This is a genomic window from Streptomyces sp. NPDC088707 (genome assembly GCF_044752725.1).
Classification (GTDB): domain Bacteria; phylum Actinomycetota; class Actinomycetes; order Streptomycetales; family Streptomycetaceae; genus Streptomyces.
Window position 1 is genome coordinate 56,409 of the sequence record NZ_JBIVLV010000001.1, and the last position, 55,366, is coordinate 111,774.

The 55,366-nt window shown below is 69.9% G+C and carries 55 protein-coding genes and 3 pseudogenes (1 of these 58 running past the window's edge); 28 read left to right on the forward strand and 30 right to left on the reverse strand.

The genetic code is table 11. The features are described 5' to 3' along the window. Positions 1-40 precede the first annotated feature (40 nt). Both ACIP84_RS00295 and ACIP84_RS00300 read right to left on the reverse strand, forming a co-directional pair. Positions 41-1,048: a GDP-mannose 4,6-dehydratase gene (locus ACIP84_RS00295; RefSeq protein WP_401792693.1), complete on the reverse strand. Its 1,008-nt coding sequence runs from the start codon at positions 1,046-1,048 to the stop codon at positions 41-43. Beyond that, entirely contained in the window at positions 1,045-2,196 is a 1,152-nt protein-coding gene (locus ACIP84_RS00300; protein WP_401792696.1) for a UDP-N-acetylglucosamine--N-acetylmuramyl-(pentapeptide) pyrophosphoryl-undecaprenol N-acetylglucosamine transferase, read from the reverse strand. The genes ACIP84_RS00295 and ACIP84_RS00300 overlap by 4 nt, the downstream gene beginning before the upstream one ends. A gap of 265 nt (positions 2,197-2,461) precedes the next feature. Between ACIP84_RS00300 and ACIP84_RS00305 the strand changes: the two genes are divergently transcribed. Together ACIP84_RS00305 and ACIP84_RS00310 are read left to right on the forward strand one after the other, a co-directional pair. Further along, entirely contained in the window at positions 2,462-3,124 is a 663-nt protein-coding gene (locus ACIP84_RS00305) for a response regulator transcription factor (protein WP_401795567.1), read from the forward strand. After that, positions 3,121-4,578, forward strand: coding sequence for a sensor histidine kinase (locus ACIP84_RS00310; protein WP_401792698.1), 1,458 nt, complete (start codon positions 3,121-3,123; stop codon positions 4,576-4,578). The genes ACIP84_RS00305 and ACIP84_RS00310 overlap by 4 nt, the downstream gene beginning before the upstream one ends. Positions 4,579-4,728: 150 nt before the next feature. Here the strand turns inward: ACIP84_RS00310 and ACIP84_RS00315 are convergent, their stop codons facing one another. The 3 genes and pseudogenes from ACIP84_RS00315 to ACIP84_RS00325 all read right to left on the reverse strand — a co-directional run bounded on the left by ACIP84_RS00315 (position 4,729) and on the right by ACIP84_RS00325 (position 5,696). After that, a complete protein-coding gene (locus ACIP84_RS00315; protein WP_401792701.1) occupies positions 4,729-4,893 on the reverse strand; it encodes a hypothetical protein in 165 nt (54 codons plus the stop codon). A gap of 225 nt (positions 4,894-5,118) precedes the next feature. After that, a complete protein-coding gene (locus ACIP84_RS00320) occupies positions 5,119-5,373 on the reverse strand; it encodes a hypothetical protein (RefSeq protein ID WP_401792704.1) in 255 nt (84 codons plus the stop codon). A 111-nt stretch (positions 5,374-5,484) separates the two neighbouring features. Continuing rightward, positions 5,485-5,696, reverse strand: a pseudogene (locus ACIP84_RS00325) (PadR family transcriptional regulator). Between the two features lie 93 nt (positions 5,697-5,789). Here ACIP84_RS00325 and ACIP84_RS00330 point away from each other — a divergent pair. After that, positions 5,790-6,269: an MSMEG_6728 family protein gene (locus ACIP84_RS00330; RefSeq protein WP_401792707.1), complete on the forward strand. Its 480-nt coding sequence runs from the start codon at positions 5,790-5,792 to the stop codon at positions 6,267-6,269. Between the two features lie 315 nt (positions 6,270-6,584). Here ACIP84_RS00330 and ACIP84_RS00335 read toward each other — a convergent pair whose 3' ends face one another. Continuing rightward, positions 6,585-8,858: a catalase gene (locus ACIP84_RS00335; protein WP_401792710.1), complete on the reverse strand. Its 2,274-nt coding sequence runs from the start codon at positions 8,856-8,858 to the stop codon at positions 6,585-6,587. A gap of 1,058 nt (positions 8,859-9,916) precedes the next feature. Beyond that, positions 9,917-10,093 carry a CsbD family protein gene (locus ACIP84_RS00340; RefSeq protein ID WP_355966175.1) on the reverse strand — a complete coding sequence of 59 codons (177 nt, stop codon included), beginning with the start codon at positions 10,091-10,093 and terminating at the stop codon, positions 9,917-9,919. Between the two features lie 485 nt (positions 10,094-10,578). On the opposite strand from ACIP84_RS00340, the gene ACIP84_RS00345 reads away from it, so the two are divergent. Beyond that, positions 10,579-11,982, forward strand: a complete 1,404-nt coding sequence (locus tag ACIP84_RS00345) for a hypothetical protein (protein WP_401792713.1) — start codon at positions 10,579-10,581, stop codon at positions 11,980-11,982. Between the two features lie 91 nt (positions 11,983-12,073). On the opposite strand, the gene ACIP84_RS00350 is transcribed toward ACIP84_RS00345, so the two are convergent. Together ACIP84_RS00350 and ACIP84_RS00355 are read right to left on the reverse strand one after the other, a co-directional pair. Further along, on the reverse strand, positions 12,074-12,727 hold the full coding sequence (locus tag ACIP84_RS00350; protein ID WP_401792716.1) for a CatB-related O-acetyltransferase: 654 nt from the start codon (positions 12,725-12,727) through the stop codon (positions 12,074-12,076). Between the two features lie 290 nt (positions 12,728-13,017). Further along, positions 13,018-13,476, reverse strand: a pseudogene (locus ACIP84_RS00355) (MFS transporter); the annotation flags it as partial. Between the two features lie 149 nt (positions 13,477-13,625). Between ACIP84_RS00355 and ACIP84_RS00360 the strand changes: the two are divergent. Further along, on the forward strand, positions 13,626-14,192 hold the full coding sequence (locus ACIP84_RS00360) for a TetR/AcrR family transcriptional regulator (protein WP_401792719.1): 567 nt from the start codon (positions 13,626-13,628) through the stop codon (positions 14,190-14,192). A 127-nt stretch (positions 14,193-14,319) separates the two neighbouring features. Here the strand turns inward: ACIP84_RS00360 and ACIP84_RS00365 are convergent, their stop codons facing one another. The 5 genes from ACIP84_RS00365 to ACIP84_RS00385 form a co-directional block, all read right to left on the reverse strand. After that, positions 14,320-14,778 (reverse strand): SRPBCC family protein, encoded by a 459-nt coding sequence (locus ACIP84_RS00365; protein WP_401792722.1) that lies wholly within the window; start codon positions 14,776-14,778, stop codon positions 14,320-14,322. A 9-nt stretch (positions 14,779-14,787) separates the two neighbouring features. After that, complete coding sequence (locus ACIP84_RS00370) at positions 14,788-15,723, reverse strand: SDR family oxidoreductase (protein ID WP_401792725.1); 936 nt, start codon at positions 15,721-15,723, stop codon at positions 14,788-14,790. A gap of 177 nt (positions 15,724-15,900) precedes the next feature. Beyond that, complete coding sequence (locus tag ACIP84_RS00375) at positions 15,901-17,085, reverse strand: zinc-dependent alcohol dehydrogenase (protein ID WP_355966156.1); 1,185 nt, start codon at positions 17,083-17,085, stop codon at positions 15,901-15,903. 898 nt (positions 17,086-17,983) lie between these two features. After that, positions 17,984-18,292 carry a hypothetical protein gene (locus tag ACIP84_RS00380; protein ID WP_401792728.1) on the reverse strand — a complete coding sequence of 103 codons (309 nt, stop codon included), beginning with the start codon at positions 18,290-18,292 and terminating at the stop codon, positions 17,984-17,986. A gap of 179 nt (positions 18,293-18,471) precedes the next feature. Next, positions 18,472-18,822 carry a hypothetical protein gene (locus ACIP84_RS00385; RefSeq protein WP_401792731.1) on the reverse strand — a complete coding sequence of 117 codons (351 nt, stop codon included), beginning with the start codon at positions 18,820-18,822 and terminating at the stop codon, positions 18,472-18,474. Positions 18,823-19,663: 841 nt separating this feature from the next. Between ACIP84_RS00385 and ctaD the strand changes: the two genes are divergently transcribed. Then, the gene (ctaD, locus tag ACIP84_RS00390) at positions 19,664-21,373 is read left to right on the forward strand and encodes a cytochrome c oxidase subunit I (protein ID WP_401792734.1); all 1,710 of its coding nucleotides are present in this window, start codon (positions 19,664-19,666) and stop codon (positions 21,371-21,373) included. 92 nt (positions 21,374-21,465) lie between these two features. Further along, complete coding sequence (locus ACIP84_RS00395) at positions 21,466-21,798, forward strand: hypothetical protein (RefSeq protein ID WP_401792736.1); 333 nt, start codon at positions 21,466-21,468, stop codon at positions 21,796-21,798. Here ACIP84_RS00395 and ACIP84_RS00400 read toward each other — a convergent pair. The 3 genes from ACIP84_RS00400 to ACIP84_RS00410 all read right to left on the reverse strand — a co-directional run bounded on the left by ACIP84_RS00400 (position 21,749) and on the right by ACIP84_RS00410 (position 23,666). Next, entirely contained in the window at positions 21,749-22,222 is a 474-nt protein-coding gene (locus tag ACIP84_RS00400; RefSeq protein WP_401792739.1) for a hypothetical protein, read from the reverse strand. The genes ACIP84_RS00395 and ACIP84_RS00400 overlap by 50 nt on opposite strands. 434 nt (positions 22,223-22,656) lie before the next feature. After that, entirely contained in the window at positions 22,657-22,995 is a 339-nt protein-coding gene (locus ACIP84_RS00405) for a hemerythrin domain-containing protein (protein WP_401792742.1), read from the reverse strand. A gap of 320 nt (positions 22,996-23,315) precedes the next feature. Beyond that, the gene (locus ACIP84_RS00410; RefSeq protein WP_401795731.1) at positions 23,316-23,666 is read right to left on the reverse strand and encodes a hypothetical protein; all 351 of its coding nucleotides are present in this window, start codon (positions 23,664-23,666) and stop codon (positions 23,316-23,318) included. Between ACIP84_RS00410 and ACIP84_RS00415 the strand changes: the two genes are divergently transcribed. Beyond that, on the forward strand, positions 23,614-24,582 hold the full coding sequence (locus ACIP84_RS00415) for a DUF6624 domain-containing protein (RefSeq protein ID WP_401795570.1): 969 nt from the start codon (positions 23,614-23,616) through the stop codon (positions 24,580-24,582). The two genes, ACIP84_RS00410 and ACIP84_RS00415, sit on opposite strands and share 53 nt — an antisense overlap. Before the next feature lie 339 nt (positions 24,583-24,921). On the opposite strand, the gene ACIP84_RS00420 is transcribed toward ACIP84_RS00415, so the two are convergent. From ACIP84_RS00420 to ACIP84_RS00430, 3 genes are all read right to left on the reverse strand, one after another. After that, a complete protein-coding gene (locus ACIP84_RS00420; RefSeq protein WP_069924257.1) occupies positions 24,922-25,083 on the reverse strand; it encodes a hydrophobic protein in 162 nt (53 codons plus the stop codon). 211 nt (positions 25,084-25,294) lie between these two features. Beyond that, positions 25,295-26,023 carry a response regulator gene (locus tag ACIP84_RS00425; protein WP_401792745.1) on the reverse strand — a complete coding sequence of 243 codons (729 nt, stop codon included), beginning with the start codon at positions 26,021-26,023 and terminating at the stop codon, positions 25,295-25,297. Positions 26,024-26,026: 3 nt separating this feature from the next. After that, positions 26,027-27,262: a sensor histidine kinase gene (locus tag ACIP84_RS00430; protein ID WP_401792748.1), complete on the reverse strand. Its 1,236-nt coding sequence runs from the start codon at positions 27,260-27,262 to the stop codon at positions 26,027-26,029. A gap of 262 nt (positions 27,263-27,524) precedes the next feature. Between ACIP84_RS00430 and ACIP84_RS00435 the strand changes: the two genes are divergently transcribed. The 7 genes from ACIP84_RS00435 (at position 27,525) to ACIP84_RS00465 (ending at position 35,750) form a co-directional block, all read left to right on the forward strand. Beyond that, positions 27,525-27,905, forward strand: coding sequence for a hypothetical protein (locus ACIP84_RS00435; protein ID WP_401792751.1), 381 nt, complete (start codon positions 27,525-27,527; stop codon positions 27,903-27,905). Between the two features lie 239 nt (positions 27,906-28,144). Continuing rightward, positions 28,145-29,506 (forward strand): erythromycin esterase family protein, encoded by a 1,362-nt coding sequence (locus ACIP84_RS00440; RefSeq protein ID WP_401792754.1) that lies wholly within the window; start codon positions 28,145-28,147, stop codon positions 29,504-29,506. 912 nt (positions 29,507-30,418) lie between these two features. Then, on the forward strand, positions 30,419-31,195 hold the full coding sequence (locus tag ACIP84_RS00445) for a hypothetical protein (protein WP_401792757.1): 777 nt from the start codon (positions 30,419-30,421) through the stop codon (positions 31,193-31,195). A gap of 2 nt (positions 31,196-31,197) precedes the next feature. Next, entirely contained in the window at positions 31,198-31,686 is a 489-nt protein-coding gene (locus tag ACIP84_RS00450) for a phage holin family protein (RefSeq protein WP_401792760.1), read from the forward strand. Further along, positions 31,662-32,315 carry a DUF3618 domain-containing protein gene (locus tag ACIP84_RS00455; RefSeq protein WP_401792762.1) on the forward strand — a complete coding sequence of 218 codons (654 nt, stop codon included), beginning with the start codon at positions 31,662-31,664 and terminating at the stop codon, positions 32,313-32,315. The genes ACIP84_RS00450 and ACIP84_RS00455 overlap by 25 nt, the downstream gene beginning before the upstream one ends. Before the next feature lie 604 nt (positions 32,316-32,919). Beyond that, positions 32,920-33,312 carry a hypothetical protein gene (locus tag ACIP84_RS00460; protein WP_401792765.1) on the forward strand — a complete coding sequence of 131 codons (393 nt, stop codon included), beginning with the start codon at positions 32,920-32,922 and terminating at the stop codon, positions 33,310-33,312. A gap of 215 nt (positions 33,313-33,527) precedes the next feature. Then, the gene (locus tag ACIP84_RS00465; protein WP_401792768.1) at positions 33,528-35,750 is read left to right on the forward strand and encodes a SpoIIE family protein phosphatase; all 2,223 of its coding nucleotides are present in this window, start codon (positions 33,528-33,530) and stop codon (positions 35,748-35,750) included. A gap of 210 nt (positions 35,751-35,960) precedes the next feature. On the opposite strand, the gene ACIP84_RS00470 is transcribed toward ACIP84_RS00465, so the two are convergent. The 6 genes from ACIP84_RS00470 to ACIP84_RS00495 form a co-directional block, all read right to left on the reverse strand. Then, positions 35,961-36,164 carry a cold-shock protein gene (locus ACIP84_RS00470; protein ID WP_048475199.1) on the reverse strand — a complete coding sequence of 68 codons (204 nt, stop codon included), beginning with the start codon at positions 36,162-36,164 and terminating at the stop codon, positions 35,961-35,963. 246 nt (positions 36,165-36,410) lie between these two features. Next, complete coding sequence (locus ACIP84_RS00475) at positions 36,411-36,746, reverse strand: MerR family transcriptional regulator (RefSeq protein WP_401792772.1); 336 nt, start codon at positions 36,744-36,746, stop codon at positions 36,411-36,413. Between the two features lie 1,307 nt (positions 36,747-38,053). After that, positions 38,054-38,413, reverse strand: a complete 360-nt coding sequence (locus ACIP84_RS00480; RefSeq protein WP_355970062.1) for a hypothetical protein — start codon at positions 38,411-38,413, stop codon at positions 38,054-38,056. Between the two features lie 193 nt (positions 38,414-38,606). Beyond that, positions 38,607-39,005 carry a DUF2267 domain-containing protein gene (locus ACIP84_RS00485; protein WP_355970066.1) on the reverse strand — a complete coding sequence of 133 codons (399 nt, stop codon included), beginning with the start codon at positions 39,003-39,005 and terminating at the stop codon, positions 38,607-38,609. Between the two features lie 148 nt (positions 39,006-39,153). Beyond that, positions 39,154-39,552 (reverse strand): DUF2267 domain-containing protein, encoded by a 399-nt coding sequence (locus tag ACIP84_RS00490; RefSeq protein ID WP_401792775.1) that lies wholly within the window; start codon positions 39,550-39,552, stop codon positions 39,154-39,156. 90 nt (positions 39,553-39,642) lie between these two features. Continuing rightward, a complete protein-coding gene (locus ACIP84_RS00495; RefSeq protein WP_318212446.1) occupies positions 39,643-40,077 on the reverse strand; it encodes an Hsp20/alpha crystallin family protein in 435 nt (144 codons plus the stop codon). A gap of 101 nt (positions 40,078-40,178) precedes the next feature. Between ACIP84_RS00495 and ACIP84_RS00500 the strand changes: the two genes are divergently transcribed. From ACIP84_RS00500 to istB, 3 genes and pseudogenes are all read left to right on the forward strand, one after another. Then, on the forward strand, positions 40,179-40,853 hold the full coding sequence (locus ACIP84_RS00500) for a type III effector protein (RefSeq protein ID WP_401792778.1): 675 nt from the start codon (positions 40,179-40,181) through the stop codon (positions 40,851-40,853). Positions 40,854-42,149: 1,296 nt separating this feature from the next. Further along, a pseudogene (istA, locus tag ACIP84_RS00505) lies at positions 42,150-43,546 on the forward strand (IS21 family transposase). Next, positions 43,543-44,310, forward strand: coding sequence for an IS21-like element helper ATPase IstB (gene istB / locus ACIP84_RS00510; protein ID WP_401792780.1), 768 nt, complete (start codon positions 43,543-43,545; stop codon positions 44,308-44,310). The pseudogene istA and the gene istB overlap by 4 nt, the downstream one beginning before the upstream one ends. 21 nt (positions 44,311-44,331) lie before the next feature. Here the strand turns inward: istB and ACIP84_RS00515 are convergent, their stop codons facing one another. Continuing rightward, on the reverse strand, positions 44,332-44,970 hold the full coding sequence (locus ACIP84_RS00515) for an SMI1/KNR4 family protein (RefSeq protein WP_401792783.1): 639 nt from the start codon (positions 44,968-44,970) through the stop codon (positions 44,332-44,334). 240 nt (positions 44,971-45,210) lie between these two features. Here ACIP84_RS00515 and ACIP84_RS00520 point away from each other — a divergent pair, with 240 nt between their 5' ends. Continuing rightward, complete coding sequence (locus tag ACIP84_RS00520; protein ID WP_401792786.1) at positions 45,211-45,585, forward strand: DUF6098 family protein; 375 nt, start codon at positions 45,211-45,213, stop codon at positions 45,583-45,585. A 462-nt stretch (positions 45,586-46,047) separates the two neighbouring features. Here the strand turns inward: ACIP84_RS00520 and ACIP84_RS00525 are convergent, their stop codons facing one another. Beyond that, the gene (locus tag ACIP84_RS00525; protein WP_401792789.1) at positions 46,048-46,263 is read right to left on the reverse strand and encodes an ANTAR domain-containing protein; all 216 of its coding nucleotides are present in this window, start codon (positions 46,261-46,263) and stop codon (positions 46,048-46,050) included. A gap of 1,304 nt (positions 46,264-47,567) precedes the next feature. On the opposite strand from ACIP84_RS00525, the gene ACIP84_RS00530 reads away from it, so the two are divergent. The 6 genes from ACIP84_RS00530 (at position 47,568) to ACIP84_RS00555 (ending at position 50,549) form a co-directional block, all read left to right on the forward strand. After that, a complete protein-coding gene (locus ACIP84_RS00530) occupies positions 47,568-47,843 on the forward strand; it encodes an isoamylase early set domain-containing protein (protein WP_355970051.1) in 276 nt (91 codons plus the stop codon). A gap of 14 nt (positions 47,844-47,857) precedes the next feature. Then, on the forward strand, positions 47,858-48,334 hold the full coding sequence (locus tag ACIP84_RS00535) for a hemerythrin domain-containing protein (RefSeq protein ID WP_355970049.1): 477 nt from the start codon (positions 47,858-47,860) through the stop codon (positions 48,332-48,334). 137 nt (positions 48,335-48,471) lie between these two features. Continuing rightward, positions 48,472-48,753, forward strand: a complete 282-nt coding sequence (locus ACIP84_RS00540) for a hypothetical protein (protein ID WP_401792793.1) — start codon at positions 48,472-48,474, stop codon at positions 48,751-48,753. 83 nt (positions 48,754-48,836) lie between these two features. Continuing rightward, on the forward strand, positions 48,837-49,532 hold the full coding sequence (locus tag ACIP84_RS00545; RefSeq protein WP_355970044.1) for a DUF6766 family protein: 696 nt from the start codon (positions 48,837-48,839) through the stop codon (positions 49,530-49,532). A 249-nt stretch (positions 49,533-49,781) separates the two neighbouring features. After that, the gene (locus ACIP84_RS00550; RefSeq protein ID WP_401792796.1) at positions 49,782-50,012 is read left to right on the forward strand and encodes a hypothetical protein; all 231 of its coding nucleotides are present in this window, start codon (positions 49,782-49,784) and stop codon (positions 50,010-50,012) included. Between the two features lie 261 nt (positions 50,013-50,273). Further along, a complete protein-coding gene (locus tag ACIP84_RS00555) occupies positions 50,274-50,549 on the forward strand; it encodes a hypothetical protein (protein WP_401795574.1) in 276 nt (91 codons plus the stop codon). 242 nt (positions 50,550-50,791) lie between these two features. On the opposite strand, the gene ACIP84_RS00560 is transcribed toward ACIP84_RS00555, so the two are convergent. Continuing rightward, positions 50,792-52,015, reverse strand: coding sequence for a PP2C family protein-serine/threonine phosphatase (locus ACIP84_RS00560; protein ID WP_401792799.1), 1,224 nt, complete (start codon positions 52,013-52,015; stop codon positions 50,792-50,794). A gap of 388 nt (positions 52,016-52,403) precedes the next feature. On the opposite strand from ACIP84_RS00560, the gene ACIP84_RS00565 reads away from it, so the two are divergent. The 3 genes from ACIP84_RS00565 (at position 52,404) to ACIP84_RS00575 (ending at position 54,466) form a co-directional block, all read left to right on the forward strand. After that, positions 52,404-52,835, forward strand: coding sequence for an AsnC family transcriptional regulator (locus tag ACIP84_RS00565; protein ID WP_401792802.1), 432 nt, complete (start codon positions 52,404-52,406; stop codon positions 52,833-52,835). Positions 52,836-52,848: 13 nt separating this feature from the next. Continuing rightward, a complete protein-coding gene (locus ACIP84_RS00570; RefSeq protein ID WP_401792805.1) occupies positions 52,849-53,640 on the forward strand; it encodes an anti-sigma factor antagonist in 792 nt (263 codons plus the stop codon). A gap of 523 nt (positions 53,641-54,163) precedes the next feature. Then, the gene (locus tag ACIP84_RS00575; RefSeq protein ID WP_401792808.1) at positions 54,164-54,466 is read left to right on the forward strand and encodes a hypothetical protein; all 303 of its coding nucleotides are present in this window, start codon (positions 54,164-54,166) and stop codon (positions 54,464-54,466) included. Positions 54,467-54,758: 292 nt separating this feature from the next. Here ACIP84_RS00575 and ACIP84_RS00580 read toward each other — a convergent pair whose 3' ends face one another. Next, positions 54,759-55,366, reverse strand: the 3' portion of a protein-coding gene (locus tag ACIP84_RS00580) for an SOS response-associated peptidase (protein ID WP_401792811.1). The gene runs 127 nt beyond the window's last position; only the last 608 of its 735 coding nucleotides appear in the window; its start codon lies off the right edge, out of view; the stop codon is at positions 54,759-54,761.

Below are 55,366 nucleotides of genomic sequence, written 5' to 3' on the forward strand. Positions count from 1 at the left end.
GTCCGGCGGTTCCGGGCCGGACGCCCCCTGGCGGGTTCGCTCAGATCTGGTAGCGCCCCGGGGCGAAGAGGTGCAGATGCTCCGCCACCCACTCCGATGTCCTCTCCAGGCCTTCTTCCAGGCCGACTTCCGGCTCCCATCCCGCCCATGTGCGGGCCCGGGTGTTGTCCGAGAGCAGCCGCTGCACCTCGCTACCGGAGGGCCGCAGCCGGGCCGGGTCCACGACGATCTCGGCGTCCCGGCCGGAAGCGGTGATGAGGGCCTTCGCAAGGTCTCCGATCGAGATCTCGCGTCCGGTACCGAGGTTGACGCTCTCCCCCAGTGCCCGGTCGCAGCCCGCCAGTGCCAGGAACCCGGCCGCGGTGTCGGTGACGTACGTGAAGTCGCGGGTCGGGGTGAGCGAGCCGAGGCGTATCTCCCGTGCTCCGGCGTGCAGTTGGGCGAGAATCGTGGGGATCACGGCGCGGGCCGACTGACGGGGCCCGTAGGTGTTGAAGGGCCGTACGACGGTCACGGGCAGCTCGTACGCGTGCCAGTGGGACAGGGCCATCATGTCCGCGCCGATCTTCGACGCGGAGTAGGGCGACTGCGGCTGGAGGGGATGGTCTTCGCCGATCGGGGCTGTGAGCGCGGTCCCGTACACCTCGCTGGTGGAGGTGTGCAGGAGGCGTCGGACCGAATGGCGGCGGCATGCCTCGGCGATGTTCTCGGTGCCGACGACGTTCGTGCGGACGTAGGCGCCCGGGGAGTCGTAGCTGTAGGGGATGCCGATGAGCGCGGCGAGGTGGAAGACGGTGTCGCAGCCCTCGACCGCGTCCATGACCCGGCCTGCGTCGCCGACATCTCCGGCGATGAACTCGACCGGGCCGTTCGGGTCGTCGAGGTAGCGGGCGAGGTGGCCCTTGTCGGCGTACGGCTTGTAGTGGACGAAGGCCTTGACTCGCGCGCCGCGGTGGACGAGAAGGTCGACGAGTGTGGAGCCGATGAAGCCCTCGGCTCCGGTGACCAGGACGGTGCGGCCGGTCCAGTCGATGGTCGTGGCTGTCATGGGGTGAGCTCCTTTGTGGTGGTGGGCTGTCCGGCGAGGCGGATGACCGTCTCTGCCAGCAGGTCGGCAGCGCGGGCGTGGTTTCCCGGGTCCGCTGCGCGCCCCATCACGGCGAGCCGGGAGGGGTGGGCGAGAAGCGGGTCGATCAGTTCGGCGAGCCGGCCGGAGGTGGTCTCGGCGTCGGGAAGGAGGTGGGCGGCGCCCGTGTCCGAGAGGACCCGGGCGTTGTGCGTCTGGTGGTCGCCGGGAGCGTGCGGGTACGGCACGAGGACGGCGGGCACCCCGGTCGTGGCGAGCTCGGCGATCGTGGCTGAGCCCGCGCGGCAGACCACCAGGTCGGCGACCGCGTAGGCGAGGTCCATGCGGTCGAGGTAGGGCACCGCCTGGGCGACGGGCCCCGCCCCCGCTTCGATGAGCTCACGGCGTGCCTGTGCGAGTGCGGCCGGCCCGGTCTTGATCAGGAGGTGGACATCCCTGCGGCCCCGCCAGCGGGCCGCGAGGCCCACGGCGGCGGCGGTGAGGCGGGCCGCGCCGAGGCTGCCGCCGTTGAAGAGGACGACCCGTGCGCCCGGGGGTACCGCGAAGGCGCGCCGTGCCTCCTCGCGCAGGGCCGGCCGGTCCAGGGCGGCCAGGGACGCGGCGATCGGCATGCCGACGGTCTGCGCCCGCTCGCCGCCCGACAGGTGGGCGCGGCTGCCGTCGAAGGCGACGGTGAGGTGTGGCGTGAGGCGGGCGGCGAACTGGTTGGCCCGGCCCGGGACCGCGTTGGACTCGTGGATCACGCTGGGCAGCCCGGCCAGCTTCGCCCCGACGATCGCCGGGGCGCTGGGGTAGCCGCCCATCCCGACGACGATGTGCGCTTTCTGGGTGCGCAGCACCTGGCGGGCCTGGGCCCCGGAGCGCAGGAGCGCAGCCGGGAGGAGGAAGCGTTTCGCGCCGAGCGCGGGGTCGAAGGGGATCATGTCGACGGTGTGCAGCCGGTATCCGGCCGCCGGGATCAGGGTCGTCTCCAGACCGCGTTCGGTGCCGATGAAGGAGATGACCGTCGCGGGGTCGGCGCGGCGCAGGGCCTCGGCCAGGGCGAGACCGGGGTAGATATGGCCGCCGGTGCCGCCCGCACCGATCACGACGGAGAGTGGTGTGCGCATGGCCGCCACTCTCACGAAGCAGGTTAAGAGGGTTCTAAGAGTCCGGTTTGGCAGGCTTCACGCTATGAACGGCATGAGCGGCATGAGCCATACGAAGGGCATGAGCCCTGGCGGCGGGAGTGGCACGGGCGACGGGAGGGGCGCGGGCGGCACGGGCGGCGCGAGTGGCACGGGCGGCGCGAGTGGCACGGGCGGCGCGGGCGACGGGAGTGGCACGGGCGGCGCGGGTGGCGCGGGCGGTCTGCGGAGTACTGGCAGGATCCTGGTGGCCGAGGACGACCCGGACGTGCGGGCCGCCGTCGAGGACGGGCTGAGCATGGAGGGGTATGAGGTCCGGAGTGTCGGCGACGGCCTGGCGGCGCTGTCGGCGGTGGCTGCCTGGCAGCCGGACGCGCTGGTCCTGGACGTGATGATGCCGGTGCTGGACGGGCTTGCGGTCTGCCGGAGGCTGCGGGCGGTGGAGGACCGCACGCCGGTGCTGGTGCTGACCGCGCTGTCGTCGGTGAGCGAGCGGGTGGACGGGCTGGAGGCCGGCGCCGACGACTACCTGGTGAAGCCGTTCGCCCTGGACGAGCTGGTGGCGCGCGTGCGGGCGTTGCTGCGGCGGGCCGCGCCGCCCGCCCCGGGCTCGGACCTGGCGTTCGTGGACCTGACGCTGGACCCCGTGACGCGCACCGGGCGGCGGGGCGGCCGCCCGCTGGAGTTCTCCCGCACCGAAGCCGCCCTTCTGGAGCTCCTGCTGCGCCACCCGGGCCAGGTCCTGCCGCGCGAGGTGATCCTGCAGCGGGTCTGGGGCCAGGACTTCGGGCCCGACTCCAACTCACTCGCGGTATACGTGGGATACCTGCGGCGGAAACTGGAAGCGGGCGGCGAGCCGCGCCTCGTCCACACCGTGCACGGAATCGGCTACCGGCTGGATGTGGCATGAGCGGGGTACGCAGACTGGGCGCCCGCTGGCGGCGCAGGCGACCGCTCCGTACCCGCCTGGCGCTCGCGACCTCGGCAGCGGTGGCGCTGGTCGCGGTCGGGGTGTGCACGGCGGCGTTCTTCGTCATCCGCTACGAACTGCTGCACCAGCTCGACCTGTCCCTCACCCAGTCCGCGACGCGTGTCATCCAGGCCAACCGGGGCGAGGGCCCGCAGATCCTGGCGGGCGAGTGCCGCTACCTCTCCGCGCCCGCGTGCGCCCAGATCGTCCCCGCCGACCCGGCAGCGGACCCCGACGAACCCTACCTGCTGCCCGTCTCCACCCCCGTACGCGATGTCGCGGCGGGCGAACAGGCCCCGTACTACAGCAACGTCGAACGCTTCGGGCAGCCACTACGGATGCTGACCACCCCGTTCGGAAACGGGCAGGCGCTCCAGGTGGCGCTGCGGGCGGACCCGGTGGACAAGGGCGTGCGGCAGGCAGCCGTGCTGCTCGCGGCGGTCGGCGCAACGGGGGTGCTGCTGGCCGGTCTGCTCGGATACGCCGTCTCCCGCGCGGGCCTGGACCCGGTCGCCCGGCTGACCGCGGCCGCCGAACGGATCGCAGCGACCCGCGACCCACGCCACCGCATCGAGCTCCCGCCCGGCCCGCCGGGCCGGCAGGACGAGGTGACCCGGCTGGCAGCCACCTTCAACACCATGCTCGGCGAACTGGAGCAGTCGGTGACCTCCCAGCGCCGACTGGTCGCAGACGCCTCCCACGAACTACGGACCCCGCTGACCGCGCTACGCACCAACGCGGAGCTCCTGGCCCGCGGCGACCGGCTGACCCCCACCCAACGCGATCGAGCCGCGGGGGCGCTGGAGCGGGGCATCCGGGAAGTGACCGGGCTCGTCAACGACCTGATCGAGCTCGCCCGAGACGAAGAACCGCTACCGCTCCTGGAGGACGTGCGGATCGCCGAGATGGCCGAGCATGTGGTGGGCACCGCCCGGACACACTGGCCGCAGACCCCTTTCCTCCTGGAGGTCGAGGCGGGCGCGGCAGACGCGGTCCGGCCGGGAGTCCCGGCACGGCTCGCCCGGCTGCTGACGAACCTGCTGGACAACGCAGCCAAGTTCAGCCCGCCGGGCACCCCGGTCGAGGTGACGCTGAGCAAGTACGGGAGCGGGAGCAGCACGGGCGGGAGCAGGAGCAGCGCCGGCGGGCTCAGGCTGACGGTCCGGGACCACGGCCCGGGAATCCCCGCCGCCGACCTCCCCCATGTCTTCGACCGCTTCTACCGCGCCGAAACCGCGCGCGCCCTGCCCGGCTCCGGCCTGGGCCTGGCCATGGCCCGGCAGATCGCCCACGCGCACGGAGCAGAGCTCACGGCGGGGGCGGCGCCGGGCGGCGGGGCACTGTTCACACTGACGTTCGCCCCAGAGAACCCACCCGGTAGCGGCAGGACGTGACCGACAGCTCAGAAGGGGGCAGACCACCCCTCCCGAAGGCCCCCTGAGTGGCGGGAGGCCGTACCAGGAAGGCAGGCCGGTACCCGGCACGGTCCGTGCCGGCGACGGCGCGACGCTCCAGGCGATGCCTGACTACGGGCTTGCGCGATCTCACCGCAATGGCTGCTGACCGCCCCCGGCGCGGGAGATCGCGGGGAAGTCCACGGCCGTCTCGACGTAGTACTCACGGATCAGCGGACCGAAGCCGTTCGGGTCGTTGCCGAGGACCATCAGCTTGATCTGCGCGATGGCGTCCGCGTGCGTCAGAGCGGACACCTTCGTGACGGTGTCGCCGACGGTCTTCCTGTCGTCCAACCGACCCGACCGGCAAGTGGCCGAAGACGCCCTCGTGGAAGACGATCGGCCACACCACCCTCGACGTCGTGGGCATGGTCCCGGTCGTCGGCAAGGTCGGCGACCTGGCCAACGCGGGCTGGTACCGGCGGAGGGCGACTACGTCAACGCCGGCCTCTCCGCCGCCTCGGCCATCCCGGGCGCGGGTTACGCGGCGAACGCCGCCAAGTACGGCAACAAGGCACTCGACGCCGCACAGGCCGCCAAGACCGCCAAGGCTGCCAGCGACGCCGCCGATGCGGCAACGACGGCCAAAGCAGCCGACACCGCACCCGTACCGAAGGCGGCAGACAGCCCTCCCGCGCCAAAGCCGGCCGACAGCGGCCCCGCCCCCAAAGCCGCCGACAACGGATCGAGCGGATGCGGCACCGGCAACAGCTTCACGCCGGACACCTTGGTCATGATGGCCGACGGCAACCACAAGGCCATCGAAACAGGTGCGCGTCGGAGGCAAGGTCACCGCCACCGACCCGGTGACCGGCGAAACCGGGCCGCGCACGGTCACTGCGCTCATCACAGGCGCGCGCGATGGCGATGACCTCGCGCGGCGGGGGTGCCCTCCTCCGTGAGGCGGTAGTACGCCGTGCGCGTCCGTCCACGATCTCCTCCGCGCCGGCAGCGACGAGGCCGGCGCGTTCCAGCCGTTCCAGCGCGCCGTAGAGGGTGCCGACCGCGATCCGGAGTCGTCCGCCGGTGTTCGACCCTGCCTGGCCGACGTGCGCCAGGCGGGGGGCCGAGCCATGGCGTCCTGACCTCCCGGCCGCCTGGCCGGGTTCCACGGGGGTATGCGGACGCGCTGCAGCGGGGACTAGGGATGTATGCAGACATTTCTCCCGTATGAGGGTTTCACCGACTCCGCGGTTGTCCTGGACCCGAGGCGTCTGGGTAAGCAGCGCGTCGAGGCACTGCAGGTGTTCCGGGGGCTGACCGTGCCGACGTACGGGTGGCGCCGGCACCCGGCGGTGCGGATGTGGGCCGGATACGAGGAGGCCCTGGTGCGGTACGGCCTGGACGTCTGCGGCGTCTGGACTGCCGAGGGCCGTGCCGACACCTGCGCCGTCACCCTCATGAACGACTACCGTGCCTGGCGCCCTTCGGCCGAGGTGCGCGAGCAGAGCGGGCTCGCGGCGGCGGGTGAGCTGCCGCCCTGGCTCGGCGCGTCCGCGTTCCATCGCAGCCACCAGTCGGCGCTGCTGCGGAAGGATCCCGCGTACTACGGCTCCCACTTCCCCGACGTGCCGGACGACCTTCCCTACCTCTGGCCGGCTTCCGACCGGGAAGGCAGCCACACCGGGTGACGGCCGACAGGGCGTAGGTCCGCTGCGCCTGTGCATCGCACGCCGCCCGTACGGCCGTGCCCACCGGCCGAAGGTCGAGGACCGGCGGGCCGCATGACGCTCGTGCGCGGCACCAAGACCGGCCGAGGCCCCGACAACGAGCCGCCGCCGGTCGCCTATGCCGTGCCCTGGGAGGGGGAGCCCAGGCCGTGATCGAGAGAGCCACGCGCGACGTCGACCGGCAGCCGGCGGCTGCGGGACTCGATGCCGTCCTGGGCGCGCCCCCGCCGCCGCGGCCGGATGCCAGAGCACCCGGCCGCGGCGGTGAGAAGGGCCCTACAGGGACGCTGGGAAACGTTCCCAGACGCGATGGTTCGACAGCAGCTCCTTGAGCTGGGGCACGGCTTCCGCCCCGTCCGTCAGGATGACGCCGGGTTCTCCCGCCTCGATACCCGCGGCCTCGAAGAGCGTCTCGGCGCCTGCACAGCCCACGAGGGCCTTTCCGTGCCGGTACGCCTCGGTCAGCAGCGTCAGAACCCGGGGGTCGCCGACGGAGGGGCCGGGGGCCCCGGCCTTGGCGTCGCGGGCGCCGTAGGCGTCAGCCCCTGCCTGCGGGGCTCCGAAGAAGACGAGGGCGTCGAATTCGACGGAGCGGGCGGTGGCGAAGGTGCGCTGCACGGTGACCGGGTCGCCGTCCGTGGCCAGCACTCCGCCGACCGCGGCCACGACCAGCGGCACCATGCCGGAGTCCAGCACGGCCTCGCGGACCGCGCGCACGCCGGCGGTGTCGACGGCCTGGTCCGTGACGATGCCGATGACGCGTCCGTCCAGCGGCCAGGCGGCGCCGACCTGCGACAGACGGGGGCTGGGGGTGGCGTCGGCGAGGGGTTCGGTGGCGGCGGGCACCGGCAGGCCCAGTCCGGCGGCGACCTGTGCACACAGTTCACCGTCGATGTTGGCGAGCACAGCGAGGTTGCGTTCCTTGATCGCCTGCTCGTAGCACTTGCTCAGCTCGAAGGTGTAGGCGGCGACGATGTGCTCGCGCTCGACCGGGCTCATGCTCAGCCAGAACAGGCGAGGCTGAGAGAAGTGGTCGTCGTACGACGCGGGGGCCTCTCGGACCTTGCGTCCGGCCGGTACCTCCACCGGTACCTCGATGAACGCCCCGGTGTCGGCGCCGGCGAAGAAGGGACAGCCTCCGTCGAGGCTGTTCGGCTTGTACGGGGCCACCCCGCGGTGCACGGCCGTCTGGTGGAAGCCGTCCCTGAGCATGTCGTTGACCGGCGCGTGCGTCCGGTTGATCGGGATCTGCGGGAAGTTGGGGCCGCCGAGCCGGGTGAGCTGCGTGTCCAGGTACGAGAAGTTCCGCCCTGCCAGCAGCGGATCGTCTGTCGCATCGATGCCAGGGACGAGGTGGCCGACATGAAAGGCGACCTGCTCAACCTCAGCGAAGAAGTTCGACGGGTTCGCGTTCAGGGTCAGCAGCCCGACCGGCTTCACCGGGGCGAGTTCCTCCGGGACGATCTTCGTCGCGTCGAGAAGGTCGATGCCCTCGAACATCTGGTCGTCGGTGTCGGGGAACGTCTGGATGCCCAGCTCCCACTGCGGGAAGGCACCGGACTCGATGGCGTCGAAGAGGTCCCGGCGGTGGAAGTCGGGATCCACCCCGGCCAGGATCTGCGCCTCCTCCCAGACGAGGGAGTGAACGCCCAGCTTGGGCTTCCAGTGGAACTTCACCAGCGTCGTGGCGCCCTCGGCGTTGACGAGGCGGAAGGTGTGGACGCCGAAGCCCTCCATCATGCGGTAGGAGCGGGGGATGCCCCGGTCGGACATGTTCCACAAGGTGTGGTGGGTGGCTTCGGTATGCAGGGATACGAAGTCCCAGAACGTGTCGTGCGCGGACTGGGCCTGTGGGATCTCGCGGTCCGGGTGCGGCTTGCCGGCGTGGATGATGTCGGGGAACTTGATCGCGTCCTGGATGAAGAACACCGGGATGTTGTTCCCGACCAGGTCGAAGACGCCTTCCTCGGTGTAGAACTTCGTCGCGAAGCCCCGGGTGTCACGGACGGTGTCGGCGGAGCCGCGCGAACCGAGGACGGTGGAGAAGCGGACGAACACCGGCGTCTCGACGTCCCGGGCGAGGAACGCGGCCTTGCTGACCGACTGCGCCGTCCCGTAGGACTGGAAGGTGCCGTGGGCGGCCGAACCGCGCGCGTGGACCACGCGCTCCGGGATTCGTTCGTGGTCGAAGTGCATGAGCTTCTCGCGCAGGTGGTGGTCCTGCAGCAGCACCGGGCCGCGCGGCCCGGCCTTCAGAGAATGGTCGGTGTCGGGCAGCCGGGCGCCCTGCGCGGTCGTCAGGTACGCGCCGCTCTGCGCCATGCGCGCCTGGTCCGCGCCGGTCGGCTGCCCCGTCGGACTGACCGTCTCCGGCCCGCTCTGGTCCGCCTTCGGCGGCAACGGCTCGGCCGGCGTCGTCGGCTCGACGAGCTGCGGGGAGACGGGGGCGGGCTTGCCGGGGATCCCCTCCTCGGGGCCGCCCGCCGGTTCGCCGTGCACCGCGCCGGCGAGTTTGTCGACGGCGGCCTTCACCGGATTCTTCTCGGACATCACCACTCCAGACGCATGGGGCTCTCGGTGCTTCACGTGTGACCAGAGCGGCACCTACCGAAACCCCCGCCAGTCCGGCCCCACGCACCCTCGGGCCCGCACCAGCCACCACCACGAACCCGTCGGACCTGCCAAGAAAGCGGAAACGGACCTGGGAAGCCGACACCGCCACAGGGCAGCGATACGCCCACCCAGACAGGGCCGAATGCCCCAACCCGTAACCGCAACAGGCAGGCCGCCGGACAACACCGGGGTGGCATCGAGAGTCGTGGGGCGCGCAGACCGATCACGGCCGTGAAGGTCGCGGCCGGCCCCTGCCGGGCACGGACAGGAGCTCGGCATCGACGGGGCGTGCCCCCGCCTGGGAGCCCGCCGGTCATACCCGCTCGTGCCCGCTCGGCCGGCGCGCACGAGGTGACCGAGTGGCTATCGGTGTGTTCCTCACAGACTCGTCCACGCGCACGCCTCCTCATCCTCGGTGGACGGCGGGTGGAAGGGCCACCGCGATCCAGATCGGCTGATCCGAGCACATGCACCGTGACGGTGGGACCGGCGTCGCCCACCGCGTGCATCCGGTGATGGAAGTTCTCGACGAAGCAGGACCCCTGGCCGGCTCCCACCTCTTCGGGGTGCGGGGCACAGCTGAGACGGGCGCGCTCGTGCGCGAGAGCTCCCCGCGCCACGAAGACAGCACCTCGTACTCCTTCGTGGTCCAGGTAGGCGGCACCCGGCGGCATACTGCTCCAGCTGAGTGCCCAGACACTGACATCCCCCGCACGGAACAGCCCGATCGTCAGGTGCTCCCCAGCCGAATCGGCCAACCGCATGCGCCAGCGCGGATAGTCCCGGCCCAACGTTTCTCTGCCAGCGCCTGCCCGTGCCGTGCCCGTTTCACTGCCGTGGTCCAGCGGGAGCCCGGGATTGTCCTGCGCGCGCGGGGCATCCATCTCCCCGGCCCGCCAGACCGCGAAGGTGCGTGTGCGCCGGAGCGTTGCCGGCGCCGGGGCACCGGAAGGGTCCGCCTCCGTGGGAAGCGGACCCTTCTTCCTGCGGAGTGTTCAGCGTTCGTCGCGCTTGCCCCGCAGGGCGTCCTTGGCGTCGGACGCGGCTTCCTTCGCCTTGCCCTCAACCTGGTCCATCTTTCCTTCGGCCTTCATCCGGTCGTTCCCGGTCGCCTTGCCGACCGCTTCCTTCGCCTTGCCCTTGATCTTGTCCGTACGGCCCTTGTCAGCCATGACCTGTCCTTCTGAGTGAGGAATTGGAGACGTTGACAAACTAGGACAAATGGCGATGCCTCGCCTCTCTGGTGCGCCGCCAGGCGTACTTTCTCCCCCTGCGCGCCTCCACGCGGCCGGGACGGGCTGGAGAAGGTCGCCGCCTCCCTCAGCGTGCGGCAGGCCCGTCCTCTCGCGCCTACGGCGGCGGGCGCCTGGCTTCTGGCCGGTACTGCAGCCGGGCTGTTTCGGATGGTGTGGCCGCGCTGTTTGGAGTGGCTGTGGCCGGCTTGGGGATGTCTGGGCCGTCGCCAGTGTGACCAGCGCAGGATGTGGCGCGAAAGGGGCGCCGATCGTCGCGGGGAGTGCTCGCGTTCCTCGTCCCGTGGTGCGGACAAGGCCCGGACCAGCGGCTTCTCCGAGCAGCGGCTAGCATCCCGTACGTCCAGGACCGCCGTACGGTCTTCCTCGGGCTGTCTGCCGTACCTCCGAGCATGGGGAAGCTTGTGTCCGATCCGTTGGCCGGCGATCCGCGTACCGCCGCAGTCGCCGCGGGCGAGGGCATCACCCTCTCCGACAGCCACAAGAAGGTCCTGCTGCAGGAGCTCGGGGTGGGTGAGGTCGTCCGGTCCGTCTATCACGACGGTTGGGGCTACGCCGTGCTCACCAGGAAGGGCCTCCTCCTCTTCCGGAACCTCCTGGCGCCGAAGGTGACCCGCGTGCCCGGGCCACCGGTGATCCTGCGGGGCTCGTACGGCATGTTCGACTCCGTCGACGTCCTGGTGGACGGGAAACCGCACAAGCTGCACGGCTCGAAGCTCGACCCGAAGGGCGAGCTCCTCGAAGCGGCGGGAAGGCTCCTGGCGCCGGACTCGCCCCTGCGTCCCGGCGGCGGGAAGCGGACGTCCACGTGGATACGGCGGCACCCGGTGTCGGTATCCGTCGGGGTCGCCGCGGTGCTGGTCGCGGGGCTGAGCGGGCCCGGGCAGCCGAATGCCGTGGCGAGGGGCGGATCGGACCACCCGCGAACCGTACCCGACGTCCGCGGCGCCGCCCTGGCCACGGCCGCTGCGACGGCACGCCGCGGGTCGTGGTGGGTGACGGCTGCCGACGCCTCGTCCGCGTACCGGCCGGTGACCGCCCCACGGGCCGACTGGCGCGTCTGCTTCCAGAGCCCCTCCCCCGGTGAGCCGACCCGCCCGAACACCAGGACGCTGGCGTTGTACGCGGTCCCGGAGGCGGAGCCGTGCCCTTCGGAACTGGACGGGGCCCGGCGTGTGATGATGCCGGACCTCGTCGGCGAGCGGTTCGACGCCGCGTCGCGGGTGCTCGCGGCGCTCGACCTCGACCGTGTGACGCGCTTCCACGCGCACACGGGTCAGCGACTGGACGGCCGGCGTCAGAATCTGGCGGACTGGCAGGTGTGCCGGCAGCAGCCGGAGGCGGACATCGAGGTGCCCGTCACGACGCAGGTCGACGTGTGGCTCCTTGGTCCGGGAGTCTCCTGCACCGCGCCGAGCCCGACCCCCAAGCCGAAGCCCGAGCCGAAGCCCGATTCCGCGTCGGGGGCTCAGGGGAATGCCACTCCCCCACCTCGTACACGGCCGACTCGCGACTCCGGCTCGCACGGTGGTACGTCGGCGGGACGCAGCGGTGACGGGACACGGGACGGCGCACCTTCCGGTGGCTCCGGTTCCTCTGGGAGCTCTGGGGACTCTGGGAGCTCCGGTTCCTCTGGGAGCTCTGGCGGAACGAGCGGGGCAAGTGGTGGATCCGGCAGTGGATCCGGCGTCCGCTTCGGCCAGTTCTGTTCCCCAGTGGGCGCCACGGCGACGACTTCCGACGGGCGTCCGGCGAGGTGCTTCATGGGCAAGGACGGCGCGGCCCGCTGGGGATACCACTCCGGCTGAGGGCTGCCGCCCGATCTCCTGTCAGATCACCGTTCCTGGTGCCTTTCGGGTCGGCGGACGGTGTGAGGGAGTGTGCGTGGAGCACGCCCATTCAGAGCTGGTCCACCTGTGCGGCGGCCTCCTCCAGGTCGGCGACGGTCCCCGACATGATCGTCCGTACGTGCCTGGTGATGTGCTGGACGGGCCAGTCCCACCAGGCCACGTTGAGCAGCCGGGCGATGTCCGCGGCGTCGTAGCGGGTGCGGATGAGCCGGGCGGGGCTGCCGCGGACGATGCCGTAGTCGGGGACGTCGCCGGTGACCACGGCGCCGGCGGCGATGATCGCGCCGTGACCGATGCGCACACCGGGCATGACCATGGAGCCGTAGCCGAACCACACGTCGTTGCCGACAACCGTGTCACCCCGGCTGGGGAGGCCCGTGATCAGGTCGAAGTGCTCCGCCCAGGAGCCTCCCATGGTGGGGAACGGAAAGGTGGAAGGACCGTCCATGCGGTGGTTGGCACCGTTCATGATGAACCGGGTGCCCGTTCCCAGCGCGCAATACCTGCCGATGACGAGGCGCTCCGGACCGTAGTGGTAGAGAACGTTGCGCGTCTCGAACGCGGTCGGGTCGTCCGGATCGTCGTAGTACGAGAAGTCACCGACCTCGATCAGCGGCGAGGTCACCAACGGCTTGAGCAGCACCACACGCGGGTGCTCGGGCATCGGGTGGAGCACGGTGGGGTCGGCGGGGACGGGAGGCATCGTGACAGCGGTTCCTCTCTGGTGGACTCGAACGTCATCCTGGTGTGTGGTGGAACGTGGCCTGGTGTACGGGCTTCCTGCGGGACACCTCCCGGCGAGGCGGTCGTCGTTGTCAACGGCTCTTCGCGGACGGCTTCTTCGAGGTGGTGGCCGCACCGGCACCGGGGATGGCGGAACGTTGCGTCACGGCGGAGTCTTCCGCGGGTCGGGACCTCCCCAGCCAAAGGCCGGTGAACACCGCGGTGACCAGGGTGAGGACGCCGGCCGCGACGAAGGCGCTGTCGAGGCCGGCCGATTCCGCTGAATCCTGCCCACAGCCCGATCGCCTTGATCCGCTCCTGCGGCGCGGGATGGGCGGCGACGAGCAGGGCGAGCGAGGCAGGGCTCAGCGCCGCGGCACCGATGCCCTGCAGCACCCGGCCGGCGACCAGCCAGCCGAGCGAGGGCGCGAGGCTGCACAGCAGCGACGCGGCGGTGAACACCAGCACGCCGGTCAAGTACACCCGCTTGCGTCCGAACCGGTCGGCGAAGACACCGCCGGACAGCAGCAGCATGGCGACCAGCAGCACGTACGCGTCGACGATCCATTGCAGACCGGTCAGCTCGGTGTGGAGCCGGTGCTGCATATCGGGCAGCGCCGCTCCGACGATCGTGTTGTCGAGCAGAACCATGAACTGGCCCAGACAGGTCACCGCGAGCAGCACGACCCGGTTCCGGCGGCTGTCTGCGGCCGCATGCGATGCAGCGATGGGGTCCCCCTCGGTTGTCGGTTGCGCTGGGCGCGGTCGACGCGGTCACCGGTGCACCCCGGGACAGCTAACGCAGGAGTCGACTGCTTTAGTGACTGTAGAGAGGTCGGGCGCACAAACGCAAGCGATGACTGCGTTAAGGTGGTGGCATGAACGAGGGACAGCGACCCCGGCGGCCCGGCGGGCGGAGCGCCCGCGTCGGCACGCAGGTGCACCAGGCCGTGACCGACCTGATCCGTGAGCGCGGCTACGGCCACTTCACCGTCGGCGAGGTCGCAGCCCGCGCGGGCGTGGCCGACAGCAGCATCTACCGCCGGTGGGGCAGCCTGGAGACGCTGCTCACGGATGTGGCACTCACCCGCCTCAATGCCCAGTCGCCGATGCCCGACACCGGGAGCCTCGCCGGCGACCTGCGCACGTACGCGGCCCAAGTGGCCCGTGAGATCACCGGGCCCGACGGTCCGGCTGTGCTGCACCTGGCCGTCGCCCTGTCGAGCAGAGGCCAGCAGGGCCTGCGGGCCGGCGCCGACCTGCGCGCCGAGCGCACCCGGCAACTGCAGTCCATGCTCGATCGCGCCCGCGACCGCGGCGAAGCCGCACCCGACGCGCTCGACGTGCTGGACCACGTCCTGGCCCCGATGTACATCCGTGTCCTGTTCGGCATGGTCCCGCTCACCCCGGACTACATCGACGGGCTTGTCGACCGCTGCCTGTGACCTCGGCCCGGACACCGGGATCAGTTCTCGACTGCGGTGCCGGGGCTCCGCGAGGTGCTCGCCGACGCCGCCCGGCCGCTGGGCGTCCTGCCCCGCGTCGCGTGAGGCCTTGAGCTTCTTCCCTTACTCAGGCACGTTCGCGCGTGGGGGCTCCGGCGTGTTCCTCGACGACGTTCGCAAGCCGTCTCAGCATGTCGCGATGGCGCAGCTGGATCAGAGCGTCGAACACGGCGTTGTGCAGGGCGCCGCCAATTCCCTGCAGTGGGTGCTCGTCCACGATGACGAGGGACTCCGCGCCCCAGGGGCGGACCTCGATCGCCACCCGCGCCGTGCCGACGGGGCCGCTGTCGACTTCCAGTTCGAGCTCGGCGGGGGCGTCCACCCGCCGCACGACCGTGGTGCCCGAACCCGTCCACGGCCCGATGCGGACGGTGTACTCGATGGCTGAACCCAGTTCGGGCCACGGGCCGCGTGCGACGTGCGAATCGCTGGTGCCGACCACCCAGTCGGCGTAGCGCGAACCGTCGGCGAGTACGGCCCACACGTGCTGCGGTGCGGCGTGGATCAGCCGATGTCGTACGGCCATGGTCACTCCTCAGGGCGAGTACGGATCAGGGTGCGGCCCGCCGGTTCGAGCGGCGGGGCCTGCGGCGGCGCCGCCGGGCCCGAGGAGGCCGGTGGGCGGCAGAGGTGCCTGCCCCCGGGCCGCCAGGACCTGCCGGGAGCGGTGCGCGACGACGGGCGGCAGGAGGGCTCGCGCCGCCTGCGTGGCGCGCAGCCACGGCGGGGCGTAGATGTGCGTGGACCGGCGTTCGATGCCGCGGACCATGGCCCGGACGTAGGCGTCGGGGTCGTGGATGTCGGAAGTCGGCCAGGGAAGGTGCGTGCGCAGTTCGCGGAAGACGGCGGTCTTGTCGGCTTCGCGGATCATGGCGGTGTCGGCCCAGTTCAGGTAGGCGATGCCCACACCGACTCCGCGGTGCGCGACCTCGGCGCCAAGCGCGTGCGCGAATGCCTCGGCGCCGGCCTTCGACGCGCAGTACGCCGTGAGCAGTGGGGCGGGCGCAAGTGCCGCCATGGATGCGACCTGGAGGTAGTAGCCCCGGGTGTGCAACAGGTCCGGCAGGAAGCAGCGCGCTGTGAGGGCACTGCCGACGACATTGACCTCGATCACCCGGCGCCAGGCGTCGGTGTCGCAGTCCAACAGGGGACCGCCGAGGGCCACGCCGGCGTTGGCGACCACCACGGACGGCCTGCCGAGTGTCCGGCGTACGGCTTCGGCGGTGGCCGCGAGCCCGTCGGCATCGGTCACGTCGACGGTCCAGTGGGCGGCCGCGCCGGGCAGGTCAGACGCGATTCGGGCGAGGCGCTCTCCTTCAAGGCCCACCAGCGCCACTCGTGCGCCGCGACGGGACAGCGCGTGGGCCAGCCCCTGACCGAGCCCGCGTGCGGCGCCGGTGACGACGGCGACGCGGCCCGCCAGAGGCCCTGGGGCGCCCTGGGGGTCGCGCCGACCGTGGCTGGTCATCATGCCGGGCGTCTGCCCGCCCGGCCGGCTCCTTACACGGTCCGACCACGGTGTACTCGCGTGAGAGGGTCTGCGGAGTCGCGGCTCTCTCACGGGGCAAGGCGGGCCCCGCGGGCCCTCTCACAGGGGAGCGCGAGCCCTCTCACAGGGCAGAGCGGGCCCGCGGGCTCGGCGAGGAGTTCAGGGCGTGAAGAGGACCTTGACGGCGCCGTCCCGCTTCTTCTGGAACATGTCGTACGCCGCCGGGGCCTCGGTCAGGGGAAGTCGGTGTGTGGCGAACTCCTCGACGCCGAGGGGGTCGGCGTCCGTGAGGAGCGGGAGGAGGTCGTCCACCCAGCGCCAGACGTTGGCCTGGCCCATGCGGAGCTGCACCTGCTTGTCGAACAGGGTCAGCAGTGGCAGGGGATCGGCCATGCCTCCGTACACGCCCGAAAGCGAGATGGTGCCACCGCGCCGGACCAGGTCGATGGCGAGGTAGAGGGCGGAGAGGCGGTCCACCCCGGCGCGCTGCATCAGTTTCGCGGCCAGTGCGTCCGGGAGGAGGGTCGTCGCCTGTTGCATTCCCTTGGCCAGGGCAGCGCCGTGGGCTTCCATACCGACGGCGTCGATGACGGAGTCGGGGCCGCGCCCGCCGGTGACCTCCTGGACGGCCTTCGTGATGTCGTCGCCGTACTCGTTGAGGTCGAAGGTGTGGACCCCGCGGGCCTGAGCGCGCTGGAGGCGTTCCGGTACCAGGTCGATCCCGATGACCGTGCCCGCTCCCCGGTGGGCGGCGATGCGGGCTGACATGTCGCCGATCGGGCCGAGTCCGAGAACCGCCACGCTGCCACCGGGTGGTACGGCCGCGTAGTCCACGGCCTGCCACGCGGTGGGCAGTACGTCGGAAAGGTAGACGAACCGCTCGTCCGACGGCCCTGGCGGGACGGCGATGGGCAGAGTGTTGCCGAACGGCACGCGCAGGAACTCCGCCTGGCCGCCCGGGACTTGACCGTAGAGCTTGGTGTAGCCGAAGAGGGACGCACCGTTGCCGTGCTCGCGGACCTGGGTCGTCTCGCACTGCGAGTGCAGCCCCTGGTCACACATCCAGCACGTGCCGCAGGAAACGTTGAAGGGGATGACGACGCGGTCTCCCGGCCGCAGGGCCGTCACCTCCGGGCCGATCTCTTCGACGACGCCCATCGGCTCATGTCCCAGGATGTCACCAGGTTCGAGGAAGGGGCCGAAGACCTCGTACAGGTGCAGGTCCGAGCCGCACAGGCCGGTCGTCGTCACCCTGACGATCACGTCGGTCGGGTCCTGGATGCTCGGATCCGGGACCGTGTCCACGCGTACGTCGCGCTTGCCGTGCCAGGTCAGTGCCTTCACGAGATCACCTTCAGTCGGTTGCGTCGGGCGTGCAGGGCCTCTCTACTGCCGTGGCGGAGGCAGCTGATCGGCGACGAGTGGGGGCAGCGTCGCCGCCCTCCTGTCGCGTGGGCCGGTTGTTCTTCACGCGTCGGCCGGTCTGTCTGTCTGTCGTCTGTGGTCTGTCGTCTGTCAGCACGAGGAGGGCGTCTGTTGCGGTCATGGAGAACGGATGCCTCACCCACGCGATGCGCATCGCGGTGAACGGGGCCCTCACCCACGGGTGCGCACCTCGCAGACCGCGAAGCCGATATCGCGCCGACGGGCCGCGGCGTGGACGCGCGGCAGCACGGTCGGGCCGGCGCGGGCGCAGAGGGTCGCGCGGCTGGCCCAGCGGCGAGTCGATTCGCGCGGCCGCATCCTCCATGAACTTACTGTGCCCCTGATTCAGGGATGAATGTCAAGAAAGCCGACATCTCTCACATCATCGGTCACCCGGAGTGTCTGACGGCGCTGGATGACCCGCCGGCTGGCGGACCGACTCCAGTACGGCAGTCAGATCGCCCGCACGCACCTGGGCGGTCGCTCCTACGGCGCCTTGCTGGCCGCCGCGTACGCATGGCACGCACCGACGAGTGTGGATCACCGACCCTCGGTCCTCGCCGCCGGCGCTCTCGTGGACCCAAGCCAGGTCGCCGGATTCCGCCTCGGCTACCTGGTGCACGCGCTACCCGCCCTGACTGCCCATCCTCGGACCACCCGCCGACCTCTCCAATGCCGGCGTTGGTCCTGCTCGCTGCACGATGAAGGTCCAGCTCAGGTCGATCTCGCCGAAGACCGCAACGGGAACTCGCGAATCCGTAACCTGGGAGCGACGCCCGCATCAGCCTTGTCAGCCGACACGGCCGCTCCCGGCACGTCAGAGATCGCTGTCGATGCCGGTGACGACCGGCGGCGCGAGTGAGGCATCGGATTCCGGGATTCCCGCCTCCCGCAGTGCGGCAAGGACGAGCCTCGTCGCGTCCAGTTTCGCCTCATAACGGTCGGCGGCCTCGACCTCCAGCCGGATGGCGAACGTGGCGTCCTCGTTGAGCGTCAGCAAGTTCACGCCTTCACTCTCGCTCACCTCTGTGTGCTGGGGGGCCAGCTTCCGCTCGAGGGCGGCGCGCTCGGAGTCGGCGATGGCCGAGGTGAACGTGCCGGGAACGGTGATGACGAAGGTGGTCATAGGGGCTCCTCGCGTAGGACGGAGTGTGAGCGTCGTTCTGCTTCCCACATCCTCCGTGATGACGTGCTGTGAACGGCTTCTGACATGGCATCGGAGCGCAGTAGAGAGTTCCTGCGTGGTGGCGTGGTCGCGTGGTGGTCCGGATCTCAGGCCCGCATGGGGCGTGGAGCGGGTTCGCGTCACGGGGCGGCGTGATGCGTGCGGGCGTGGCCGAAGGCGGTACGAGGTGTGCGTGCGTGGCCGAAGGAGGTGCGAAGTGTGCGTGCGCGGCCAGGGGCGGCGTGATGCGCGGGCTTGTGGCCCGGTGCTGTCTGGATGCGCCGCAGCCAGACGGAGGCTGTGGCGAGCAGGCCGGCGAAAACCCCCAGGAGGAGAAGCGAGACCCACATCTGCCGACTTCCGGGATGGGTCCACCCGGTCCAGCCGGCGGCTGCCGCCCATAGCAGGACGCCGGCCGAGTAGAAGTCGCGAACCCGGCGCAGCTGCCGTGCGGCCCGCAAGGACATGAGGCGTTCAGTCTTCGTCGACATGCCGGCCCGTGTACCCCGATCCGCGCCGTCCATCAGCGGCGGCTGGGAATTGCTCGGTCGATCAGGAGGTCAGGGCGTCCGCGTGTGGGGCGGACAGGCGGGACGACATCGCCCAGACGACGCACCCGTCATTGCGCTGGCCAGCAGCGATGCGAGGCGGGTTGGCACATTGCTCATACCCGACCCAGCGCGGTTGCGATGCCGACGGGATTCGAACCCGCGAGACAGACAGGGGCAAGGCCGCCCCGTCTCCGTCACTCGCCGCGGAGGGGCCCTCCCCCACAGCGATCGCATTGGACCGCTCTGCCACGGCATGCAACCTGCAGGACCACGCGCAGCCCCACTGCCCAGCAGGATAGAGGCGCCCTTCGTCACAGACGAGCTCTTTACTGATCCGCACTCACCACCGGCGGCCTTGTCTCGTCGGTCTCGAAGTACTGCTCCGGGCGGTAACCGGGCAACCCCTACTCATCTGCCCGCGAACGGAAAGACGCGTCCGGTCGGTGCCGGGGGCCGGGACTCGTTCCATCGGATGGCCGCAGTACGCAGTTCAACGGCTTCGCGTGCCGCCGCTACCGCACCGGCGGCCGCACGGGGAGAACTGCGCACGGGCGTCGCCGCGTACCGCTGCTTGGTGGGGGCGCGTTCGGGGGGCGTGGCGTGTTGGTCACGCGCCCGCCATCCGGATGTTGTCGTTCCACCTAGGGATGAGAAGCCGCAGCTCAGGCCGCTCTCAAAAATGGCATCCCCGGAGCCGTCCGTGCTTTCAGCTGGTTTCGTGCCGAGCCCTTTAGGGTCGGCCTGCCGCGAACCGCGCCCCACTCACCCCACGGGAGTATCGATGGCTACCACCACGGAGCCGCCCACGTTGGTCCCCCTTGTACCCAGGGGTTTGGGCCGAGTGGTGGTGGACTGGCTGACGACGACGGACCACAAGAAGATCGGTCACCTGTACCTCATCACGTCGTTCGTCTTCTTCCTGCTGGGCGGCATCCTCGCGTTGGTGATCCGCGCGGAGCTCGCCCGTCCCGGGCTGCAGATCGTCTCCCCCGAGCAGTACAACCAGGCGTTCACCCTGCATGGCACGATCATGCTGCTGCTGTTCGCCACTCCGACGTTCGCCGGTTTCGCCAACGCGATCATGCCGCTGCAGATCGGGTCCCCGGACGTGGCGTTCCCCCGGCTGAACATGCTGTCGTACTGGCTGTTCCTCTTCGGAGGACTGATCGTGTTCGGCGGAGTCCTCACCCCTCAGGGCACCGCGGACTTCGGCTGGACCGCGTACACCCCGCTCAGCGGCGCTGAGCGCACTCCCTACGTCGGGGGCGACATGTGGATCATGGGGCTCGCGCTGGCCGGCTTCGGCACGATCCTGGGCGCGGTCAACTTCATCACCACGATCATCTGCATGCGCGCGCCGGGCATGACCATGTTCCGGATGTCGATCTTCACCTGGAACGTGCTGCTCACGTCCGTGCTGGTGCTGCTGGCATTCCCTGTCCTCGCGGCCGCTCTGCTGGTGCTGGAGGCGGACCGCCGGTTCGGTGCGATGGTGTTCGACCCCGGCAACGGCGGGGCGCTGCTGTGGCAGCACCTGTTCTGGTTCTTCGGGCATCCGGAGGTCTACATCATCGCGCTGCCGTTCTTCGGCATCGTGACCGAGATCCTCCCGGTCTTCTCCCGAAAGCCGGTCTTCGGTTACGTGGGTCTGATCGGCGCGACGATCGCGATCGCCGGGCTGTCGGTGACGGTCTGGGCCCATCACATGTTCGCCACCGGGGCGGTTCTGCTGCCGTTCTTCTCCTTCATGACATTCCTGATCGCCGTCCCCACGGGCGTGAAGTTCTTCAACTGGATCGGCACCATGTGGAAGGGGTCGCTTTCCTTCGAGACCCCGATGCTCTGGTCCATCGGCTTCCTGGTGACCTTCCTCTTCGGCGGGCTGACCGGCATCATCCTGGCCTCGCCGCCGATGGACTTCCACGTCACCGACTCGTACTTCGTGGTGGCCCATTTCCACTACGTGGTCTTCGGCACGGTGGTCTTCGCGACGTTCGCCGGCTTCTACTTCTGGTGGCCCAAGATGACGGGCACCATGCTCGACGAACGCCTCGGAAAGATCCATTTCTGGACGCTTTTCGTCGGCTTCCACACCACGTTCCTCGTCCAGCACTGGCTCGGCGCGGAAGGCATGCCCCGCCGCTACGCGGACTACCTGGAGGCCGACGGGTTCACCGCCCTCAACACCGTCTCCTCCATCGGGGCCTTCCTCCTGGGCATGTCCACGCTGCCCTTCCTCTACAACGTATGGAAGACCGCCAAGACCGCCCCCCGCATCACCGTGGACGACCCATGGGGGTTCGGCCGCTCCCTGGAATGGGCCACCTCCTGCCCCCCGCCGCGGCACAACTTTCTCACCATGCCCAAGATCCGCTCCGAGTCCCCCGCCTTCGACCTGAACTTCCCCAGCCTGGCAGCGCTGGACACCGGCAAGGCGGGCAAGCGCGATGTGATCGACGACCCTGACGCCGCCCAAGGGCCGGGAGCATGAGGATGCCCCGTCGTCCGGACTCGCAAGGTCAACCCGACCACCGGGGCCGCGACGCTCGAGAGATCACCGCGGCAGACGGCCCTCATGCCCTCATGAAGGAGGCAGCCCACGGGATCGCCCGGCTGGAGGGTTACCTCCTGGCGCACCAGGCCCGGACCGAGGCGGACGACGCCGGCGCCGCGTTCGCCCGCCGGTTCGCCTGGATGGGACCACACGAGCGGTCCGACGTCGCCCGGGCCTTCGCGCAAGAGCACCTTGCCGTACGGCGTCTGATGTTCCGGGCCGCCCTCGACCGCGCGGACGAACTCCGCGACCAGTACAGCCGTCGCTACGCGTGCCTGCGCCGGCGTCTCGTCGTCACGGCCCTCGGTGTGGTTACTGGTGGGACGGCCCTGCTGTCGATCGCGGTACGAGGCTGGGACTAGTCGTGCCGCGCTGCTTACGGTCCAGCCGCCAGACCAGCAGAGACAGCAGGCTCAGGACGACCAGCACGCTGCCGGCCGCAAAGCTGAGAACGCGGTCCGCCGCGACGATGCCGGTGTTCTGCGCGTCGAGGAGAAACGGCGACACGATCAGCCATACCCCCGCAGCGCCCACGACGGTGTCGGATAGCGGACCCGCACCACGGAAGAACCGCGTGCCCGCGGTGAACGTCACGACGATCCCGACCACGAACTCGTTCACCTGAGCATCCTTGGGGCCGGCCTGCGTGGCCATCGGCACAATCAGCAGCAACACCCCGACGACCAGCATCAGCAAGCTCAAGGCCTGGTCATGCACCCCTTGCCGCAGCACATGAGCGGGATCCGCGACTCGCGGAGTGAGCCCTCGATCGATGTGAAACACCATGGTCACTCATCTCCTGGTCGGCTCACGCGCCATCGCTCCTCACAGCCGGGTGCGCGTGCTTGTCCTTCCCAGACCCACTGTCCCAAAAGCGAACGGACCACACCAGCGGGGGGGGTACGCGCAGGCGAGGGCCGCTCACCCCCTCGCCCCCGCGTGCCTGGCCCCGGGCACACCAGGAGGTGGTCGCCCGGCTGCGATGCAAGCGTGCATCGGACGAAGTGCGCGAGCGCCACGCTGGCACCCCCGGACTCGACGCCCGGGTGGGGTCGCGTCGGCGCCATGGCTTCGGCTGCTTCGACGGCCTTGGCCATCGCGGCCAGATGGGTCTGTCGGTACTGCGGCGGATGTGGACGAACTCGTAGCGTTCCTCGGCACGGGCGTGTTCCTGGACGTCGGTACGCAGCTTCATGAACCGGGGCATGAACGTGGGGTCGTCAGCGTCCGGGTCGTCGAGTGTCGCGTGTCCGGTTCGTCGAGTGTCGCCAGGACCTCTCTTTGGTCGTGCTCTCCTCGGCGAGTCGCTCCTCGACGACCTGTGCGCCGCCCGGGAAGGCACGCCGGGCGAAGGGATGGACGACTTCTTCCTCAGCCGTTTCATGGACGGCCAGCAGGTGCACGAGGCGGCGGAACGCGGGGCGGCGCTCCTCGCCGGACGCGGCTTCGACCTCGTCGAAGACGACGCGGATGTCACCGTGCTGACGCACGATCAGAGCGACCAGGTCGGTGTCCGCGGCGTTGTCGTCGCCTGCTTGCGGGGTCTGAAGCTCTGCCATGGGTCCACGCCTCACTTTCCGCGCATGGCGGGGTCGGGGTGCTCGCCTTCGGACTCGATGCGGCACTCACGGCCGAACATCGCGTCGTGCTGGGCCATGACCCGCTCGCTGGGGGCTCCTCGCCACCGTGGATCTGCTCCTGCATCTGCTCGAACCGCTCATGCGCCTCCCGCACGCAGCCGGCGCCCGGAATGGTCAGATCCATCTGAGTGCCCAGCAGATCGCGCAGGTACTGCTTGTTCGGCTCGAAGGTCAGCACGTTCGGCAGCTCGGGCGCGAGCACGGATCCCGGGTCCCGGCCGGCCTGGCGGCGCATGAGATCACAGGCCTGGTGGAGGTGTCCATCGGATCGCGGTGATGGAACTTGGTCGGCCGGGCATCACCTCGGTGAGCCGGTCGACGATCGATTCGGCCTTGCGGTGCTCGATCACGTGCGCCAGCTGCCGCTTGATGTCCGGATCGATCGTGTGACGAGCGAACTGATGACTGAACATGATCGCTTCGACCTCGATGCCGTTCATCATGATGATGCGGCATCGGGTGTACAGATCCCCGCGGTCCGAGTCGATCGGATTGACGTTCACCGCACGCCAGCTGCGCAGCTGCCGGTCCAGCGGAATGCCCCGCTGCTCGACCGGACTGAAAGTCCTCCAGGTCACCGGCTGGATCACCGGACACGGCGACCTGCAGGGGCCACCTCAGCGCCGCCTCGTGATTCTGGGCCGGGAAGGCTGGGGCCTGATCCCGTACGGCTTCGACGTCGGCGTGCTCCATGCCTGCGGGCTCGTCGCCGTGCCCATCTCCGCCGCCCGCGGACGAGTGGGGTTCGCCGACGTCCTCGACAATGACGCGGGCCGACCGGCGAGCTCGTCACCCTCGGCCAGTTCCTGCGGGTCGCCTCCCGAGGGCCGCCACCGCGATCGCGCCGACGGTGGGCCAGACGCGCTGAACGCCTCACGGGTATCACGCCGCCGAGAAGGGAAACGTAGGCCCGCCGGGAAGACATCACCTTCGAGCGGAGGCCGCCGGAGCGGTCTCCGCACAGGCACGGAAGGGACCGATGTGAGCGGACAGGAAGACGGCCGAGTACTGGAACCCGATCTACTACGACGACCGCGACTGGCGCCCCCGTCTGCGACGCGGAGATCTCTTCCGGCTCTCCTTCCAGTTCCTCACCGGCAAACCACTCGCCCTGGACCTGGCGCGCCGGTTACTGAGGTCCGGGGGCACGGTCCATCTCGTACTCCCAGCCCTCAAGCGCGAGACCTGGGCCGCCGGCCGCCGCTCCAGTGCCCTCCCTGCCGCCGAGATCGCCGACCTCCGCCAGGGCGCCAGGCACTCACACTGCTCACGGCCGCCGTGGAAGCCGGAGACGCTGCCCGACATGATCTGGCGTTCCTGACCGATCGTTGCCTCGTGGCCAACGGCCGTCCCCAGGTGTACGGCAGCCAGTACGAGCAGACCACGGGCGGGCTTCGGTGCCCCATCGAGGACCCCGGAGGAGTCGACGAGCGGCGCCGGTGCATGGGGCTTTCGCCGCTCGCCCAGTACGCGGCCTTCCTGGAAACGACGTGGGCCGAGGCCTGACCGACCCATTGCAGGACGTCGGCGCCGAACTGGCGGCGGCGCGTCGTTGTCAGTGGGGGCTGAAATCATCACGCCCACGCTGAGAGACTCGATCACGGGGGAGGTCCGACGGCGCTGCGCGGAGGTCGGGTGAGGTCCGGTCGCCCCGGCCCCCTTCCCCGGCACGAACAAGTCGTGGCAGCCGCGCGGCACCGAACCGCGTGTGTGCACGCATCGATGGCCACCATGGTGAGCGTCTCGCCGTCCATCGCACTCTGGTTCAGAGCGGCAGACGTGCCGGTGGCCTGACCCCTCCAGAGAGGGGTCAGGCCACCGGCGTACGGTACAAGGCTTGTCCGGCTACCAGCGGTACCAGCGGCCGCTGCTGCCCTTCGGCCGGGCGACGAACCCGATAAGCCACAGCACAAGCACCGCGATCGCGACCCACCAGAGAATCTTCACCGCGAAACCGGCACCGAACAGGATCAGAGCGAGCAGAAGAACAAGAAGCAGGGGAACCATAGTTATCAACCTCCGCAGCACCGCATGCCCCACCACTCTCCGCACATGCATACGATCCCTGTCTGTTTTCTTGTCGTGGCAGGCGGGCATACGTGTGCGCCCCTCATCCTTCCGCTGCGGCACGGCACCCATGGAGCCCCGGCCTCTGCCCCGGGCCACGGCCGGGGCAGAGGCCGGGGCCGAGGCCGAGGCCACGTCAACGCGGCTCGATTCAGTCCGTGTCGTCAGCTCGTAGGGGTGCCACCAGGCCCGACTCGTACGCCGCAATCACTGCCTGGGCCCGGTCGCGGACGCCCAGTTTGTCGAAGATGTTGGTGATGTAGTTCTTGACGGTGGAGACGCTGATCGCCATGGTGTGTGCGATCTGGCTGTTGTCCAGGCCGGTAGCCACCAGGCGCCAGACCTCCACTTCGCGCGGGGTGAGGCCGGGGGTGTTCTCTGCAGCCGGGCGCCGACGGTTCGGAGGCGCAACCCGGTCGTTCCTGACGAAGGCGGATATCAGCCGGGTCAGCAAACGGGGGGCGACGGCAGCCTCGCCCGCACGGACGGTGCGGATCGCGGCCACGAGGTCCTCGGGCGAGCTGTCCTTGGGCAGGAAACCGTAGGCACCGGCACGCAGTGCGGCGATCACGTACTCGTCCATGTCGAAGGTGCTGAGAGCGAGCACCCGGCACTCGGGAAGGTCACGAGCCAGTCGCTCGGTGGCGGCCACGCCGTCAAGGACGGGCATCCGGATGTCCATCACCACGACGTCGGGGCGGTGCTCGTGGGCGAGCACAAGGGCCTGCTCGCCGTTCTCGGCCTCGGCCACCACGGTGATGGCCGGAGAGGGGCCGAGAATCAGGGCCAGCCCGCGCCGTACAAGCGGCTGGTCGTCCGCGATCAGTACCCGGATCGCCCCCTCGGCCGCGGTCTCGTTCTCGGCGTTCGTCACGCTCACCCTTCAGCCCTCCTCATCCTCGCCCGTCGGAGCCTCCAGCGGCAGGCTGGCCACCACCCGGAAGCCGGCCTCGGACAGCGGGCCGGCCTCCAGCACGCCGCCGTGCAGGGCGACCCGTTCACGCATGCCGACCAGACCGTATCCGGCGCGACGCCTGATGTCGGGGGCCGACGGAGACCCTGCCCCGCCCATCGCGCCTTGGTCGGTGACGGACACATGGACGCGCTCGGGCAGACATGTGAGGCGCACCGCCACCGGGACACTGCGCCCCGCATGCTTGCGGGCATTGGTCAGTGCCTCCTGGACGACCCGGTAGAGAGTGAGACCGACCACCGGTGGCAGTCGTCCGGGATCGCCCTCCACGGTCAGCTCGGTGGGCTGTCCGGCCTGCCGAGATTCCTTGATCAGGCGATCGAGGTCGGCCAGGCCGGGCTGCGGCGCCTCCGGGGTGCCGTGCCGGTCGGTCGCCGTGTCCTCGTCGGTTCGCAAGACGTCGAGGAGCTGGCGCATCTCGCGCAGGGCCAGCCGCCCCGACTCCTCCAAGGTGACCAGGGCGTCGCGCGTGACACCGGGGTTCTCATCGAGGTTGGCGCGGGCGCCGCCCGCCATCAGCTGCATGATGGTGATGCGGTGGGCGACGATGTCATGCAGCTCCCTGGCGATGCGGCGGCGTTCCTCGGCGACCGCCCGGTCGGCGAGCAGCCGACGGTGGGCCTCCGTCTTCTGTTGCCACCGATTGACCGCGAAGCCGGTGGCGGCGACGAGGCAGCCGGCGAGACAGGCGCTGGTCACGTTTAGGAAGCTTTGCGGGGCGGCGAAGTCCGGTGTGAGCAAGGTGACGCCGATCGCCCCGATCGTCAGTGCGGCCGTCCCCCACTGACGGCCCGTACGGGCAGCCGAGTAGAGGGCGACCGCGAGGACTGCGCCGAAGTGATGGCTGATGGACGTCGTCAGGTTCAGCAGCGCGACGAGCACCAGGCTGACGGTCATGACGGTGAGAGGGAAGCGGCGCCTCATGAGCAGCGGCAGCGCGGACCCCGTCAGTAGCAGGATGCCGGCACCCGTCATCGGCACGCCTGTCACCTGTGAGAACGCGGTGTATCCGACGAGGTCCACGACTGCGGCGCCGACGGTCAGCAGGGCGTCGTTGCGGGTCCACGGCAGTGTGTCGGCGTCCGGCGGGAAGCGGCGCCCGTGCCGTTCCTGGCGCGTCAGCAAGGCGCTGAGACGCGTCGCCATGTCGGCCCCTTCTGTGCTGTTCTCAGCCGCTTTGCCGGGCGGCCCACCCGGCATCGGTACCTGGCTCATCTCATTGTCCCTGCGTGCCGCAGCGCCGACTCCACCCCTGGGCCGAGATCAGACCAGGACCAGGGTCCCGGTCCGCTCGACGGCCAGGTCCAGGGCCCCGTACGGCTTCTCGTCCTGCACTCCGACGATGTGTGCGAACTCCGGTGATGTGCTGGAAGGGAACTGTCCGAGACAACGATCGAACGGGAGCCCCGTGATTCGCGCCCTGGCCGGATTCTCCACGAGCAGTCCATGGAAGGTCATCACCCTCTGGGTGCCGCTGGGAATGGGACCGGCCTGGGTGGGTCAGGCGCCGATGCGCCGGGTCACCGAAAGCCAGCTCAGTGACTTCCTGCCAGAGAAGTACGACTCGGCGGCAGGACCGCAGGTCGCAGAGCGCAAGGCCGGGGTAAAGCCGGACACCCATGCGGTGACCATGCTGGTGAAGCGGGCAGACGGGAAGCCGCTCGAGGCGGCCGACCAGCGCGCGGCCGCGGTGGCCGGCACGGCGCTGCTCACCGGAATCAAGCTGGACCCGAGCACACCACAGCTCATCGGGGTGGCGCTGCTCGGCATCGGGGTACCGCGAGCGTGACTGCCTGCACCAGCCGCCACCACTCTCGGTGACTCCCCCGGCTCCGGCGATGCATGCCAGAGCCACCCGGGTCGCGCTGCCCCGCTCGGGCGGGTCGCGACCTCGGCGGTGAACGCGCCACTTCTCGACCGTCGTCCGATCTCGACCTTCGTCCGATCCATCGCCCGGCGCGGCAACGGGACCCCGGGCGCCTTCATTTCTCACAACCCCCACGCAAGCCGATCGAAAGGTAGAAACACATGGCTCCTCACAAGAAGCGGATCAGCCGCCCGCGGCTCCTCGCGGCGGTGGCGATCGCGGCAGGCGCGGTCCTCACCCCCGTGGCGGTCAACGCGGCCGGCGTCGACACGGTCCCCACAGCCAGGGGGACGCAGGACCCCGTCCACGTACTGGAGCGGGCCGCTCATCCGCTGCGTGCCACCGAGCCGGGCGGAAGCACGGCCGACCTGCGAGCCCTGTCCGCAATGATCGGCGACGCCAAGGTGGTCGGCCTCGGCGAGGCGACCCACGGCTCTCATGAGTTCTTCACCATGAAGGAGCGGGTCTTTCGCCACCTGGTGGAGAAGAAGGGCTTCACCACGTTCGCGCTGGAGCTGAGCTGGTCCGCGGGACTCCAGATCGACGACTACCTCCAGACCGGTAGGGGCGACGCCCGCGAGATCGCCGCCCAGACGCTGGCCAACTCTCCTTGGGAACGCGAAGAATTCGTCAGTCTCATCCGGTGGATGCGCGGCTACAACCGCAACCACCCCGACCGTCCCGTGCACTTCATGGGGGACGACATCGGCGCCCCTTCGTTGAACGACGCGTTCTTCGAACGAGTGACCGGCTATGTGAAGAGGAACCACCCCGAGGTGCTGCCGCGGCTCAACGAGCTCTACACCGGTCTGCGGCCCATCGACGACGCCTTCGCCTACCTGGCCAAGCCGCTCGCGGAGCGGCAGCAGCTCGCTGCCAAGGCTCAGCAGGCGCTGGAACTGATCAGCAGCCGCAGGGGCTCCGGCGGAGACGCGTTCGACTGGGCCGAGCAGAACGCCCGCTCGATCGCCCAGACCGCCAAGTTTCTCACCTTGAACCCCTCCGATACGGAATCCCTGAACAGCCTTCAGCGCTTCCGCGATGAGGTCATGGCCCAGAACGTCACGTGGTGGCAGAAGCACACCGGCGACAAGATCCTGATGTCGGCACAGAACAATCACGTCGGATACGTCTCTGACAACCCCGAGCTGTACTCCAAGACGCAAGGGTCGTTCCTGCGCGACACCATGGGCAGGAGCTACCTGCCCATCGGCTTCACGTTCAACCAGGGCTCGTTCCTGTCGAAGGATGCCGCTCTGGGTGGCGAATGGAAGAAGTTCACCGTGGGCGCCGCCGAGCCCGGTAGGAATGAACACACCCTCGACCAGGTCCGTTACCGAGACTTCTATCTCGACGTCCGCAAGGCCCCGGCCGCCGCACGTACTTGGCTGAGCGTCGCCCGGCCCACCCTCAACATCGGCACTCAATTCCCCGAGAAGCCCCGCGACACCGCGATCGCCAAGTCCTTCGACGTGCTCATCCACCTCCACGCCATCCGCGAGGCCGAGAAGATGAAACGGTGACGGCCGCGCCGCGCCGCCCGGAGGGGGCGCGAGAGGACGCTGGCCACTGACTCGGCGTCCACGGCCGGCCCCGCTCTCGTCCGACTACGCGAAGCCGACCCCGCCCGCTGAATGCTGTGACGGACACGGCTGAACCCACCCGGCAGGCCTGCGCGTTGAGCACGGTCAGAGTGGAAGTGAGAGCCGACCATCGCAGCGCTGTCGCCGTCGCGGCCTTCGCAGAGGTACGCGACGCGTAGACGCTGACGCGTCCGCCGATGGGATGGTCGACATCGAGGTCGAGAGCGGGGCTGCCGCCGGCGCGGTGCTCCTCGATTTCTGCTGGACGGAGCCGTAGTACGTGCGGGAGTGTTCCACGGACTCCAGGACATCGATTCCGTACTGGTTGGTCAGCGGTATTCTGTGCCGCTCCTCCATGCCATGAACTGAGTGCGGGTCGTCCGGGAGCCTGTCACGGACATGCCGTACGAGTCGACGCCGCGTGACCTGGACGGGCCCGTGTCACTGACGGCGTGGGTGGTCGTGCCCACCCTTTCGGGGTCAGCCGGGGTCAGTCCGGGTCATTCGGGGTCAGCCGCTGTCAGCGCCGAAAGCTGTCGGCGAAGAGGGGGCGGACCCGCTAGATCCGCCTTGCCCCTGCCGGCGGGCTGTCACGGCCGACGGGTCGCGTCCTCGGCAGGGCTCGCTCTCCCCGCACCTGAGGGGCCTGGGCCGGTGGGCGGGGAAGAGCAGAGGTCCCTCCCCTTTGCGAACGGGGCCCTGAGGGCTTTCCCGGAGTGCCTGACCAAGGGTTTTCCTCGCCCGAGGTGAAGTGATGCTCGGAATGTCGCGCTTAGGCGGGTACCTGCCCCCGGGGCGGGTAGGCGCGGATCAACGACCCGACCGATCGCGGCTGATGAAGGAGGAAGAGCCTTGACTGCCTTCCAGGAATCAGACCGTCGGCAGGAAGCCAAGCCGACGCAGGTAGCACACACGGCCCACGACAAGGCGGGCGAGGCCGCCGCCGTACTGGGGGACAAGGCCACCGATGTGGCCCAGACCGCCAAGGAGCAGGCCGCACACGTCGTAGGTGAGACGCAGGCCCAGGCCAAGGACCTCGTCGGGGAGTTCCGCGCTCAGCTCCAGGACCAGGCGGGCACTCAGACGCAGCGTCTCGCCGACAACGTCCGCAAGCTTGCGGGCGAGATCCACGACATGAGCGAGAAGGGAGAGCCGGACTCTACCGCTGCCGGGCTGGCCCGTCAGATGGCCGACCGGGGGCACCGAGTAGCCGATCATCTCGAGCAGCGTGGCCCCGACGGGCTGGTAAGCGATCTGCAGAACTTCGCGCGTCGGCGCCCCGGGGTCTTCCTCGCCGGAGCGGCGCTCGCCGGGTTCGCTCTCGCACGAGCCGGCAAGGGCATGGGCGCGGCGGCCTCGAACGGATCCGACGCGGCGGGATCGGCAGGAACGCGTGAGGAAGCCTCCGCGCCTCCCCCCGCGATAGACAGCCGCAGCCCGCTGGCGACGCCCCAGGAGCGGATCGGTGGGGAAGCTATCGCCGATCCCACCGACGTCTACGGGCAGTCCCAGCCGCCCCACGTCACGCACACCCCCTCCGGTGCCCCGGCGCCGCCCGCGTACCCGCCGACCAGCCCGGACTCCGCCCGCCGCTACGGCCAGGGTGCGCGGACCGAAGAGGGGATCTGACCGTGGCCATCTCTTCCCAGGAGCGGCTCTCGCCGCCCGCCGCGATGCCGCCGGGCATGCCACCGTCTGCTCCGCCCTCGTCCCCTCCGGCGCCAGGGCCGGTCCGAGACCAGAGCGCGACGTCGATCGGAGACCTGATCGGGGAGATCGGGAGCGATCTCTCCCAGCTGGTCCGCGACGAGATCGAACTCGCCAAGGCGGAGATCAAGCAGGAGTCGAAGAAGGCGGGCAAGGCGGCGGGCATGCTCGCCGGCGCCGGTTACGCCGGACACCTCGTGCTTCTTCTGGGCAGCCTGACGGTCATCGCGGCGCTCGCCAACGTCATGAACGTAGCGTGGGCGGCCCTTATCGTCACCGCGACGTGGGCGATCGCCGGAGGGATCCTCTACCTCACCGGACGCAAGCGCCTGGAGTCCGTCAACCTCAAGCCCGAACAGACCGTGGAAACGCTGAAGGAGGACGCCCGATGGGCACGACACCCGAGGAACTGAGGACCGACGTGGAGCACAGGCGGGCGCACCTCGCCCGCAACGTCGATCTGCTGGCGGACCGCTTGACCCCACGGAGGATGGCGCAGCGCAAGGCGGCTTCTGTTCGGCACGGACTCACCGATGTGAAGGAGCGAGTGATGGGCACGGCTCACGACACGGGACACCGTGTCGCCGACAGCGCGGGACGCACGGGCGACGGTCTTGCGGAGAGTGCGCGGCAGACCGCGGGCAAGGTGAGTGAGACCGTTCAGGACGCGCCTGCGCTGGTCAAGCGAGAGACCCAGGGCAGTCCGCTGGCCGCCGGGATCATGGCGTTCGGCGCGGGCATGCTGGCGGCGGCGCTCCTCCCGACCAGCAAGGCGGAGGAGCGAGCGGGCGAGTATCTCAAGGAACACTCCGGCGAACTGGTTGAGCCCGTCAAGCAGACCGCTGTCGACGCTGCGCAGGAGGTCAAGGAGAACCTGCGCGAACCCGTGGCCGACGCCGTCGGATCGGTCAAGTCCACCGCCCAGGAAGCCGGGGCGACGACGCGCGAGGAAGCTCGCGCCACGGGGCAGGAGACCGCGCGGGACGTACGCGGCATAGCGCAGGACACCGCGACGGAGCTGCGGTCGACCCCCGGCACGTGAGATGCGGACCCAGTCGGGCGGGGCGCCCAGTGGAAACTCGGGGCGCCCCGCCCGGCCGGATTCTGTCGTCAAAGGTCACGCTCGCATGGGGAGTGACCCCAGGGTGACGGCTGCTTCGTGGGCTGCGCGGTGATGCGCGGTTCCACAGCGCGGCGTGGAGGCGGGGAGGAGAGGAGCATCCACCGCGACGGACACCCCGCGCTTCCTGGGCGACCGTGGCTCGAAGTCACTCCCACCCCAGCGGCTGCGCCGGTGTTCCCGGCGCAGCCGCCGTGCGGCTGGTACCCGGTTCGGGTGGGATCCGGGACCGTGAGAGCCGGGAATCCTGGCGGTCTGGGGAGGCAGTGAAGCGAAGTGGCAACCGGGAGCTCTGAACTGCTGCCACGATGGGTAGGGGCAGCAGACAGTGCGCGAGGAGGTCCCGTTGAACGAGCCTGCGGAGAACAAGGGCCCGAAGGTCCCGCCTTCCTACCCGCCCCGCACACCGCCTCCGCCGAAGAAGCCGGTCGAGGCCCCGCGGCCTGAGCCGGAGACAAAGCCCCTCGGTACCTCGCTCCCCCTGCCCGGCCTGGCACAGGCCCGTATAGAGACCCGTCGTCCTCGCATGGCTGTGAGGAACCGGCGCGTCAGCAACTGGGTCCTGCCCGCTGCCCCCTGGGCGGCGGGCAAGGCGGTCCGCCACGTCACACACACGGTGCGCGGCTGGGCGTACAGCCACCCCGTGGACGGCTTTCTGGAGCAGACCGTACGTCTTCTCGTCGACACGGCCGTGAAGGACGCGGGCAAGCGCGTGAGCGTCCACCTGGCCGACCAGGACGGCATGATCCTCGTCGTCGTCCTCAGTCACACCGGGGCCGAGCCCGACGAGACCGTGCTGGCCACGCTCGCCGGGGTCACCGGCACGGTGAGCTGCGGCATCGATGCCTCTGCCGAAGGGAGAAGAATCTGGTCGCTCCTCTCGACCGAACCCCCGCGGAGCCGGACACCCGCCGCGTGACCGGGATGGCTCGATGGTCTGCGTGCGATGAGAGAACACGCATCCTCGCTTCGCTCAACAGGGCATCGGGGCTCGCTCCAACCGTTGGTTCTCGGCATTCCTGACGTCGCCAAGGGGAACGGACATCCGAATCCGACGGCCTCGGCCGACCGCGCGGGCTCGCCGACGTGGGCCGGTACTCCAGCCTGTGCGGGATGTGGGGGGACCATGGATGAGTGCGAAACCTTCCAGAGGACCAGGGGGCCGAGCCGCCCGAGCCCGCCGGATTCGTCGGGGGCGTCGAGGATGTCGAGGATGTCGAGGAGACTGATCGCCGTCGGGAACTCAGTGAGGCCCTGATCCGCGTCTGCGCGGCCACGGGAGCGTCCGTCGGCATGCTCTATCTGCCCGACCCCAGCCGGCGCGTTCTGCATCTGGCGATGACCCTCGGTCTGTCGCGCGAATTCGCGCTCCCCTGGTCCCGGGTCGTCATGGACGACGTCATCCCGGTTGCCGACGCGGTACGCGACGGGCGGTTCGTCTGGCTGGGCGGCCAGGAGGAGACGGCCCGACGCTACCCGCGCCTCGGCCTCGTCCTGCCGTACGACTTCACTCTTGCCGCCGCCCCGCTCGTCCCCGACCCGGCGCCGGAGGCATCGGTGCCCACCGGGGCCGGGCTCGTCCTCCTGTGGCCCGGCTCCCACGCGCCCTCCCTGACCGACCGGGAACGCGGCGCCGTGGACGCGGCCTGCGGCCGCCTCGCGAACCATCTGCGCCGGGCCGCCGACACCGGACACCCCATTCGTCCGCCGGTGCACCCGGTCATGCTGCGACCGCTTCCCTCTCCCACGCCCGGGCCGACCGAGGCGGCCGCCGCCATGGCCTTCATCCGCCGGCTACCCGGAGGCAACTGTGCGCTCGATCTGAACGGCACGATCACCTTCATCACCGCCGAGGCGGCCGAGATGCTGGGCGCACCCGTCTCCGGGCTCCGCGGAGCCCTGCCCTGGGAAGCGCTGCCCTGGATGGACACCCCTGTCATCGAGGACCATTACCGGGCCGCAGCGATCAGCCGACTGCCGCGCAGCTTCACCGTCACGTCCCCGATCGGCCGCTGCCTGCGCTTCGACCTCTACCCGGACGGCACCGGGATCAGCGTGCGCATCACCGCGGTCACCGCCGACGAGCCCGTTCCGTCGCCCGCCGCGCCGCCAGCCGTCCCCGCAGAGCCCTCACCCAGCCGGGCCACCGCCCTCTACCAGCTCATGCACCTGGCGGCCGCCCTCACCAAGGCCGTTCACGCCCGCGACGTCGTCGACCAGGCCGCCGACCTCCTCGTCCCCGCGCTCGGCGCCCAGGCCCTGGCCCTCTTGGTGGCTGAAGAGCAGCGCCTGCGCATCGTCGGCTTCCGTGGCTACCCGGCCGAGCTCATGGCCCGCTACGACGGCATCCCGCTCGGCATCCACACGGCCAGCACCCATGGGCTGCGCACGGGCGAGCCCCTGTTCTTCGCAAACGCCGGCGAGCTCGCGGCCGCCTTCCCGGCTGTCGTCATCGGGGACGGCATGGCGGCGTGGGCCTTCCTGCCCCTCACCGCGTCCGGCCGCCCCATCGGGACCCTCATCCTGGCCTACGCGCGTCCTCACACGTTCGTCCCCGGCGAACGGGCGGTCTTGACCTCCCTCGCCGGACTGATCGCCCAAGCCCTGGACCGCGCCCGACTGTACGACTCGACCCACCAGCTGGCCCACAGTCTGCAGACCGGCCTGCTGCCCCGCGCCCTGCCCGGCGTCCCGCACCTCGAAGTGGCTGCCAGCTACCTGCCGGCGGCGCGGGGGCTCGACATCGGCGGCGACTTCTACGACCTGATCCGGATCGACGACACCACCGTGGCGGCCACTGTCGGCGACGTCCAGGGCCACAACGTGAACGCTGCAGCTCTCATGGGCCAGGTCCGCACAGCCGTCCACGCCACCGCCGGCGACCCTCCGGCGGAGGTCCTCGCCCGCACCAACCGGCTCCTGACCGACCTCGAACCCGGGCTGTTCACCAGCTGCGTGTACGCCCACATCGACCTTGCATCCCGCACCGCCCACCTCGCCACGGCCGGCCACCCGCCCCCGCTGCTGCGCCGTGCCGGCGGTCCGGCGAAGACGCTGCACCTGCCGCCCGGGCTGCTCCTCGGCATCGACCCGGAGGCCTCATACACGGCTGTCGAGATCCCGTTCGAGCCGGGCGACCTGCTCGCCTTGTACACCGACGGACTGGTCGAGGTTCCCGGCGAGGACCTGGAGGATGGGATCGCGGCCGTCGCCGCCCGCATCTCCGCGACCCACGAACTCCACCCGGTGAACGCCCTGGCGGACGACCTCGTCGGCCAAGCACGCGGCGGAGCCCCCCGTACCGACGACGTCGCCCTGCTCCTGCTGCGCTTCACCCAGGAGGGGCGGCACAGGTGACGGGCCCCACGCATCTATCCGGATCCCGGCCTACGCCCCTCCGGCCCGACTGCTGATCTTGATCGGCAGGGGCTTCACCCGGTCACGACCGCCCCGGCACAGCGGCCCGAGAGGTCTGCCACCTCCAGGGCCGCCGCACCTGATGCCGAAGGCCCCGCGACAGCGCGGAACCCGGGTGGCAAGGCGACGTCGAGCGGACGTGCGGGAGGGTCAGGCGGGGGTGATGTTCTCCGCCTGGGGGCCCTTCTGGCCCTGGGTGACGTCGAACGTCACGGTCTGGCCTTCCTGGAGCTCACGGAAGCCCGAGGAGTTGATCGCCGAGTAGTGGGCGAACACGTCCGGGCCGCCACCGTCCTGGGCGATGAAGCCGAAGCCCTTCTCCGCGTTGAACCACTTCACAGTTCCCGTAGCCATGTTCATGCCTTCCAGTCGATGGACGCCTCCCACACGATGCGGAAGGCGGAGGTGATCGCCCTGGTTCCTGCGGCACAGCACAGCAAAACGCCCACGCCGAAGGCGTGGGCAAAGGGAACTTCCGAACCACGACAGCTGACGCAGACGGTACACGCCCGCACGCGCCGTCACCACATGGAGCGACTACGCGCCGTGTTCTGACCCCCGGCGGGTATGCCCGTCGAGAGGCCGCAGGCACCGCTCAGGTCAGGGCGAGTCCGTCGTATCCGGTGACTCGGCCGCGCGGCGGTATTCGGCGTTGATCCGCTGCGCCTCTTCGAGCTGGTCCTCGAGAACGATGATGCGGCAGGCGGCCTCGATCGGTGTGCCCTGGTCGACGAGTTCCCGGGCGCGTGCGGCGATGCGCAGTTGATAGCGGGAGTAGCGGCGGTGGCCGCCCTCGGAGCGCAGGGGGGTGATGAGGCGGGCTTCGCCGATGGCGCGGAGGAAGCCCTGGGTGGTGCCGAGCATCTCGGCGGCCCGGCCCATCGTGTAGGCGGGGTAGTCGTCGTCGAGACGCCCGTACGAGTCGTCTGCTGTCATCTGCACCTCTCCGTGACACGCGTTGAGGGGCCCTGGTGCCGTACGGCACCAGGGCCCCGAAGGAACTACTACACCACCTGCCGGCCCTCTTACTGCGCCGGCCTTCTGTGTCCGCTGTCCCGACCGCGATGCTGCCGGGGCTGCGGGGATCGCGGTTGCTTGACCGGAGACCACCTCACTATCGATGTCCTGCGGTACCCGGGTTCAAGACTTCCGCCCGGGCGATCCTGATGGCGCGGGTTCCTCCGTTCTTTCCTCTGGTCAATCACTTACATCCGCTACTGCGTACTGCTGTTACTGCGTACTGCTGTTCCTTGCGAACTACTGGTGTTGCGTTACTGCTGGTGGCCTGTCCCAGCGCCACTTCGGCAGCCAGCCCCGTTGCCCGTCCTGCGTCTGCTCTGGCTTGGAACCCCACTGCCGAACGTCCCGGTGCGCGCGTCCGCAGTCGACGCCTTCACCGAGGTACTACCACTGAACTGCACTGCTGGGTACTACGCACTGCACTTACGGGTGCTGCCAGGGCGGCCCCTGATCACTGCGGGCCACCCGGTCCGGTCACCAGCCCCGTCGCCATCCACCAACTCTGGCTTCGACACTCCGTCACCGCACCGTCCTGCGAACTGCACCTGCTGGTACTGCTGCCCGGCAGTTCGTCTCTGCCGGGCCCTTCGGTCTCCCTTGGGTACGAGAGAAACCATATCCACACGGCCCCCTCATGTCTACTTCGGCCGACACAGATTTTCCGGTGTCGGGTGATGAGGTAATCGAACATCCCGAGCGCCAGCGCCATGACTGCCCCACGGCACGCCACGAGGGTGCGGCGTCGCTCCTGTCGCGGAGTCCCCACCGCCGTCCACGCGGTGACCCCGGGCACGTCCAGCGGATCTCTGTCACCGGCAAGCGCGACCAGGGATTCACCCGGGGCCAGTACGCCCGCCCCGGGTCGGGGCAGTCGTGGGGTCGGCGGCCCGGGCGGCTCTGCTGTCGGGGAGCGCCAGCTCAAAGGACCCGGCGACCGGGAAGCCGCACGGAGGCCGCTGCGCTGCACCTGCCGGCGGGTTCGGTGCTCGCGTTCCGGACCGACGCTCTCTGCTCCTCGGCGGCGGCCCATCGGCCGTACAGCGGCTCGTCCGGGCGCGCAAGGGCTTCTTCGGCAGTCACGACTCCCGCCGCCTTGCCGACTCCCCGCACTCCGTCGCATCACCGCGCCGCGCGCGACACTCGGGCAGCCGTGAGGGCCCGCCCGGCACCCGCCGGTCGGGCCCTCACGCGTATCGGTGGATGGGCTCCCTGAGGATGCGCGGTCAGTGATCGGAGTAGCTGAAGTCGCCCATGGTCCAGGCACTGACGTCCGCGATCGACACGCGGTACATCCCGCCCGTCTCCGGAATCCCGACCGTGCCCTGAAGGATCCGCGCCATGTGGAAGTGCAGGTGCGTGGGCGTCCCGCCCCTGCGAGTCGGGGTAGTGAAGGCGGCGGAGAACTCTCCCAGGCGGGCGGAGTCCGCCAGGACCTCTGAGACCCGCTGCCTCCACACCGCTTCAGGCGCCAGCCGGCCGGTGATGACAGCTCCACCGGTGACCACGGTCAGGGACATCTGATTGCTCTGCCCCGACTCCACCAGCGCGGCAACGTCAACAAGAAGTTCGTCAAGCTTCGACATGGGAGCCGATCCTATATTCATGGTGGCCGCGACCCCTCAACCGGTCGTGCCACTGGGCGAGAAGGGGTGCGCCGCGCCTTTCCCACCCGAGGCACGCCGCGTGGCCGAGGTCGCTGTGGGGAACCGGTCGGCCATGGGACACCCGAAGCCTCCGGTGCCGCCGTTGAACGGGGTGCACGTGCGGGGGGACAGGTCAGCGGGGGCCGGTCCTGCGCCGTGGCTGGTGAAGTTCGGCTTTTCCGAAGAGAAGGGCGTAGCCGGAGGGCAGCTGGTCGATGATGCGGTCGAGGAGTTCGTGACCGGCGAGCTGGGATACGGCGGCGAGGACGGCACCGACGTTCCAGCGGACGCTGGCGGGTGTGCTGCCCGTGCGCTCGGCGAGGTCCTTGACGAACTCCCACCCGGTGAGGGATGTGACGGCGGGGACCTGGGCGGTGAGGACGAGAGCGGCCTCGACGGGGAGGCGTGCGGCGAGGTCGACGCGTTCGTCGCCGACGAGCTGTCGTCCCAGTGCGGCGAGTACGGACTGGACGGCTTCGTCGGCGCGTTCGAGGGTGGGGTAGGCACCCTCGTAGCGGACACGCTCGAGCATCTGGGAGTAGGGCGCCGCGGTGGTGATGCTCCCGTGGGCGGGTGTTGTCGTGGTCTCGGTCTGAAGAGTCATGCCGGTGGAGATCGCCGTTCTCTTCGGGCCCGGTCCGTGGACCGGGCGGAGCGAACACATTCCAGAAGGTGCCGGCTTACCGGAGGTGGTGCGGCCGGCCGAAGAGGAGGTCGTAGCCGGGTGGGAGTTGCAGAAGTATCTGGGCGGTCAGTTCCTCGCCGGCCGCGTCGGCGGCGACGCTGAGGACGGCACTGACGTCCCAGGCCGCGGTCCGCTCGGTGGATCCTTCGATCCAGGCGGCCGTCGCGCGTACGAAGCGTTCCGGTGAGAGAGGCTCGGTGGCCTGGAGCGGGTTGAGGAGCACCAGAGCGAAGGTCTCCGGCAGGCGGGCGGCGAGTGCGGCCCGCACGTCACCGACCAGATGGGCCCCGAGCAGCGCCAGCACCGTGCGGGCGGCGCGTTCGGCCTCCTGTGGCGAGCTGTAGTCACCGCGTTCCTGGACCCTGTCGAGGAACGTCTGCCGGCTCAGTCCCATCACGACCCCCTTGCGTGGACGCGGAGGCCGGGAGCGGAAGACGGAGGAAGGGGAAAGGCTTCCGCCCTCCGCTCCCGGGCCTACGACGGTTCAGCCGCTGATCTGCTTGCGGTCGTCGCCCCGGCCGATGGTGATCTTGCGGGGCTTGGCACGCTCAGCGATCGGGATGCGCAACGTGAGCACGCCCGCCTCGTAGTCGGCCGTGATCTTCTCGGTGTCGAGAGTGTCGGCCAGCATCAGCTGCCGGGAGAAGACGCCGAGGGGCCGCTCGGAGAGCTCCATCTGGACGTCGTCGGCCTTGGCGACGGGGCGGCGTTCGGCCTTGACCGTCAGCATGTTCCGCTCGACGTCGATGTCGATCGCGTCCAGTGCGACGCCGGGCAGGTCGAGGGCGATGACGTAGACGTCACCCTCACGGTACGCGTCCATCGGTACCGCGGAAGGCCGTGACCAGGTGCCGGTCGTACCCAGCATCTGCTGGGCGAGGCGGTCGAGCTCGCGGAACGGGTCAGTGCGCATCAACATCGCGAAACACCTCCAGTGGGATCAGGCAGTGACTGCCAATGCGCTGCATCTGCCACCGTTGTAGCATGTCATCCGAACGACGACAAGTGGAGCGTCAACGAATGGACGACACTACGGAGAGGCGCAGCGCTGTGACAGAAGCCGACCAACCCGTCACCTTTCCCGCGGCGCTCGCCGCCCTGGCCACCATCGACGGAGCGGTACGGGCAGCCCGGTCCGCGACCACCCCCGACGCGACACATGGCGGCTCGTCGGAGGAAGCGCTCGCCGCCCTCCTGCTCCTGCGTGAGCTGCGCGAGCAGCTCGCCGCGTGGGAGCCGGGCTTCATCGAGGCCGCCCGGGATGCCGGCGCCAGCTGGGCCGACCTCGCCCACCCTCTCGGCGTCACCAGCCGCCAGGCCGCCGAGCGCCGCTACCTCCGTGTACGCCCCGGCAGCCCTGGTGCCACCGGAGAACAACGCGTCCAGACGATCCGCGACCGCCGCGCCGCCGACCGCACCGTCACGGCCTGGGCCCGCTCACACGCTGCCGACCTACGCCAACTCGCCGGACAGATCACCGCCCTCGACACTCTGCCCCCGGACACACAGGCCGACCTCTCTGCGGCCCTCGCACACAGCGACCCCACGCAGCTCCTCGAACCACTCGCACGCGCCCACTCCCACCTGACCCCCCTCCATCACGACCTGGCCAAGCGCGTCGACGACCTGACACGCCACACCGAAGGCCTCCGCGACGAAAGCGACCACCGCCGCGCCCACACCTCACACCCCTGACCGGAACCTCGCGGCGCTGCTCCTGGCCCCTGACCGGCCGCACGATCCTGCCGCCGCCCTGCCCCACGATCCTTGCCGGCGCCCGGCCCCCTCCCCGGACGGCGCCTCACAAGACATCGCCCCTGCCACCTGGTGCCCCTCCCCCACCAAGGCTTGGGCGAGAAAAGAAGCTGTCCCACCGCCGTCGGCCGACCGCGCTGTACTCAACGGACGCCGGCCCCTGCACCGGGCGACGCACCGAAGGCGGTTGACCTTTCGGCGGGGGGAAAGGCGCCTATGGTCCTAACCTTGGCCGCCCGGTGGGCGACCGAGGCTTCTGCGACAGGCCGCTTGACCACGGGCCAGCCAAACCTCCGGTGCCGCCGTTCAGGTCAGAGGTGCGTGTGCACCGGGGACGGTGGTGATGTGTCCCCGGCGGGGGCGTCCAGCGCGAAGCCGCCAGGGACGCTCTCGCGCATCCGGGCGTTCCAGGCGCAGGACGGCGACCGGCGCGGCCCTCAGCTCCTCGCCCTCGGCGGTCTTCGAGCCATGCTGCTCGAACTTCCCCTCGCCGGCCTCGTGGGGCTCCTCCGTACAGCGGGCGGTCACGGGCGCGCCTCGATCTCGTCGCCGGTCAGCCCGGGCTCGGGGAGGGCAGACTCCCCCAAGGAGCGGGGCGCTCAGCGTACGGGCGCCGCGGCCCTTGCGTCCGCTTCTGAACCGGCCAGGCGTGGCACACGAGAGCAGTCCCCTCCAAGCCTGGAACATCACCAGTCGCCTGTTCTACGCTACTTTGTGATGCATCATCCGATTCCCGCTCATACGCCCTCGCTCAAGACTCTGCTCCGATCGGGCCGGAAGGCGGTATCCACCGTGCTGGACACTCCTGAGTCTCGTCGGTACTCCACGACGCGGGCGCACATCGCGGCAGCCAGGGAGCACGCCGAAGATGACGAGGCGCGCGAGTCGCTTCGCCGATCGATGATCATGCTGGAGCTCCACCGCCCCGCGAACGAGGCGCACCCGGATTGCGCACTCTGTGGCACTCCGTGGCCCTGCCCAAATGCCGAGCAGGTGATGCGGGCGGTCGACGGTTAGAAGCGGGCAGGAGACGGGGCTGCACCCCGGGGTGCAGCGTCGGGGATACGTGGGGTGGAGTCAGGCCGGCATGTCGGGGTACACGTGAACGTGCCCAGTCACGTACGGATGAACGTGCCCGCCTGCGGACGTACTCAGGAGTAATCGTGGGCAGTCTGCTGCCGGCCTGTGAAGGGTGGCGGAGGGCGGCTGACCGTGGTCTTGGACCCGCAACGATGGATGGAGCTTCGACGTTTCCGCGGGCTGTTCGAGTCCGGGGCAATGAGCCTGTCGGAGATCGCGAAGGGGACCGGGCTCAACCGCCGCACGGTCCGCAAGTACCTGTCCTCTGAAGCTCCGGTCGCCCCACCCCGTCGGGCCGCGCCCGGACATGGCCGTCGGCGGAAAGTCGATGCGGTCGCGCCGCTGATCGACGCGATGCTGCGGTCCGAGATCCTGATCAAAGGCGCCGTGGTGCACGAGCGGCTGGTGGCTGAGTACGGCTTCACCGGCGCCTACCAGCGGGTCAAGCTCTACATGCAGGAGGCACGACCCCGTATCGCGGAGGAACTGGGCATCAGTCCAGGCGAGCTGGCCGGCCTGCACCGCAGGTTCGAGGTCGTGCCCGGAGCACAGGCCCAGGTCGACTGGGGAGACGAAGGCCAGATCCTCGCTCACGTCGGCATCCCGAAGGTCTACTCGTTCCACATGACCCTGTCCTACTCGAGGGATCCGTTCTGCTGCTTCACCACCAGCCAGGACCTGGCCACCTTCTTCGACTGCCACCGGCAAGCGTTAGCCCACTTCGGCGGGGTGCCCATGTCGATCGTCTACGACCGCACCAAGACCGTGGTCCGACGCCACGTCGCCCCGGGCGAGGCCGTTCCACTGCACCCGGAAGCGGTCGGGTTCGCAGGACACTACGACTTCGACATCGACGTGCTGGCCGCCTACCGCCTACCGGGAAGGGCCGGGTCGAGCGGCAAGTCCTGATCGTCCGCGACCACGTCCTGGCCGGACGGTCCTTCTCCTCCATCGAGGAGCTCGATTCCGCCTTCAATGCCTGGGTGCCGTTGAGCCGGGCGAGGTCCCACGGCACCCACGGCGAGGTGATCGGGCACCGCGCAATCCGCGACCACGTGGCCCTGCGGCCGTTGCCGGCGACGCCTTATGCGGTCACTCAGCGGCACCTTCGCTACGTCGGCAAGGACTGCCTGGTCGCCTTCGACGCCAACCTCTACTCGGTGCCGGCCCGCAAGGTCCGCCCACGTCAGCTGGTGGAAGTCAGGGCCACGAAGTCCCAGATCCGCCTACATTCCACCGTCCCCGACGCCAACGGCGACACCCTGCTGGCTATCCACCCAAGGGCCGTCGGCCGCGGAGCCTGCGTCGTCGACGAGAAGCACTGGGACGGTCTTCCCGACGGGAAGAACCGCCGGACCACCACCGGTGGCGTTCCCTCGCAGCCCCGTCACCAGAACGCACTCGGCAAGGAGTCGGCCGACTCCCTGACGGCTCTCCTGAACCGGGCCGCGGCCGTCCGCGTCGACGTCGGCCGCAGACCCTTGTCCGTCTATGACGAACTGACCGGGACCCGTCCCTTCACCAACCACCCCATGCAGGAGGAGCCCAGTTGAGCGAGCTGGTCAGCACCCGAATCCGCACCACAGCCGCCAGGCTCGGCCTGCCCCACCTGGCCGAGAGCCTGAACCAGTACGCCGGCCGGGCGGACGAGGCCAAGATGGGCTACCTCGACTTCCTCGACCTAGTCCTGGCCGAGGAACTCGCCGCTCGCGACGACCGGCGCTTCCGCCAGGGCCTGCGGCTGTCCAAGCTGCCGCATCACAAGACGCTGGAGGAGTATGACTTCGCCTTCCAACCCGAACTCGACCCCCGCAAGATCAAGGACCTGGCCACTCTCGCCTTCGTCGAGGCCAAAGCCAACGCAGCCCTGCTGGGACCGCCCGGGGTCGGCAAGACACACATCGCGGTCGCTCTCTCGGTCGCCGCCTGCCGCGCTGGCTCGGTCTACTTCGCCACCCTCGACGACATGGTCCGCCAGCTCAAGGCCGTCGAAGCCGCCGGACGCCTCAACAGCAAGCTCCGCACCTACCTGAGGCCCGGCCTCCTCGTCGTCGACGAGGTCGGCTACCAGCCGCTGGAACGAGCCGAAGCGAACCTGGTCTTCCAGGTCATCTCCAAGCGCTACGAGAAGGGCTGGATCATCCTGACCTCGAACAAGACCTTCAGCGAATGGGGACAGGTCTTCGGAGACGAAGTACTCGCCAGCGCCATCCTCGACCGGCTCCTGCATCACTGCGACGTCGTCTCGATCAACGGCCCCAGCTACCGGCTGAAGAACCGGCTCGCCGCCATCGAACGCGACACCAGCGCCGCTTGATCGGCCACGCCGACCGGGAAGTCAGGCCACTGCCCACGGCTCAGCACGCCAGCCGGGCAGTTCTTTGTCCAGCCATTCCTCGACGGTCTGCCGCCAAGGGTCGGTAGAATCGCAGTCGGCGACATCGGCCCAGATGTCGGCCCCCAAGTCGGGGTCGACGACGAGCATGTCGAGGTAGTCGTCGAAGCCGTCAGCGACTTTGGTGAAAACGCCCGTCGACAGGTATCCGGGGTGAGGAACGCCGTCAACGAAGGCGTGGAGCTGGCCATGGGTGGCGGGGTTCAGGTCAAGGAACAGGGTGTCGCTGCCGCCGTTGCGGGCGATCGGGAGAAGGCCGACCAGCGAGACCTCACCGGCTAGCCGCCCATCACGACTACGGCGGTACTCGCCTAGCAAGGTGCCCCAGCCGTATTCGCCTTCGTCGTCCCGGCCGAGCTGATAGAGGTCGTCGAAGCTCTGGAACGGTTCCGGCTCACAAGCCGGCAGCCGGACTGAGTACGTCAGGCTTCCTCCGCCCCCTGTTTCCAGGAAGGAGCGATACGAGGACGGCAGGGGCAGCCCGATCTCCCGTTCGAGATCTTCAAGCTCGCCAGCCCTGAACAGCCTGAACGGCCCCACGACCAGGCGGCCCCGATACCAGCGCGACGACTCCTCAGGCATGGCCAGATTGTCGCATCCGGCGGCCTGCCTGGATCATCCGGCCTCATGTGCTGGATGCCGAGCTGAGCACGTTCATCCGTACCTGGCTGAGCACTTAAACGAGTACGCCGACACGGCAATCGCCATGAACCGCCAGGTGGGTGCGGGCGGGCGGGGTAGGTGCCCGCGACGGTCGCCTGGCGCACCATCCGTAGCGGCCCGTTCGGTGTGCCGCACACGCGGAGGGGTAGGCGCTGGGACATGCACGACCACGAACGCCCCCCGAAGGCCATGCCGCAGGTCGGCTCGCTTGATGAGCTGACCGGTCTGATCGCAGGCAGGACCGGCGTGTATGTGCGGTGGTCGTTGGGACCAGCAGCGGATCTGCCCTCGGTCAGCAGCCGCGACGACCTCACGGGCATTGCGATGCCTGGACTGTCGGCGAGTGCCCTCGACGTCGAGCCGTGGTGGGGCGAGCGTCCGCTGCGCCTGTGGATTGCGCGACGTCTGTACGACTACGCACACCTGCCGGCAGCCAAGGACCGCCGGGTGCGGCCCTGGCTGCTGCACGGCACCCAGATCGGCCGGGGCCCTGACAACGAGCCCCTGCTCACCGATGTGGTGCCGGTGGCATGAGTGGGCCGGAGCGTGATCGACGAGGCCGCGCGAGACGTCGAGGCGCAGCCCGGCGGATGGGGACCTCTGGACCGGACTCCGCACCGGGTGTGAGAGTGCCGGTGGTGGACACCCGTCACGCAGGGCCGCGGCGAGCGAGCAGAGCGAGGCCGGCCCGGCTGGCGAGAGGAGCGAGGCCGGCCCGTCGCGCTCCCGCGCTACCTGCCACGCCCTCCCGGGCTTTCCTCCCGGCCGGAGGCGATCGGCGCGTCGTCGTCTCGTCGTTCTCGTCGTCCGCGGAGGGCGCCGCGCGTCGACCAAAGGCCGTCGTCCTCGCACGTCGCGCCGAGCAAGCGTGACGCTGCGCGACCACAGCCCTCTTCGGCTCTCGTACATGCCGGTCCAGCTCGCGCGCCGCAGCCAGTTCGCCTGTACTCCACTTGCGGCGATCTCAACCGGCTGGGCATACGACGGGGCGCTTGGTCAGGGTGCTGGAATGAGGACTGTCAGCGGGGTCAGGCGTCGCCGCACCAGGTCTTCGGCGACGCCGGCGGGCCGCTGTCGGTGGATTGCGGCGTAGGTCCGCAACCGCTGTCCGCCCTCGGCGGGGGTGAAGCGGACGGTGGCGGCAAGCATGCCGGAAGCGATGCCCAGGACTCCCTTCGCCGAGAGGGCAGCCTGTGCGCGTGACGATGTCATAGGAACGCAGTGGATCGCGGCTCCCCGTCAGCACGGACGTTGGGGCCGTGCCGGCCAGGGCTATGAGGAGCCGGACGTCTTCCGGCGGGCAGGGTTGGGGAGTCCGGGCCAGGAAGGTCATCCGCGCAGACCGGCTCGCCGAGTCTGTAGGAGCGGTCCCGTTCGGAAAGGGGTCCAGGGCGGTCCCGGTAGAGGTCGAGCGTCCCCACCGCCGCGCCGGCCGTGCCGAGCGGGACCGAGAACACCGCCCGGACGCCAGGCTCGACGGCCTGCTGGGTGAAGACCCGCCAGCGACGCGCGTCCGTTCCGCCCGTCAGGTCGCCGCCAGCACCGGCGCCGTCAAGGCGAGAGCACTCTGACACGGCGCATCGCAACCGGTGACATCGAGCAGGTCCACGCACGCCCGGCACAACGCAGCGGGGGTGTCGATGCCCGCGGTGGCGACATGGAGTCCGCCGGTACCCGCGACAACCGCTTGAGGTCCTCCGCGCCGAACGGCGCACCCGCGCCCTCTGAGGAGGCCGAAGAGTCCCCCACCGCACCTCCCGCGCCCGCAGGTTCCATTCTCACCCGGCCGCCCCTCCTGTTATGCGGAGACACTGCAGCACCTCCCTCAGAAGCAGGGGCTCGCCGAGTGGCGGGCCCCGCAGATTCCCGCCGCCTGATGCACGAACGCGCGTACCCCTAGAACGCGCCGAAGCCGCCTCACCGGCGGTGCTTCATCGCCCGACGCGTCAGCGGCGCTGCCCGTGACGTAGCCGTCCGGACTCGGGCGCAGGGACGGAACTCCCGGCTGGCCCTCACCCGTTGCCCGGCAGGAGGGGGCGAGAGCCACTACGGGTATCTTCCACTGCGCCGCCCAGGCGTCGATCTCGGCCAGGACTTCCACCGGAAGTCGGAGCGAGCCTGCCGCGCGCACAATGTCATCACCGCTACGGATCCGTAGCGGTGCACCTGTACCGAGTAGGACTTCACAGCGGGCTTCCTCGCGCCGGGTATCAGCCCTCGAAGCGGAGTGCAGCACCTGCCCGGAGCACGGCCGTCAACCGGCGCCTGTTCATGTCCGGCCAATCGAGGCCCAAGGCACTCGCCTATGCCTTGACCGTCACAGACGATCAAAGACGCATCAGTCTCCGTTCGGCGGCCACCGCCCGCGGCGGTGGGCTCGCGGTGGGCGTGGTCCCAGGTTTCCGCGTCCGAGTGAGTGACGGATCTCGTTGACGGCGGCGTGTGCGGGACCTGGGCCGGAAACGCCGTGCGACGGTGCTCGGGCATCTTCCCGTCCCGCCCGCCAGGAGGCATCCGTGCTCGAACGCAAGCAGCTCAAGGGCCGCACCCAGGTCACCTTCGTTCTTCCCGCCGACAGTCCGGAAGGCCCGGTCAGCGTCGTGGGCGACTTCAACCACTGGAACCCCGCCGCACACCCGCTGCAGGTCCGCAGTGACGGCATGCGCGCGGCCACAGTCGTCCTGCCTGCGCGCAGCGGCCACTCCTTCCGCTACCTCGCGGCCGGGGACCACTGGTTCGACGACGACCAGGCCGACGGCCATGACGGCTCCAACAGCCGCGTCAACACCTGAGAGGGGTCACCCGCATGGATGCGATCGTGCTGCTGCGCGAGGACCACAAGACGGTCGAGAAGCTGTTCAAGCAGTTCGAGAAGACCTCTGACGACGACACGGCCGAACGCCGCCGGATCGCCGACGAGGTGATCGAGGAGCTCACCGTCCACGCCTGGATCGAGGAGAAGTTCTTCTACCCCGCCGCCCGAGAGGCCGCACCGGACACGACGGACCACGTCCTGGAGAGCATCGAGGAGCACCACGCGGTGGTGTGGATGCTGTCGGAGATCAAGGACATGGAACCGGGCGACGAACGGTTCAAGGCGAAGATGAGCGTGCTGATGGAACAAGTCCGCCATCATGTCGAGGAGGAGGAGCAGGACTGGTTTCCCGAGGTCCGCAAGGCGATGGGCCGGAACAGACTCACGGAACTGGGCGGCGAGATGGAGGCAGGGAAGAAGCAGGCGCCTCGCGACCCGCTGGCCGTTCCCAGCGCCGACTCGAAGTGACCCGATCGCGGACCCACATCGCGGGCCGCGGGCTGCTCCTCATGGGTGCGGTGGTACTCGCAGTGGCGGGGTGCGGGGCCCCGGCAGCACGGCAGGACGCCGCGGCCGCAGCGGGAGCCGCCTTCGAAGCCGCCGTCATGGCCGGCGAGCCTATCCGGGCCTGCGAGCTGCTGGCTCCGCAGACCCGGGAGCAGTTGGAGCAGGACGAGCGGAATGCCTGCGCGAGAGCGCTCGCCTCGCAGGAGTTGCCCGAGACGCACGGTGTCCGGGGCGTCGAGGCGTACGGGCGGCAGGCGATGGTTCGGATGGCGGGCGACACCCTGTTCCTGTCGCTGTTCACCGACGGCTGGAAGGTCGTGGCCGCGGGCTGCACTCCGCAGCCCGACAAGCCCTACGACTGTCTGCTCAAGGGGGCGTGAGGCGTGCGGGTGCTTTTCGTCGTGTGCCTGGTGGTCATCCTCGGCGGGCTCGGCTACTTCATCACCATCGGGGTGCTTCAGCGATGACCCACAGCCGTGAACGGCGCGGAGGTTTCTGGCGGGAGAACAGCCTCACCCTCGCCTTCGGTATCGCGTTCCTGGTGGTTCTCGCCTGCCAGGCCATCGTCGGGCGCGCCGAGTTCAACGAACAGATGACGGTGGACGGATTGCAGCCGCTCGCCTTCGCCGAGTACCTGACGTCCTCGGATTTCGCCGTGGACGTGACCGAGAACTGGCAGTCGGAGTTCCTGCAGTTCTTCCTCTATATCTTCGGCACCGTCTACCTCGTCCAGCGCGGCTCTCCTGAGTCCAAGAAGATCCACCAGGCCGGTAACGAAAGCGAGCAGGACCAGCGCATGGGCGACCACGCACGCCCTGACTCGCCCCGCTGGGCGGGAACCAAGGACTGGCGTCAGACCCTCTACGCCCGCTCCCTGGGGATCGTGATGGGAACCCTCTTCATCCTGTCCTGGCTGGCCCAGTCCATCACCGGTACCGCCGCCTACAACGACCAGCAGCTCCGCCAGCTCGAGGACCCTGTCAGCTGGGCCGGCTACCTCGTCACCCCCGACTTCTGGAACCGGACCCTGCAGAACTGGCAGTCCGAACTTCTCGCCGTGGCAGCCATGGTCGTGCTGTCCATCTACCTCCGTCAGCGTGGCTCCCCCGAATCGAAGCCTGTCGGCGCCTCTCACACCGCCACCGGTATCGAGGGCTGACCCCGGTCCGTGCTGGACGCGGCCGATCCCCTGGCCGCCGCCCGCGCCCCGCCGTCCGTAGCTGGTCGCCGCGGTGGCCGGGGTGACCGTGTCGGTGGTCGGAGCTGAGGGTGGACAGTTCGCCGATCAGCTCGCGCGGTGCCCGGTCCGTGCCCGACGCGAGCACGGACACGACGAGCGGAAGCCGCGCGGGCGGCGCCGCCTGCCGAGGTTCCTGATGGGCACCGCCGCGTTCGTCTGGCCGGCCTGGTGCCCGGGGTCGCGGGAGACCTGCAGGTCGGCGTCGCCCAGACGGGGCTTCTGGTCACCGTCACGAACGTCCTGGTCCCGCTTCTCGGCTTCTTCGGCCCCGGCGCCCACCCGGTCCTGACGGCCGTCGAGAACGTCCCGGACCCGGGCAGCAAGCACCCGATCGACGCCCCTGGTGCGGATCACCACGTCCTGCGTGCGGCAGCGACCCGCTCCCCTACAGCTCGATGAAGCCCGAGGACGCCCCCGCCCTGCGGGGCACGGGTTGATCGGCGTCGTCGAGGCCGCAGGGCCGGCTTCTGGGACGGCGAGGCGGAAGGGGGCGGCTACGCCGAAGCGGTCCGCGTCCCGCTCGCCAACGGCACCCTGGTCCAGCTGCCCGTCGCGGCGGACTCCGGCCTCATCCCGTCCGTGCTCACCCTCTCGGACGTCTTCTGCACCGGCTACCGCGCCGCCGTAGCCGCCGGTGTCAACGAACGCGCTCGCGTCACTGTGATCGGCGACGGCGCCGTCGGGCTCCTGGCCGTGCTCTCGGCCAAGCGGCTCGACGCGCAGCAGACCATCATCATGGGCCGGCACCAGGCACGTACCGACCTCGGCCGCGAGCTCGGTGCCACCGAGGTCGTATCCGTCCGCGGCGAGGAAGGCATCGAAGCCGTCCGTGAACCGACCCGTGGGCACGGCACGTCACATGCCCGCCTACGAACAGGCCCTGGGCGTCGTCCGCCCCAGCGGCGTGGTCAGCCGCGTCGGCGTCGCCCCGTTTGAGGGCGCACCGATCGGCTTCGGCAGGCCCTGCTGCCGCCCCGTTCGGAGGGTCGTCACGCCACGGGCCATGGCACTCCCACTGCGACCGTCCGAGCGGCTGTTGTGGCGGCTGGAGTGCCCCCGCTGGAGCCTGCGGCCGGCCGCAGCGAGGTGTGCCGGGTAAGGGCGCGGCTGGACGCACGCCGCTGCCCTGATCAGATCAAGTGCCAGGTCGGGGACGCGTCCACTGTCGCAACGGGTCGTCACCCCTGGGCGGGGAGGCGTACTGCGAGCAGCACCGTGTCGTCTTCGGCCTGCGCGGGCGCAGCGGTGTCGTGGAGGGCACGGAGCAAGGTGTCCAGTGGGATGTCCGCGGGAGCGGCGGTGAGCAGGCGGGCGAGTCGTTCGATGTTCTCCTCGATGTCTCCGTGTCGTGTCTCGACGAGTCCGTCGGTGTAGAGGAGAAGGATGCTGCCCGGCGGTAGCAGGCGGCTGTGGCTGGAACGGGGGCCGGGTGGCAGAAAGGGGTGCATGAGCGGGCCGTGCGGGGTCAACTGTTGTGCGGTCCCGTCGGGGGTGGCCAGGAGCGGGGGCAGATGCCCGGCGTTGGTCCATGTCAGACGCCAACGGCCGTTGTCGGCCGGGTTGAGGTGGGCGTGGACGAGGGTGCCGCTGGCGGGGATGTCGAGGCGCCGGCAGGCGGCTTCCAGGGCGCTGAGAACTCGGTCGGGGCCCATTCCGGGGTGGTCGTGGTCGGCCTGGCGCAGCATGCTGCGGACCTGCCCCATGAGGGCGGCGGCCTTCATGTCGTGCCCGGTGATGTCGCCCACGGTGATGGCCAGAGCCGCCGTGGTGCGTTCGCCCGGCGCCGCGGGCAGGTGGTAGGCGTCGTACCAGTCGCCGCCGACCGTGTCGTCCTGCGCGGCCGGCCGGTACAGAGCGGCCAGTTCCAAGCCGGTCGCGGCGGGCAGGTCCGTCAGCATGGCCTGCTGGAGCTCGTGGGCCACGGTGACGCGTTCGTCGAGGTGAACGGCGCGCTCGAGAGCCTGGGCGGTGTACGCGGCGATCGTGGTCAGGACGGCCCGCTCCGCCACGTCGACGGAGTGGGGGCTGTCCCAGCCCAGAACGAGCGTGCCGAGGACGCCGTGCGCTCCGCGCAGTTCGCAGTCGACGCCGAGCTGCCCGGCCACGTCGAGCACGTGTCCCAGGGCGGCACTCTGGGAGTCCGCGTAGTCGCGAGCCGCCTCCTCCCCGTGCTCGCTCCGGAGCGTGTCGTACACGGACGTGTGCAGGGCGGTGAGTTTCCCCGTCGTGTGCCCCGTGACGCCGCTCGCGAGCCGGTCCGCTTCGAGCACGATCACGCTCAAGCCCGCCCGGGCCAGTTCCCAGGCCGCGCTGAGGCCCGCGATGCCGCTGCCGATGACCGCGGCGTCCGCCTCAGCGGGCTGCGAAAGGGGAGCAAAGGAGGGGAAGGTCGCCGTCCGCATCCAGTGAGACCGTCCGGCATCGGGGAGTCGGTTCATGACCTGCGGCTGCCCGGAGAACCGAGCGTCATGCGCGGCCGCGATGTGGGCCGCCTACGCGTCTGCGCCGCAAGCGGCGTCCACGGCCGGTCTCGGGTCCTGACCAGGCTGTGCTCTCGGGCGTGCGGGGATCCCGGTGGCCCGTCGTCGACGCACTTCGCCGACGCTTCTGCGCCTGCGGCGGCATCCGAGCGGCGAGGACATCGAGGACACTGTCGGCCTCCCTCCTGCCTTTGGAACCGTCTTCTTCGGAGAGGTCGGGATGAGTGATGGCTGCGGCCGGTACGGCTCCGAAAGGTGTGTCGCGGTTCCGGTCTAGCGAAACCGGAATCGCAAATCGTATAATTCGGGCATGGAGTCCGTGGAGCCTCGGTCCAGCTGGACCTTCGTCACCCACCACGCCCGCATCCTCGCCATGATTCTCGGGGACCCGGAGACGCGGCTGAGGGACATGGCCGGGACCTGCCGAATCACCGAACGAGCGGCTCAGGCCATCGTCGCGGACCTGGAGAGCGCCGGGTACCTGACCCGTAGTCGTCATGGGCGCCGCAACCACTACGAGGTCATGCCCGGGACGCTCTTCCGGCATCCCGCCGAGGGGCACCACCGGATCGCCGACCTCCTGCAACTGCTGGCCGACCTTGGCGCACGGCCCGGGGCGCCTGGCGACCCTCCTGCGAACGGGGACCGCCATGAGCGCGACACACAGCTGACCCGCGGCCGGCGGGCCCAGCCCGGCCACGCTACCGACCCTCAGGTCTCACCCCACGTATCGGGGCAGTGAAGGGAGCAAGGCCATGAGCCCCCACCCCGAACGCCCGCCCGGCACGGGGCGAACGAGTGGCGCCGTCGACGTGGCCTTCGAACGGAGGCTGCGGCGGGTACGGGCCCATGTCAGCGGCGAGATCGACATGGACAATGCGGCCGAACTGCAGGAGGACCTCACTGCGGCGTTGACGTCCAGCGACCGCGGACTCGACATCGATCTGGCTTCCGTCACCTTCTGCGACAGCTCGGGTCTGCACGCTCTGCTGCACGTGAACCAGCTGGCCCTGCAGGCCGGGAAATCCGTCGTCCTCACCGCACTCAGCCGCCCGGTCGCCCGCCTGCTGCACTCCACCGGGGCCGAGCGCGTGCTCGCCGTCCACGGCCGACCCGGCTCCAGCGCGCAGCGCTTGCAGGTGGCGACCAGGCGCTTTGGGCCGACCTTCCATCTCCGCCTCACCGGTGAGCTCGACATGGACACCCGACCCGCTCTCGAGGAGGTGCAGGCCGCACTTGACGGGGTGGACGTGGTGGCCTGTGACATGCGGGATCTGATCTTCATCGATGTGGTGGGCCTCTACGCTCTGGTCGACTTCGCCCGCCGTCTGCACAGGAGGGGCATCGCGTTCTTCACCTTCAACTGGCAACCCCAACCGCGTCGCCTCCTGGATGTGGTGGACGAGCTGTGTCCGGCCCCTGACGGCCACGGCAGGCCCACCCGGCTGCTGCGCTCTCTGCAGGATTTCACTGCAGCCGCCCGAACGGCTGACTCGGCCAGAGCCCGCGAGGACGGCTTGCTCAGGGTCGCGTTTCCGCTGCCATGAGTTCCAGTGCCTCACCTGGTAGTGGTCCAGGCCGACTTGGCCCTTGGCGGCCTGGAAGCACTCTTCGACGCTCGCGCGAGTGCCGGCCACGCGGACGAGCTCGGCCAGGGGACTGCGGCAGGTGACCAGCACAGGTAGAAGGCGAGTTCTTTCGTGGCGGGGTTGCGGCGGATCGGCAGCCTGGCGGCGCTCGGGATCGGTGCACCAGGAAGGCGCAGGCAGGTAGAGCCTACGGTCGATCAGTGCCCGCCCCGGCTGGTTGCGTAGGCTCGAGCAGGTACGCGCGGGCGGTAGCCCGCGGTTCCACCCGTCGGAACCGGCCCGCGATCCGGGCCATGGCCTGGTCGAACAACGCCAGCCACCGGACCGGGTCTACGCTATGGCTCGCGGCCACCGCACGATCTTCAGGAGTCACACAACCCCCGATGATCACGCGTTGGCCGCCCTCGCTCCAGGCCAGGTCCTGGGCAGTGCCGAGCTCCTTGGCTTCGGTCCGACGGCCTCTGATCGACACAATGAGCACATGGACAGCGAACCTCTGCAGATCCCGCTTGATCAGCTGCGGCACGCCTTCGAGCTGGCACTGCAGCACGTCGAAGCGTCGGCCGGCAGCGCAGTGGCGCTCGAACACGACTACTTCTGGTCTGTTCCGGGCGACGAACTCCATGACGTCCCCAACGAACCGAGAACGATCACCATCGGGCAGCTCTCCGAGTCGTGGCAGCACCTTGAGGACCTCCTCGCCGACCCGAATCGGGCCGTGGGCCACCACCTGGCCTGGCTCGCCGATGTCCTCCGTGCGATCGGACAGTCCGCCGCCCAGTAGCCACCACACGCGCGACGTGACGTGGAGCTACGAAGTCGCACTGGAGTACTTGACGCCGACGCCTGCCGGGCTCATGTCCGCTTCTTCGGGCTGCTCATGATCGCGCAGACTCCGGTCCCTGGCGGAGCGGACAGCAGCCCCGCGCCCCGGTCCTTCCCGCCGCCGGAGGGAACGAAGAGGTCAGGGGGGCGTGGTGGGCGGTGCGGTAGCCCGCGGTGGCTTCCGGCCGGTCGAGGATCGCGCAGGGCGGCCTCGGTGAGCCGTTCTCGGCCCTGGGTACATCGGCTGCGCGTCACGTGGCCGCGTCGAGGAGGTGGGGCCCGTTGTTGCGGACGCTGTTGACGGCGGTGGAGACCGGCCGGGCGTCGAGCCGGCCGTCGGCAGGCTGAATGAGCAGGGCGCGGAGGTCTTCGACGTCGTGGTGACGGGGGTCGAGCCAGACGTCATAGTGGTCGGGGCTGAGGGCCAGTGGCATGCGGGGATGTACGCGGCCGGCCGCGTCGGTGGCCTCGGTCGTGATGATGGTGCAGGTCGTCAGCCAGGCGTCCGGGTCGTCGTCGCTGGTGATGTCGGGGTTGCGCCAGTACTCGTACAGTCCCGCCATGGCCATCACCTGACCGTCGGCGGGGTGGATGAAGTAGGGCTGCTTGCGGGTCTTGCCCGTCGCCTCGTCCCTCACCGGCTCCCATTCGTAGAACCCGTCAGCCGGCAGCAGGCACCGACGCCTGGCGAGCGCACGCCGGTAGGCGGGCTTCTCGTGCACGGTCTCCACCCGGGCGTTGATCATCCGGGAGCCGCCCTTCGGGTCCTTCGCCCACGACGGCACCAGACCCCACCGCAGCGCCCGTAGCTCACGGCGCACCTCCGCGCCGTCGGGCCGCCCGGCGCGTTCGAGGACCG

Coding starts and splice junctions, on each gene's coding strand:
- ACIP84_RS00295 (WP_401792693.1), bottom strand. CDS start 1,048: ATGACAGCCACGACCATCGACTGGACCGGCCGCACCGTCCTGGTCACC.
- ACIP84_RS00300 (WP_401792696.1), bottom strand. CDS start 2,196: ATGCGCACACCACTCTCCGTCGTGATCGGTGCGGGCGGCACCGGCGGC.
- ACIP84_RS00310 (WP_401792698.1), top strand. CDS start 3,121: ATGAGCGGGGTACGCAGACTGGGCGCCCGCTGGCGGCGCAGGCGACCG.
- ACIP84_RS00320 (WP_401792704.1), bottom strand. CDS start 5,373: ATGACCAAGGTGTCCGGCGTGAAGCTGTTGCCGGTGCCGCATCCGCTC.
- ACIP84_RS00330 (WP_401792707.1), top strand. CDS start 5,790: ATGCAGACATTTCTCCCGTATGAGGGTTTCACCGACTCCGCGGTTGTC.
- ACIP84_RS00335 (WP_401792710.1), bottom strand. CDS start 8,858: ATGTCCGAGAAGAATCCGGTGAAGGCCGCCGTCGACAAACTCGCCGGC.
- ACIP84_RS00340 (WP_355966175.1), bottom strand. CDS start 10,093: ATGGCTGACAAGGGCCGTACGGACAAGATCAAGGGCAAGGCGAAGGAA.
- ACIP84_RS00350 (WP_401792716.1), bottom strand. CDS start 12,727: ATGCCTCCCGTCCCCGCCGACCCCACCGTGCTCCACCCGATGCCCGAG.
- ACIP84_RS00360 (WP_401792719.1), top strand. CDS start 13,626: ATGAACGAGGGACAGCGACCCCGGCGGCCCGGCGGGCGGAGCGCCCGC.
- ACIP84_RS00365 (WP_401792722.1), bottom strand. CDS start 14,778: ATGGCCGTACGACATCGGCTGATCCACGCCGCACCGCAGCACGTGTGG.
- ACIP84_RS00370 (WP_401792725.1), bottom strand. CDS start 15,723: ATGATGACCAGCCACGGTCGGCGCGACCCCCAGGGCGCCCCAGGGCCT.
- ACIP84_RS00380 (WP_401792728.1), bottom strand. CDS start 18,292: ATGACCACCTTCGTCATCACCGTTCCCGGCACGTTCACCTCGGCCATC.
- ACIP84_RS00385 (WP_401792731.1), bottom strand. CDS start 18,822: ATGTCGACGAAGACTGAACGCCTCATGTCCTTGCGGGCCGCACGGCAG.
- ctaD (WP_401792734.1), top strand. CDS start 19,664: ATGGCTACCACCACGGAGCCGCCCACGTTGGTCCCCCTTGTACCCAGG.
- ACIP84_RS00395 (WP_401792736.1), top strand. CDS start 21,466: ATGAAGGAGGCAGCCCACGGGATCGCCCGGCTGGAGGGTTACCTCCTG.
- ACIP84_RS00400 (WP_401792739.1), bottom strand. CDS start 22,222: ATGGTGTTTCACATCGATCGAGGGCTCACTCCGCGAGTCGCGGATCCC.
- ACIP84_RS00405 (WP_401792742.1), bottom strand. CDS start 22,995: ATGGCAGAGCTTCAGACCCCGCAAGCAGGCGACGACAACGCCGCGGAC.
- ACIP84_RS00415 (WP_401795570.1), top strand. CDS start 23,614: ATGCCCCGCTGCTCGACCGGACTGAAAGTCCTCCAGGTCACCGGCTGG.
- ACIP84_RS00420 (WP_069924257.1), bottom strand. CDS start 25,083: ATGGTTCCCCTGCTTCTTGTTCTTCTGCTCGCTCTGATCCTGTTCGGT.
- ACIP84_RS00430 (WP_401792748.1), bottom strand. CDS start 27,262: ATGGCGACGCGTCTCAGCGCCTTGCTGACGCGCCAGGAACGGCACGGG.
- ACIP84_RS00440 (WP_401792754.1), top strand. CDS start 28,145: ATGGCTCCTCACAAGAAGCGGATCAGCCGCCCGCGGCTCCTCGCGGCG.
- ACIP84_RS00455 (WP_401792762.1), top strand. CDS start 31,662: ATGGGCACGACACCCGAGGAACTGAGGACCGACGTGGAGCACAGGCGG.
- ACIP84_RS00460 (WP_401792765.1), top strand. CDS start 32,920: ATGGCTGTGAGGAACCGGCGCGTCAGCAACTGGGTCCTGCCCGCTGCC.
- ACIP84_RS00470 (WP_048475199.1), bottom strand. CDS start 36,164: ATGGCTACGGGAACTGTGAAGTGGTTCAACGCGGAGAAGGGCTTCGGC.
- ACIP84_RS00475 (WP_401792772.1), bottom strand. CDS start 36,746: ATGACAGCAGACGACTCGTACGGGCGTCTCGACGACGACTACCCCGCC.
- ACIP84_RS00480 (WP_355970062.1), bottom strand. CDS start 38,413: ATGTCGAAGCTTGACGAACTTCTTGTTGACGTTGCCGCGCTGGTGGAG.
- ACIP84_RS00485 (WP_355970066.1), bottom strand. CDS start 39,005: ATGCTCGAGCGTGTCCGCTACGAGGGTGCCTACCCCACCCTCGAACGC.
- ACIP84_RS00490 (WP_401792775.1), bottom strand. CDS start 39,552: ATGGGACTGAGCCGGCAGACGTTCCTCGACAGGGTCCAGGAACGCGGT.
- ACIP84_RS00495 (WP_318212446.1), bottom strand. CDS start 40,077: ATGTTGATGCGCACTGACCCGTTCCGCGAGCTCGACCGCCTCGCCCAG.
- ACIP84_RS00500 (WP_401792778.1), top strand. CDS start 40,179: ATGGACGACACTACGGAGAGGCGCAGCGCTGTGACAGAAGCCGACCAA.
- ACIP84_RS00515 (WP_401792783.1), bottom strand. CDS start 44,970: ATGCCTGAGGAGTCGTCGCGCTGGTATCGGGGCCGCCTGGTCGTGGGG.
- ACIP84_RS00520 (WP_401792786.1), top strand. CDS start 45,211: ATGCACGACCACGAACGCCCCCCGAAGGCCATGCCGCAGGTCGGCTCG.
- ACIP84_RS00525 (WP_401792789.1), bottom strand. CDS start 46,263: ATGACATCGTCACGCGCACAGGCTGCCCTCTCGGCGAAGGGAGTCCTG.
- ACIP84_RS00535 (WP_355970049.1), top strand. CDS start 47,858: ATGGATGCGATCGTGCTGCTGCGCGAGGACCACAAGACGGTCGAGAAG.
- ACIP84_RS00540 (WP_401792793.1), top strand. CDS start 48,472: ATGGCCGGCGAGCCTATCCGGGCCTGCGAGCTGCTGGCTCCGCAGACC.
- ACIP84_RS00545 (WP_355970044.1), top strand. CDS start 48,837: ATGACCCACAGCCGTGAACGGCGCGGAGGTTTCTGGCGGGAGAACAGC.
- ACIP84_RS00560 (WP_401792799.1), bottom strand. CDS start 52,015: ATGCGGACGGCGACCTTCCCCTCCTTTGCTCCCCTTTCGCAGCCCGCT.
- ACIP84_RS00565 (WP_401792802.1), top strand. CDS start 52,404: ATGGAGTCCGTGGAGCCTCGGTCCAGCTGGACCTTCGTCACCCACCAC.
- ACIP84_RS00570 (WP_401792805.1), top strand. CDS start 52,849: ATGAGCCCCCACCCCGAACGCCCGCCCGGCACGGGGCGAACGAGTGGC.
- ACIP84_RS00575 (WP_401792808.1), top strand. CDS start 54,164: ATGGACAGCGAACCTCTGCAGATCCCGCTTGATCAGCTGCGGCACGCC.